The following is a 57,671-nucleotide window of genomic DNA, read 5'->3' as shown; positions in this document are numbered from 1 at the left end:
ATGACGCGCTGACCTGCTCGTAGACTTGCGACGAAGATGTTACGGTAAGTAGCCCGAGGGAATCGCACCCTCAGGCCCTCTCAGAACCGGACGTGAACCTCTCAGCTCATCCGGCTCCCATTATCCAGTCGTAGGCAGTATTCCTATCTGCCAGTGAGCAAATAAGATTCTTTGCCAGTCGCCCCATCCAATTTGTCGCCCGCGTCTTGTGCCTCTCCAGTTTCTTGTATTTCCTTCTTGACCAATGGATGAGTGCCTCGTTCATATGGCGTAAAACGGGATATAATTGCGACTTGCAGAATTGTCCATAATAGTTGATCCACCCTCTAATTGAGGCATTGAACATCCGCGATAGGTCATCAATGGCCACGTCCGGCTTCAAATGCATCCGCCATCCTCTAATCGTCTGCCTCATCGCTTTGCATGCCTTGTTACTCACTGCTGGCGTAAAGTTGATGAAGAGTTTTCCAAACCGATTCTTCGATCGTCTTGGCCGAAAGGTATACCCCAGAAAGTCGAACTTAATTTCGGAATGCTCCTCTTTTCGGTCATCATCCTTGCAATACACAATTCGTGTTTTATCCGGATGCAGTTCGAGTTTGCACGTGTTGAACCTATTTCTGTGTTGCTCAAGCAGTCGTTCAGCTTCTTCTTTCGTACGACAGTGGATCACTGCATCATCCGCGTATCTTGCCCACGGATTATGGGGATGTTGTATTCCCATCCATTTATCGAAAGTATAGTGCATGAACAGATTCGCAAGTACTGGACTGATGACCCCGCCTGCGGCGTGCCCGAGTTTCGTTCTACGATGTCTCCATTCTTCATTTGGAACGGAGCTCTTAGCCATCTTTCGATGTAGAGAATGATCCACGCACAGTCTGTATGTTTTCTTACTGCCTTCATAAGCAACCCATGGTCGATGTTGTCAAAAAGACCTTTAATGTCAAATTCCAACACCCAGTCATTTCTCCAACATCTGGTTCTTGTTACTCGAACCGCATCTATCGCGGATTTCCCCGCTCTGTATCCATAAGAGTCGTTGTGAAATATAGGTTCCACCATCGGCTCAAAGATCAGTTTAGCTGTCATTTGCGCGATACGATCTGAGACGGTTGGAATCCCCAATATCCTCACCCCGCCGCTCTTCTTCGGTATCTCTACCGCCTTAACTGGTGGGGGAAAGTAACTTCCCGAGGACATTCTGTTCCAGATTTTAAAGAGGTTAGCTTTCAGGTTTTCCTCAAACTTTTGAATCGACTCTTCATCGACTCCCGCTGCTCCCTTATTCGCTTTGACTCGCTCATAAGCTTCCCATACGGTGTGCTTTGAAATTTCATACGACTTTGTTTTGTTCATTTGTTCCTCCCACTTTCGCGGTTGACGTATTTTCAAAACTGGATAACACAACCCCTTGGCTCCGCCACCTTTTCAGTGGGTTCATCGCTACTACGGGCTATTCCGCCCCTATACTCCGCATCTGTACTTTCATCCTTGCGGGATTTCCGCTTGGATTTTTCCATTAGCATCGGAGTCGTAGGTTCCCACGTTCCGAACAAAAGCCTATGTTACGTTCACGATGCCTTTATGCCGGTCACCATCTAGACAGTAAACAGGTTTCCTCTAGACTCATCCCAGGCCAACGACTCCCTCCTGGTTTTGATGACATCCCTACTCTTTCGACATTTTAATAGCAATTGACTTATGTTCGTCTCCGTAACACTCACCTGACAGAGTCTGGCTCTGCCTTTTCCTTAACGCTCACCACCACGGCTTTTGACCGCAGCAGCTTAAGGTAGTTTGAAGCCTCCGCCTGTACATCGGCTTCGAAGGGCCCGCCTTCATCTTTTGTTCAGCATTGCTTTGGCTCTCTTACGCGCCATGCATTCGTGGCGCACAATCGTCCGCATAACGAACGAATCGCAATCCTCGTTTGGTCAGTTCTTTGTCCAGATCATCCAATAGTATGTTCGCTAGGAGTGGACTCAATGGACCACCTTGAGGTGTGCCTTCTTGCGTTCTCTCTAGTGCACCATTTGCCATAACTCCAGCGTTTAAGTAAGCTCGTATTAATAGCAGTACACGCTTATCTGCTACTTTTCGCGCTATTCTTGCCATGAGCATGTCGTGGTTTACTCGGTCAAAGAACTTGGCCAAATCCATATCTACGACCCATCTTAAGCCGTTTTGGATGTAGCGCTGTGCTTGCTTCACCGCGTCGTGCGCTCGTTTCCCTTGACGAAAACCGTAGCTGTACCACGAGAAATGTGCGTCGAAGACGGGATTCATCACTTGTAGAAGTGCCTGCTGGAGGAAGCGATCCATTACGGTCGGAATACCGAGTAGCCGCACACCGCCTCCGGGTTTGGGGATTTCCACCCGTTTGACTGGCGACGGTTTGTAAGTTCCCACGAAGAGTTCGGATCTAACCAATTCCCAGTGTGTTTTCAAATAAGCTTGTAGCTCGGCTACCGTTATATTGTCCACACCAGGTGCTCCTCCGTTTTGTACCACTCGCTTGTAGGCAAGCCGAAGGTTGTCCCCTTCGAGCATTCGCTCCAGTAGGTCGTCATGATCTTCGCGAGGGGAAGGGACGACTTGTGCCGACGAAGAACTCGGCACTCCGACATACCCTAACGGCTTCACCGCTTCTCTTTGCCGTGAGCTCTCTTGCGAGATTTTCTGCTGTCTTTGCTCTTCATACGAACGCATCGTTTTCCTCTCTCCTTTCGGTTCAGTCCTTCCGCAAGCTGTTGCAACAACTTACGTACTATGACTTCTGCTGACTCCTGCGGATTCAGCGCAACTTCTCAGTTGCGGTTACGAAGTTACTTCGCATTTTTTTCCACAGGCCTCCCCAGATAAGAACGTCATCTTTCTGCCCGCAACCACTGGGGTTTACAAAGTTAGCCTTTGGCGACTTCGGATTTCGTCATGCTATGGTGACTCATCCGACTAACCCTGCCTCTAACCCAGTTCGTGTACCTTGGCTCGTGCATTTGCCTCCAGCTTCCTTCAGATTCCATCTCACAATGGACACCCTTGCTCTTGGCTAACGGTAGGCGTTCGCCAGCCCCCGTTCGGGACTTTCACCCTAGAGATGACGCCCATGCTGGGCGTACATACAAAAAAGGGTTGAGGACAACATCCTCAACCCTTTTTGTCAACAGCCACATAAGGCTTACGCTTTTTTAGAACGATTTCCCGTTTCTGGTCGTCAATAAGCTGCGACTGTTCGCGGAGAGTTTCCACTTTGTTCACAGGTTCATGATTAAACTCCCGGTTTTTCCCCCAACCAGTTTCGAAGGGAACCAGGACTAATGTTTAACTCTTCCGCAATATGCTCTAAAGATTTCGTTTGCTCTTGCACATACTTTACAGCTTCATGTTTAAAAGTTTGATTATATCGTTGCCTTGAATCGCTCATGGACAGACACCGCTTAGTCATATTTAAGATTATTATTACATCTACAACACTAAGAGACGTCCACTTTTTATTCTAAGTGCAATACCTCTATAAATGGTTGCAAAATCACAAAAGTAGTTTAGAAAAACGCCATTGCAGTTTATTTTTTATCATAATGCCACGATTTTTAATATTTTTTGTGATTTCTATATTATATCAGTCCTTATATATTTCTTTGATAACGGAAGAGGATGAACGCTTACTTTCGCCAATATAAGTAAAATTAATATTCAAATTTTTACAGACTTCCTCTTCACACATAATTAAATTTCTCTTATCGACCCCTACAGCGAATATTGTAGGCACCAAATGTTTTAAAGAAAAGTTGAATGTATCTTCATCAAATGAAAAGACGTAGTCAACATATATCATTGCTTCCAGAATAGACATTCTATCTTTAACACAAAATATTGGGTTAGACTTTTTTAACCTACTATAGGATTCATCAGAATTAACTCCAACAACAAGCACATCACCCAATTCTTTTGCACCTCTTAAATATTCCAAATGTCCTATATGAAATATGTCGAAACAACCACAACATGCAACTACTCTACGACTACTATCCTCTGAACTACAAAGCTCTTTTTTAATTTCGCTAAGCATATGTATCTTTTGCATAGCCCACCTGCTTCATTTTTTCATCATATAAACTGAATACCTCATCAAACGTAGCTTCACCTGTAACTCCGATTTGTTTAATTGTAATAGATGCAACAATATTTCCTATTAAAGATGCCTGCAATTTATCGTAACCTAAACAAAGAGCCATAACTATACCGGCAGTAGCAGAATCGCCTGCCCCACAAGTATCCACATCATCTATAGTGCTTATCGCTGGGATATTAAAACTATTTCCTAAATTATCAAATACAATCATCCCATTTTCACCTGTAGTTAGATAAAAAGCCTTGTTTTTTATACCTAACTTTACCCCATTTTTAAGTAATTCCTTTGTTTTAGATAATGGAAAATTTTTCTTATTAATTAATTGAGCAAATTCAAACTGGTTACATTTAATATGCATATTTTCATATTTATCAATGAAATTTCTCGAATCAACAAAAAATATTTTGTCGTTATATATTTTAGAAATATTTATTAATACCTGTTTTACAGCACTATTAAGTACACTTACCTCTTCTTTATTAAATTGTTCTACTACTACTATGGCATCCATCTGAGGTGCTATTTCTTTAAGCTTATCAATAATTAATTTAGTCATATTTTGATTTATTGTATATTTGTTTATACATACTATTTCGTTCATAGTGTCTCTAGTTAAATTAGACATTCTAATAGGGCGTAAATAAATATTAGTCCAACAATTCTCGAAAGCGAATAAATTATCTACATTCGCGCCTACAACGGTTAGGCTATTCTTTAATTCAAAAGCTGCTCCATCATTACCTATTATGCCAAAACAATAAACATCCGCACCTAGTGATACTAAATTTTTTGTCACATTGCCTGCTCCGCCGGGATATTGTGACTGATTAGTTGCGAAATATGATGGTTTTATTGCATAATCGGCTACCTGATCCAACTCAGCATCTATATAGTAATACTTATCAAGACAATAATCCCCTATGACCAATATTTTTATATTTTTTTTATCGTATGAATTATTCACAGCAACCACACTTCCCCTCACAGAGTTAATTAGTAGTAATATAACAATTAACTCCATTAACAGAGTCGTCGTAACTTATAAAATCATTTTTCAATTCAATTTTTTCATCCAGTATATTACACATTATTGAATAAATAATTTCAGGAGTTATTTTTTCTTTGTTTTCGCCTTCATCATATACGGAATAATTCAACCGCAAAGCTCTATAACTTAATTGAAAAACTCCATCATTAACTGGATACCACAATGGACCATGCCCACACCAAATAGTTAAACTTTTAGTCATCGACATTGCCGCCATATGTCCAAAAGAACTATCAATACCTACGTGTAAATCAACTTTTGATATAACATGATATATGTCGTAAAAGGTATTTAACGATATGTCAATAATATTTTCATATTTATACATGCAAGGCGCTACATTTATTATTGCTATTCCATTTGCTTTGCATAATTCAATAAATCTTAAAGCATATGCTTCAGGCCAGTTTTTAAAAATTTCAGTACTTGTAAAAAATTGAATAGAAATAACATACCTGTATTCTTTTTTTAAACTATCAACTAAATTTGTTAGATATTTCTTATCAGTATTATGATTTGGTGCTAATTTATAGCTACTTAATATATCATTAATGCTCTTATCTAAATTATAGGTATAATGAATTAATTCAGCAAAATGAATATTATTTTGAGTAAAACTATTATTTATAGAAAATAAATAATAGTAGCTGTAATAATATATATATTGCCCCTGCTTGTTATATCTCAAATCTAGAAAATCAAAAATACTATCATTAATTTCAATAAGCTTACATTCCGCTCTGTGAATAAAATTGGAATAAATATCGTATACACTCTGCGTGGAACATAAGACATCCACAGGATATTCGATCGAATCAATAAAATATTGTAAAATTGGTAAGCTGCAAATAATATCACCATAACCACCAATCATGCCAGTCAAAATTGCAACCTTTTTACTATGGATATTTCTTTTATTTTTCCCAAAAATAAGATATTCTTTTTTTGAATTTCCAATATATGCATAATCGCTACATTCATAATCCTTAGGCAATTCTTGACCAATTAAGTATGAAAAGCGTTGATAACCTTCGCTTGCATCAACTAAGAAAGCGAATCTATAATTATAATTATCATCAATCATATCACTGTTTTCGTATTTTTTAGTTATTATCAATTCACTAAGCTTACTTACAGAACTGGAGCTATTAACGAAGTGAATAGTTGTACTTCTTTTATAATATTCATATACTTCTTTACAATTATAAACCTCTAATATTAAGATACGTCCTTTACATAAATTTGTTAGAATTTGAAATGTAATTTCAATATATTTGTCATGTACAACTATTAGTAATGTTTTTCTATTTTTTAAATAATTGCGATACATTTTCAAGTTATTTATTTTTTGATCTAGTAGGTTCATATATATTCTCCCATTAATCATTTGAAATAATCCCACGATTTTTTCATTAGCTTGAGCGTCTGGTTGCGCAGGCAAATGTGGCTGCAACGATGTTGATGAAAACGTGAAAACTCAAGTTGCCGACTCCCTACGATGACTCCACTACAAATAAAGCTGATCCGTTGACTACTGAGAGCATATTGGAATCTTAGAGAAATTGATAGCTGGCTTGGAAGTGAAGATCATGATCATTTGAGCCTAACCGAATGGAGAAAGAACTGCAACAAACCATCCTGGTGTCAGCGTAGCGACTGTTGCGGTGCTCATTGCCGAGATGAGTGTAGACATGAATCAATTTCCATTCGCAGACCATCTATCATCATGCTCAAACGTTGCACCTGGTAACCATGAAAGTGATATTAAAAAAGTATAAAGAGTATAAAGGGCAATACACACACAAATGTTGCATTAGGTGAAGCGGTATGGGCAATCGCTCTGTAAACAAAGGACTTTCAACAAAGCTTTTGAAAATCGCTTCAAGTTGAGGCAAGAAGAAAACGTGCATTGCCATGGCTCGAAAAATATCAGTCAGTCATCAGTTACCATATTCTGAAAACCAAATAAACCTATATCGAAGCTGGCCCTAAGTCACTGTCTCAAGCCAGTTAACTTAACAGTATAGACCGTCAAAATTAATGTTATACATTGCTCCTAAATAAAGTAAGCTCGGACATCCTTTTTTCATTTTAATACGATTAGTTGAGTTACTTTAAAACCACATGAAGCTAAAGCTATATTATGTTAATTAACAGTAGCTTCATCGGCAAAGCATTAAGATTTATTGCCTCGATGAATAAGGAATTACAAGTCCCTGCATCACAGAAACCCTCATCAAAAGATATAACCTCATTAATCGCACATACTTTTTTAAACATAGGTTTTATTATGGTCTTTTAAATTGATTTTTTTCTATTAGTAAATTCAAAAAGTTACCAAGTAGTATTAAAAATATCCTTCTAGGATAATTGCTTGCTCAACATACTATTCAAGCAATATCTTAATATTATGATGTAGATATACAAAAGAAAATATCTAATTCTAAAGAAAACTACTAAATATACAGTTTCTCAGTATTGGATGATCTCGATTGTAAAATGGATCGTCGACAACTAGAAGTTGCTTTACTGCCTCAAATACACATTCTATGATCGAATTCTTATACAGTAACAAGCTTGCTTCTGAGGTCATAATAATAGGGAAAATCAACTCTGAGCCGGGGCTTCGGTGAAGAACCTTTTTAATTAAACTAATTGTTTAGTGAGTAAGTATCCGCAAGAATAATCACTCCTACAATATTTTCGATCGAAGAATACATATGTCAACTAGCACATATTTCGATAAAAATATTTAATATTGTAAAAAGTGGAAATTTGAAATATGATTAAATTGTGTTAATATTCACAATTCATTAAAAACAGTAAGTCAAAACAAATATTTTAAACGACAGTAAAAGTTTAGTAGGTAGTAAATTGTAGAATTAACCAGAACCAAGATGTTTAATTTGATTATGTGTGCTTGTAATATATAAAATACTTATCCTTTTTTGATTTATTTCCGGGGGTCCAGTTCATGGGAAAAACTTTGTTTTTAAACAATCCTATAGTAAAAACATATCCTGATACTACATATCTTCTTTCAATTCTATCAGGTAACAATACTGGGAGTATAAAATGGACTTTTAATAATTTTATTCAGATACAGTGTCCCAAGTTAATCGATCATAATTTTGTTGTGAATTTCTATTTCTGGAAGAATTGTTTTTTTGATTGTCCACTTATTAACTGGCAAAGAATATCTAAAAGTTTCATAAAAAATCGTTTTTCAGATATTTTAGAGTATTTAGAATATTGTATTGAAGACGGACAATACTGTTATTTATCATTAAATCAAAGATACATCGGTACTTTTAAGAGAGATCAAACAAAAGATAATTATCATATGGGACTTGTATCTGGATACGATAATACAAGTAAAGAGATGTACTTAACAGAGTTTTACTCTGGAAAGTTCGACACTAAAAAGATTCCTTACGATGAGATCTCTCACTCATTTGATTATAATATCTCTAATAACTTTAGAGATTACGTGTTGTTAATATCACTTAATGAAAAGGCTACCTGCCCCTTAAAATTAAATAATATTATTACTTCAATGAAAGATTATTTAAACTCATATGTAGATCTTAACTATTCTAGCTACAATAAATATATTTATGGGATTAGCATTTATGATAAGATAATAGAACATCTGAATTTGATAAAAGAATGCAAAATCCATATTGATCATAGGTCAATTCATTTCATGTATGAACATAAAAGATTAATGAATTTAAGGTTGAAATATTTACTAGAAGCTAGAATTATATCCGTTGCTGAATATATCTCAATTAATCAACATAGCGAAGAATCAGTAAAAACTACTTTGATATTTCGAAATATGCTTCTAAAAAGTTATTTTTCAAAAAATTATGATGAAATTAACAAAATTATCAATGGAGTTAATGTGATGAAATATCATGATGAAATCTTGTTTACTAACTTAATAAAAATACTCGAAACTAAAGACATGATGTTAGTGTAGCAGGACGTAATGTTTTCAGGTTAGTATAATTTGGTATAAACTTCATAGAAGAGCGCCTCTGTTTGATGGGTTACTAACTCGTGCACAAACCGATCATACAGAAGCGCTCCTTTTTAACAAAGGCCATATCTTAGCCTTAACTGGTCATACCCCTGTCAAGTAGACAGATGAAAAAAGCTATGCTGCTAGTGCGCACCGATACTCAATCGGCGCGCGCTTTTTCAGTTTATCCCTAAAACCGTTGGTAGTTATAAAAGTAAATATAATCTTCCACGGCTTGATGTATTTCACTTCCTGATTTACACTGTTGGAGATACAACTTCTCTGACTTGAGATGCGGGAAAAAGGATTCGATGCATGCGTTATCTAGGCAGGTCGCTTTGCGAGAGTGGCTGCCTTTAACGCCGAATGCTTCTAATCGTGTGTTGTACGCCTGAGACGTATATTGGAAGCCTTGATCCGAATGGAGCACAGCTTCCGCTATGTCTCTTTTTCTTGTCCACTGTTTGGTGTCTAGCACGAGCTGCACATCATTTCTTGCAGATAATTGCCAAGCGACAATCTCGTTGTTAATAAATCTTGAATAACGGAAAGATAATGAAAGTTCGTTCGATCGGAAATATAGGTAATATCCGTGACCATTTTCTGCTGTGGTGCAGTGGCATGGAATTTACGTTTTAAGCGATTCGGATACACAACGGAGGGAGTGTAGTTGGACACTTTTCTCTTCCTACAAATAACAGACTGGATATCTAGATCCTCCATCAGCAGCCATGCTTTCTTGTGAATGACAAGGTGACCGATCTCTCCTAACTCAGTCACCATACGCTTATAACCCTAGTAGGGATGTGCAAAATGGATAGCCATCATGTGCTCTTCAATCCATGATTAAAGTCGCGCTTAGTGGCACGTTGAGGCTGTGTGGTTCGCCATTTGTAATAGCTAGCTCCAGGTATCCCTGCAATAGCTAGCAAACGTGTAATGCCGTGCAAAAGTCGTAACTCCTCGACTATTTCATAGTTATCTCGCTGACTGAGTGCTTCTCCTTTAATAGATTTGGATACCGCTTTTTTAATTAATTCACCTGCGCTTTCAGATAATCCCGTTCTTCTACCGTACTAAAGGTCTTACGTGGCGTCCTGTAAGAGGTGTGATTGTCTTCACTGATCTTACGTCAAAAACCTCTCCGTTTAGCCATTTCTTCACCCATACCTTTAATTGCGTACAGTTTCTAATGTCTAACTTTTCAGCTACCATTTTATAGCTGGCTGATCCCTTCAAATATTCCTGAACGGCAGCTAACTTAAATACCTCTGTATACTGATTAAATGTTTGACCTTTTTTAGCCATAAAAAATCCCCTCCAAGTTGCACTCATCTCCTTATGGTACCATAAGGTTTTTTCTGAGTGACTACTTAAAGGGGATATTACCAAACAGGAACGTCCCCCTGTTTTATTGGTTTAACTAACGTATTCTCACTCATTCGAAGGATTTCATCTCCTTAAAAATAACGACTAGAAAACAAAGTCCATGGATAAAACCCTTAAGTTTTAAGGGTACGGGAATAGAGGAGCTGTAAAATCCATTCCCCTAAAATTCACTCTACTGCACGCATATTCCACGAATACCTGGAAGTTTACCATCCCATGACTCTACTAAATATTCCATCGTTATCCAAGGTGTGGAGACTGATTACGTTTAGCGGATGGTTCAAAGCCCTATTCAGGCATGAACTCAGTTCTCCATACATTCTTTATGAGTCAATCTACGTATTATTTATAGAGTTATTCAGCTTGTACAATGATGTGACTTGCCTTTTCAGCCGTTAATATTTCACCTTTTTAGGGCAATGCTAATCAAGATTCGAACTACTTTTCCCAGCAGTTTAAATACTGATCTCAGCTTCTTCATATGCTTAACTTTAACGTTATACTGTGGAACTCTCGAAATACAGAATTGACACAATGGGCTGTAGGGTAGCGAGAAACAAATATTTACGTAAGGTAGAATCTCCTCGTTTCGATTTGACGATCTGTCCCTTCTGTCTTTCCTACGTACTTTCAGCTAGCTTAAGACCGGCTTTTCGCAACAACTGACGACCATGATCATAATGTCTAAGATCACCCGCACCAGCAAAATAACGTCAACAAAGATGGAGCAAATCCCCTTAATGGAGCGAAGCTGACTTGCCATCGGAATCTCTCTAAGTATGGCTAGTTTTTTGCTTCTGCATCTCCCCTAGCATTTCTACAAAGCGCTCAAACACTTCGATTAATCGTTCTAAATCTCGCTTTGCCTCAGCGAAAAGCCGTGACTTCCCCACATTCTGCTTGGCCTGAGCAATAAGCTAAGCTCAGTAGCTTTTTGCGTGCCTGTAGAGCCGCCTGCTCTGTGCATATGCTTTCCTCCAGTCGTAATCATATCCGTTGTGGAGCATGTCGTAAGATCCTGCGGTAAGGATTTATTGAAACCCTAATTTAGAATAGAGCCTTACTCAGCTTTCGCAGCACAGTTCTCCGAATAACCCCTTGATATAGCAAGGTAAGCCAGCGATCCAATAACGTAGTTGACAAAAGACTGACGACTCTTTAAATGTTTAATTTTTGCATAAGTCAACTGCATAAATAACCTCATGAGTTGTTGTAAAGCCGTCTGGTAATCCAAGTCTCTGACTTCATCGGCTAAAAGGAAAAACAGACCACCTAACGACTTCGTATCATTTTCCTGTCGACTCTCATATTCCATCACCAAATAACGGCTGAACACGATTGTTGTGTGGCTGATGAGCATGTCAAAGGAACTGCCCTGGAATTCGGTGCCAAGTTTAAAAAAGCTATTCGTAAATTTGAATAATGTCTCGATGCTCCAGCGCATGCCATATACTCGCACAATTTCATCCATGCTCACCGTCAAGTCGATGCTAATAATGGCCAACCATTCTCGGCGTTTGTTGCGGTTTTGAACAAATACGATCTTAATAAGTATCCACAGGCTATTTCGGCGATGACAGAACCTAGAATTTCAAAAGCCTTGCCCTTTGGAAGTGTTGCTTACAACTTTTTCAGAGTCATCAGCTTGCCGTTCAATCCGCAGCACAGCTTCAATTCTTTGACCATGCCAATAACCGGAAGTCCGATATTCAACTGACGAAGGAATGGCACCTGAGTAAACCAACTATCCATTAGCACATAATCCGCTGTAAATCCAGTGGACAGTGCCCGTTGTAATAGGTCCACTAGTGCATCTGATTTACGGCTGAGTGCCTCAAACCGGTGTTTATAGCCATGGCTGCACTTAGACAGATATTCTTTCATTTAACAAATCCGGTTTGCCAGCTTGGCTGAAGAAAGCATGACAAAGTCGATAGGTACAAAGCTAAATCCATCGGACCAACCGAGCGTTAACATGGTAAACCCTTTGGTAAAGCGACCGGTCGTGTGGTGTGGAATACGGGGGTCAACAATTCGGCTTTCTTACTGCGATTACGCCTCAGGACAGAGTCGTCAATGATGAAAACGCGCGTGCAATGTGGAAAACAAAAAGGAAACCCAGGTTTTTGCCTGTTCACACAAGGATTTTTGTTACCTCCTTGTTGCTGTCTAAGGGCTACCAACTCTAAGCAAGTATGCCGAAGATCAGAATGCCTATCTTAAAGAAATCGTCACTATCAGTCGTGTTCCTGCATTCGATTTGAAGCTTAAAACTTAGAAAATTCAATTTCCTTCATACTTACTTCATCACGACACAAAGGACAAACTAATATTGGATAGCTGTATATACGTTAATTGACACCAAGGATTTTAAGTATCTTGCAACTTTATCCAAACCATTCAGCAAAAATTCTACACATTTACTTAAGAGCCTTGGAAAGAGATGCCCCTTTGGCTACATATAACTTTCTAAACTACAGTAAGTAAATTACTCCTCTCTTCAGGAAAACTCTAAATTTCGGCTTGTTTTTACATAAACTACCTCTTTTCTTTCTGATTCGGACTATATATGAAAAAATCTCACATTAATATAGAAAAAACTGCCCTAATTCCGTAATTTACAACATTACCAATTAATAAATTGAAAATTATAATGAAATTAAAAAGCCTTAATAATATATTCAATCCATTTGTGAAAGCGAGTATCATATGAAGACTAAAATAGAGTTTAACATGCCTTACATTTATCAGCCAAGAAAACATTTTTTGAGTTGCCTAGATTATTTGTTATGTTCGTATATTAATGCTCATAAAATTCCATATCAATTGCTATTGACTGATAGCTGGGGATTTTTCTATGAGGATATTTCAACATTTGATGTAAACGAATCAAGAACCACACCGTTATATCAGAATATGGAAGGTTTACTTGGAATGTCAAAAAGATCTTACAATTCTGAGAAGTTATTAAGTATTATTAATAAAGTAGTTGTTGAAGAGGAAAGCTATATTTTTACATCTGGCGAAGGTAAATACTTGCCATGGCATCCAACATTTCGGACAGCCGACAATCCCCATTTTTTTTTAATAACAGATTTTAATGCGATGAAAAATGAGGTTTATATTGTTGATTTAGTACCTCAATACTCAGGATGGGTTGATCTTAAAATAATAGATGAAGCATATAGTTTAAGTAGTAAACTCTGTTTTCAACTTTCAGTTCCCCATTTTGATGGTGATCTTAATACCACATTACAAAAAGGTATTTTAAGATGTGTCGATAGAGTATTAGGTGTAGAAGAGCAGATCAGTAAACCCTATAAAACAGGGATACTAGGCTTGACTCAATTTAAGAGTGATTTTGTGAAGAAGGAGTTTAATGATCTTAATATTATAGATATTTGGTGGAAGTCATTAAAAGTTATAATAGATGTTCGAGATGGGTTTCTAGAATTATTGTATTATTTACAAAACTGTTCCATTGAGAGTGTTACTATTGAAGTAAATGAACTAAGGATTATTGATGAGACACTCAATTCGTGGTTTGCATTTAGAAATGGATTGAAGAGGGCACAATTGACTAATAATTTTAGTAAGGATATTCATATTTCGAGGTTAGAAAAAATAATTGATCAGGAACAAAAATCTGCAATTGCTATTAAAAATATGTTGAGGTGAAGATGTGTAATGAGTTTGAAAATAGATTTATCAACATATTTTAATAATAAAGGAGTAAGTTGGTTAGATCCAGAAATAAAAGCACAATTCGATCATTCTGGGAATAGTTTCCCTGGTGAGTTACTACCTAATCATGAAGAAATTTTAATATCATCTATTCCTTTTTCCTTTCCAAAGACAAATTGCGTAAATTTTGATCATATTAGTTGCGAGGGCCAGTCGATATTAGTAGGAGCAAGCAACGAGGGATTTGAAAGTTTATATTTTTTAGGGTGTGCTTCGTGGGGGGATTATAAGCATTCAATAACAATTAATTATATTGATAATACTTCAGTAAACAAGGAGTTGGGATTCTCTAATTGGAATAAATACCAAGATGTTAAATTTTATGGTGATCCTGTTTTTGGGGAGCAGATAGGCCTAATTATTCCCTTCACTAGAAAAGGAACTGTTCGGATAGATATCAAAGGTGGAATATGGGTACAACAAATATTAATTAATAAATCAAAAGGCGTGTTTTCTGTTGATCTGCCTGATAATCCGTATTTTTTTATTTTCGCAATGACTTTAGTTTAAAGTATTAAGCTTCTTCCACAAAGTAAAAGTATTTTAGTACTATCAGCGACGTTAAAACCGTTGACTTACCCGTGCCGTAGTCTCCATGGATGAATAGCAACTCTGGTTTTTTCGCAAGCGGGTTCGCCCGGAGCAACAACTTACTGAGGTGAGAGTACGGGATATCCGCTACGACGAGCATCGCCGGGTTGGTTACATAGAGCGGGCAAACCGGATCCCACGCTCATTCTTAATCCAGGTGGACTTCATAGAGGAATTCAGAAAGTCCTCATAGGGTTGCAGTTCCTTTTCTTTATTATCAAACGTGGTAATGCCAGCATTGATTACAGCCAAAGGTATTGCAAATTGTACAACGACACATCAAATACGCCAGTCTCATAGATTTGCAGCTGGCGTATGCTGGATTCGAGCCGACTGAACGGTTCATACTTATTATACTCAAGCGGTATATTATACAAATCCGTGCCTTGTGTGCTGTTGAGGAACGCTACCAAGGCGGTCTTGACAGTCTTCATATTTTGCTCGACAGCGAGCTGGTTGTGCTTTAAAATTTGCAGATTTCCGGATTCTACATACGTCTGCATCTTCGAGGAAGCGCGGAAATAAGATAGAAAACCAAGGATAGTGAGAGGTACAACGCCAAGGAGGCAAAATGGGATTTATATATGTTCCGTCATCTTGATCGGAAACCCCGGGTAATCGAGATCTTTTTGATACTTTTCTGTCATGTTCTCTCTCCTCCAAATAATCAACCTATCCCTTTGCAGATCCCCCGGCTAGACCTTGGATCAAGTACCGTTGAATATACATGAAAAGTAATATTGGTGGAATAAATCCAATAATGCTGCCTGCCGCAAGAGAGCCACATTGAACGCTGTATTGACCAATTAAGTATTATAAGCCAATTGGAATGGTAAACTTCGATGTTGAAGTCAAGAAAGAAAACGCAACCAAATTCATTCCAGCAACCAATGAATGCAAATGCTGCTGTTGCTACAATCCCGGGGAGGATAACTGGCGTAATGATGGTAAAAATAACACGGAATCTACCTCCACCATCCACCATAGCCGCTTCATCAATTTCTTTTGGTAAGCCTCCAATAATGCCTTTCATTAACAAAGTATTGAAAACTACTTGCGAGACGATATATAATCGCGAAGGGGGTATTCATCAATCCCATATTCTTAAAAATGAGAAACAAAGGCATTACAAACAGGATAACTGAAAGCATCTGCGTACTGAGCATAATTATCATAAAAAGATTTTTTACGGCAAATTTGAATCTAGTTAACGCGTACCCATTTACGATTGACAAAATCGCAATGAATACAACAGATACAAAACAAATAAACAAACTATTTACAAAGAATCCTGAGAATTTGTTTACACTCCACACCTGAAAAAGTTATTAAAGGTTATAGGCTAGGAAAATAATGAATTGTAGAACTTATCATAACTATTAATCCATCGGATAATCTCATTGAATATCAAGTTCTCCAGATTTCCGCCTATAATGTTGAATTTAATAGTAGTCACCTTTCCTAGAACGTTTAAAAGACTGCCAACAGGCAGTCCACGTGAAGTAGAACTATACTTCAATGTCAATTACATGGATATATACAAATTCTTTAATGTGCGCGTTTAAGAGAACGATTTAGAATCACCACTAACTCTTTTGTTTCCTCGTTTTTAAAGATTGCATGCTGTTTTAAATGGTTATTCTCGTATTCGAGATCCATTATCCTAATATGGATTGATTCATTCTCCATTTGCAAAGAGAACAATTTATTGAATAATCCTTCAACTGTTTTTTTTCATCCTCCATAGTAAACGCAAGTTCGTTTTCTTCAGGCTCTATATCTACTGGTTGAATATTTGGATTCTTTTCAGTAGGACTTGATTGGTTGGTCTTACATTTCCTTTTAATACTTCGTGAGTTAGAAAAACCTCCTAGATCTCCAGTTGAATTGTTCCATGATTCAAACAATTCTAGAACTATCAGTTCATTAACTTTTTTCAAAATTCATCATCAGTTCCACCCACTTCTCTATTTTTTAAACAACATGGAAGAGTCACCTAGACTCTTCGCGCAAATCTTTGTTGTAAAAGTAATAATCAGAGAACTGATTATTTATTGCCAATTCAAGAAACTACTACTTTTCAAATGTAGAAAGTAATCTGTTAATTGATTCATCCTATTTGCTAATTACTTTTTTAATCTCAAAATTTAATAGATCAGTTTCATTTCTTAAAAATAAGTACCCCTTCCCTTTATCAATAGAAGGACCACTAATTGGACTAACACCAGAATTAATAATTCTCGTTAGCATTGATATTGATGAGTTTACATTATATTTCTTCATAATTTCATAAAGAGAAATATACTTACTTTTAAACTCTTCTATTGCTTGTTTTGTAATTACATTTTCTCCTCTCCCATTTTTCTTTGATTCAATGAAACCTTTTTGTACCCAAGATCTAATCTTTACGAGATTATTATCAATAAATTCGCTAGCTCTCGTAATTGAAATATATTCATTTTCGATAGCAGCATACACTTCTATTTTATTGAAACTATAATCACTTAATCTCATATCGTTGTCCAACTTAATAGGAGTTAATTTCGAGTTAAGCACCAAGCTTATGAAATCCTGAAAGTACATTGCTGAACCTCTAAAAATCTCTACCGTTTTATTGAATGGAACAATTTCATCATCTTTTTCAAGAAGTCTTGATTTTTCACTGAACTTATTTAGTAACTCATATACGCTGCTTTCTTTAATTATCCACTTATTGTAACCATCAATATCCGGACCTCTAACTACACTTACTAAATTTGATTTTATCAAAGCGGTCGCTTTATCCTCACCAATTCCGAGAATTCCACAGATTTCATCACGTACAAGCCATTGGTTTTGTATCCTTAATTTTTTGGACAATTTCTGTTTATTATATTTTTCAGGATATAAAAATTTTCTTAATACGACGCTTTGATTATCAATTGTTTTAATTCTCAGCCTCCCATTTGTTGTTCTTCGAGGCTCATTAATTAAGTTACGTTCTAGATATTCGTTATAATGTATCAATAAAAAGCGGTATTCTGGTGATAGAAATTTTTCTAATAATGCCCTGTGGAAATTCCCGAAAACTAAATGTATACCATTATAACTCTTATTTTTAGAAGGCTTAGATATAAGCGCTAATTCATCTAAGAATTTATGGAAACTACTTGGATAATCGGTGAAGATTTGGTACGTTTTCATAACAATTTCATTCCGCAGATTCCTTGTATTCGAGTTATTGTATTTTATCCTGAACTTGTGAAAATAAAATGATATTTGATGACCGATAAAAATAAATAAATATAATATCTGATTGAACTCTAACGATAAGAGAGGATTATTTCCATCAACTTTAAACGGACTTTGAATAAATAACTTTTGATGAATTAATCTACTGAACTCAACCTCTTGATCACTACTCTTAATAATAGGACTGTTTTGATAATTAAAACCACATTTACAAACATTGATTTTATTTAAATACGGAGAAATATCTTTATTACAATTTGGACACACTTCAATAAGTCTAATACTGTGATTAGGACAAGTTGAAAGCAAATTAATGTGCCACATTTTTCTTACCCAGCCTTCTTCTATACAGAGTGGACAAACTTTAGTTTTATAAGTTCCAATACCATATTGAATTATCGTATTACGAACAATTGGATCGCACATTTGTAAGTCAGGTATAAATGTTAATGATAAGAGTTTCTCTACTTCCAGACCTAATAGATCTGACAATAGTGAAAGATCAGCTTCTTGGTAATGAATTTCAGTTGGCTTATTGTAGGATTTAAGTTTAACTAAATTGTAAATCCACATCACTTCACCAAGGTTATTATTTTCACTAACTCTTTGGATGAAGCCTTTAAGACTCTCATCATATTCAGGTATAGCGTTTCTATCTAATATTTTCTTCAATTATTATAACCTCCCTTTTGTATCTTCCCACTGATATCGATGATGATTGTAATAGCGTATGTAACAGTTTATTGCCTCTTGCACTTCGGCAAATGTTGTACAATGTTGGCTCTTAACATGATCTGTCAAATATCCAAAGAAGGACTCCTGAGGGGCGTTGTACCAGCAGTTGCCACGGCTATTGACTGCCCAAGGCCTTTGCTTTTCGATAATTTCTGGTAGGTCGGGCTCGTAAAATGAGTACCTTGATCTGAGTAAATGAACGCATCCTTATGAAGCTTTAGGCGTCTCTGTTTCACTAATAAATCAATTGTTTCTGTAGCTAACGGTAGATGGAGAGATTCAGAGAGGTTATGTGCTAGCAGTGCTCTGTAGAAGCACCTAAAATGGTCGACAAATACAGCGTTTGTGATTTACCGAACGGAAGTTAGGTTATATCAGTAAGCAGCGTAATGTCTGGGAGTTCCCCTCTGCAGCTTAATGGGGAACGTATGGTGCTATTGTGTTGCTTTGGCCATAAACCGATATGGGTTAGGCTTACGATGAGGACATACAAGGTCAAACTTCTTCATGAGTCTTCGGATACGCTTCAGGTTGTAACAGGTATTATATACGTTCTCCAACGTCATCTTAATAGATCTGGAGCCCTTTTTAAGCCTTTACGGTTAAAAGCTTTCTTAATGAGAGCACCTGCTTGTTCGTCCGCCAATACACGTTCCTGACGCTTGTCTACAGAGTTTAGGTAGTTGTAAAATCCAGAGCGAGACAACTCAAGCAATTGACAGAAGTAACGTGTCATTCGTGCTAAGACATGCTCAACAGCCTCTTGAATTATTTTGAAGCACTCACTGGGGTTTAGGTTTTCACCGTTTGCTAACAGCCTCCATGCGTTCCTACCTGACTTTATTACGTATTCTAACTGATCCTCCAGAAGTCTAATCTTCGTTTCTTGTCTAGCAATGATCTCCACAGGAGACAGAATTCGTTAGAATCCATTGTTATAATGGAGCTTTTAACTTCCCAATTCATGCATCCACAAAATGAAAAAATGCTAGGAAAGTCAGGTGACATTACGCAAGAGGGCATGGTTCCGTTCAGTTTGAAAGCCCGACCTCCCTGCTGAAGAAGATCCATTAATTTTGGATTTAAACCCGCCCGAGTGTAATTGACTTCTGTTGCAAATAAATTTGTCTGTTATTCTCCTTTTCAAAAGTTTTCAAAATGTATTTCCTTTGAACTTCAGTTATTTTTCTACAGTTATTTAGTTCCGATTTTGTTAGTATGCCTTTAACTAAATAATTAGCCACTAGAGAATAATCTACTTTAGCACATTGGAGAATTCGATCTGAATTGAGTAATCTAAAAGCTTTTGTTGTTCGAATTGACATTGGTAATTCATGTTTGGTCAGAGTTCCAAATTCAAACTCAAATGAAGTTTGCAACCAATGACATTTAGTTGCAAATTTTCTTTTCTTATCCCATTCATCGTGAAGTTTAGAAAATGCTAAATAGGTCCTCTTCCATAACACCACCTTTTCATCAAGTGATAATTCTTGAATCTCATTAGATAAGCTACTATACATTGTTTGAGTTCCACGCTGAGCTGGTGAAAATCGCACATAGCTGAGGGACGGCTCCTGAACCCCTTCTAATATTTGAATTTCTGCAGATGATAATTTATTACAATCAATCATAGATACTACTGGCAGTATACCTAAATCAAAAAGAAGCATATTTAATGCTGAATGATTATATTCATAAGTCTTATTCGAAACGAATTCACCTATCACACCTACTTCTTTCCACATCATATATTTCTGGCCTAACCCATCCTGCTCATCTCGAATAGATTGCCGTAAAAGGCTAAGTTGCTCTTTTGCTTGTTTCATCCTCAAGTAAGAGCCTTCTATGATGAACTGCTTTAGCATACTAATACTAATCCTAGTCACTTCCTTTAAGGCCTTCTATGTGCCTGTTTCCACTAAATTTAAAAAAACAATTCTCCATGTGTTGTTCACAAGGCCTTTTGACAGTGCTTTTGTTTATGATCACCTTAGAGTAATTCCGCATTTTGTCGGTATTCTAGCTATACATCACTAATAAAATAAGTGCCTCTATGCTTGCTAGAATAAAAGAAATATCCCCAATATTATAGGGATATTTCTCACGCCACCACGTTGCTTGCAGGTCATTTCTTGCCTTTTGGCTTTTTACTCTCATCGGTACTAGCTGCTACAAACCTTCCTTCCGCATCTAAAGCTTTCAACAAATCAAACTCTTCGTTCAGAAAAGGGTTGATTATTTTAGGCCTGTCTGAGAAATCCAGACGGTTGAATGCCTCGAAAAGATCAAACTCCGAAAGTCTTGATTGATTAAGCTGTGCAGCAATTCCTACAGCTTCCTCGAGAAGTTTCAGTAAGATCCTAGGCGTACCTTTGCAGACATAAAATAGCTTCATTGCCATCTTAATATCACTAAGATTCGCTAATCGCTGAAATGGAAGTGATTCGTCTATTTTTTGCAAAAAGGATTGAAATTGCTTATCTGGTTTAAACGGTGTTAATTCGACTTTTCGTTTAAACCTACTTGCGAGTTGTGGGTTAGCTTTAAATATTTTTTCTGAATCGGTCATACCACACAGAATAACTGGAACTTTAACTTCATTTACAAAAGATTTTATCCAGTCTGCGGTTTGCCTTAATACTTTTTGTGTCTCAGTTTCAAGTGCATGTTGCAGCTCATCAAAAATAACCATTTGAACCCTGCACTTAATTGCCATAGAAATAGCCCTACAAGTTTGTACTTTCTCAGTTCCTTTACTATAGAAAGGATCTCCAAGTTCAAATAAAAACTTTGAAGCAACATCTTTGGGTTTAGCATTTGCTGGAATCTCAACGATTAGTACTGGTACAATCGTCTTATTTCCTTCATCGTATCGAGGGTATTTTTCAACATACTTCCCCAAAACAGTTGACTTACCCGTACCATAGTCACCATGCAGAAATAGCAACTCTGGTTTTTTTGAACCTATTGACACTAAATGGCAACGACGAACTTCGTTGATGGCATTATTAAACTTACCATGGTAAACAACAATGTTTTTGACGGCGTCAAGAGATTGTTTAATCTTCTTTACTTGATCGAACTCCTCTGGAAACTCAAGTTCACTCCGGAGCTTTTTCATATACTCGTCATCCCTATTCTCGTCGTCTTCCAAAATGTTCATCATGCTGATTCACCTTCCTTTTTAAAATCTATTAATTGTCTTGCATCATCAACAAAATCAATTGACGGCAAAGTTCCCGCTCCCGGATCCTTTTTGTCGATCGTATTTACATTTCTTGAAGAGATAACGTCACCATGAACACTGTGAACCGCATCAGGATTAACCATCATTGGGAACGGATTCCCTGTTGATGAACCATGGTTGCCATCTTTAGCACGCTTATTCATAGCTTTTCTCTCCATATTTGCAATATCTAGTGCAGCTCGTACTGCATCAGCATATGGTGTATCATCAAACTCATTTTTCAATTCTTGCTGAGCTTGATTGAACAGCTTAATTTGTTCCCAAGGTATCGGTAAACTAGTATCCAATCCAAGGGATTCAAGTACCAAATAATCTGGAAATGCCTCGATATAAGTTTCCTTATATGGATCCCAAATAAAAATCGTCCGCATATCCGACATATCATAACGAATCCTAACATCTTCATTTTGACAGCCTTTACGCAGCATTTCATATTTTAAATCCATCAAGGCATCGCTTTGAAAATTTAGCTTTGCAAGCTTAACTCCGGTTTTAGAAACCTTTCGGTGCTCTAATCCCCCGCCCATTACAATTTGTAAATCTTTTTTATTACTTGGAAGCCGTAATTCCAATTCAGGATTTTCTTCCAAACTTTTTTTCCATAGTTGAGCGGGAACACCATTTCTTGAATAACTCCATCCATTAACCATATTATCAACAATGATTAAATGGAGAATAGAATACAAACCCTGTAATGTAATGCATGCTTCACCGACTGAGTCGTATTGCCCCTTCTCTTGAACGTTCGAGAAAGTAGTTCCCGGCAAACAGTGAATAATCGCTTGATTAAGACTTCTAAAGAAGCGTTCAACGACACCTTTTTGATGCCCCGATGCTACTGTACAATACTGCACATCAATGCCATAAGTTCTGCATGCATCCTGAAGATCGTACGATTCATTTGATGAAGCATTATCAAGTACGACCTCTTGGGGAATACCAAAAGCCGGCCACTCGTTCTTGACCTTAGGATACATTTTCTTTATGTATGTCTTGGGCATGAAGCAATGCAGCAAGCATTGTTTAATTGCAGAAGTATCAACCTTTTCGGTCAGGTAGAATCCCAGAGCTGAACCTGTATAAACGTCAATAGCTACAATTAACCAAATTCGAAAACGTCTTCCAGTTATTGGGTCAACGAGTATTAAGTCCAGCTTTGTCCAATCAAGTTCAATCCTTTCAAGCGCTGCTTCGACAGAAATCTTACCCATACTACCGTAGCGTTCAAGATCTGCATTTTCTTTACCATTCATGACTTTTGAAATGCGGTAAAGGTCAATGTTCTCTTTATAGACACGGGTAAAAGTGTCATAGGAAATTAATTTCAATTTTTCTGTAGCAGCACGTTGCTCGTTAAGCTCAGTAATCTGCTTCTTTAGCTCTCTATGAAGGGCTTTCATTGAGAATTTTGGGCCGGAGTACACAAAATCTTTTAAAATTTGCTCAACTAACCCCTTAATTTCCACGCCTACTCTTCTTACTTTTGGCCCACGCTTGGCTTCATTAGAAACTAAATAGCGAATATCCTTTGCCCATAACCACTTTCTACGCCAATTATAAAAAGTCGAGCGACTTATATTATGGAGTTTTAAATGGTTATCGAGCTCGACCCCAGAAATTTTCCCCTCTAGATAAGGTTTCAATATCTCGAATCGCTTTTCGACAGTAGCTTTGTTTTCTATAGGCAGTGTACCTAGATCTTGCTCCTGAAAAGGATGTTCCGTTGCTTTTGATTTAAGCAATAACCTCCCATCATTCCAAGCTTGAAGCAAGTCTTCAAGTAGCCAACTCTCCCGAATATTATAGTTAACAAGTTCTAAGTCAATATCATTTTTATTGACCTTCTTAACCACATACTCTTTACCGTCGAGTATAAACATCAAGCCATGTTTAAATAACGACATAGAATCCTCCTTAAGTTATTTGGGTTGTATTCCTGGTGAACAAATAATGCTGTTCAGGGAAAGCTGTTGATTGATTAGGTCCGCACTAATTTCTTGTTGAAGAATCAATTTATAAATACATGCTATAAACATCGAATTTGGAATCATTCGAAAATCCGACATTAACGCTTGTATTGAACATGAACCTAATGATCTGAGATGTTCTAAAATGATTCTCATCTCAAGTTGTGGCAGTTCCAGATTTTCGACCCTGAAGAGTTTCATAAGATTTTTTTGAAAGTACCCTGGTCTTATGTCCCGTTCCGTATAGACTCTAAACTGCCAACCCTTTGAATCACACAATTTCTGAGCAGCTGTAAATTTGTATTGATTCTCTTCCTTGGCTACTTCGCTTTCTCGCTTAACTTCCACTATGCATGTTCCATCCTCCGAATCTAAGCGATAATCAGGAGTGTAGCCTCTGTTCTTCCCGCCGCATACGTATTCAATTTTTAGCGGCTGATACTCGATCTTGCTGACTTTGCGTTCAAATTTCACGAGCCGAACGAAGTCTCGTTCCAAAAGGGATTCACTATAGACGGCATCGTTGTTCATCTTTGTGTTCACAACACACCTTCGATTAATACCTTTACTTGGCCTAATTTTCCGAACCGGCATTGTTTGCACCTCCTTTCTTTGCATAATTAATTGGAAGTATTGGTGGGATGTACAAAGTGTAAACATTCAATTTCAAGCGGAAATTTACTTAAATAAACTTAGTTAATTTTAAGGAAATACTAAAATTACTTATCCAAAGGTGATGGAAATTATCTAAAAACAAGACCTTTTTAGTAAGAAATTGATCAATAAATATTCAGTAAGTGCAGTTGACAAAAATGAACTAAAAATAATTAAATGTATAGTAGAGAGAGAAAAAAATCTATAAAACGGAGGGTTGGAAAATTTAACATTTTGTGCTGCTTGCGAAAGGTCAGGACTATCTATTCTGACTGGAGGCACAAGTAAATGAATGACGTATTATTGAGAAACTGCATGTTAAAATTTTTTGAAGAGCATTTCAATTTAGGGAGGTTGAAGGAGGATTTAGAGGAACTACAAAAAAATTATGAGCAATATATGATGGCATATAAAGCAACTGTCTTAAATCAAAAGTCTATTCAAGTGCAAAATGAATCTTTGTTCAATGAACAAGTAGGTAATCGCAGAATATTATCTATGTATATGCTAGGAATTTTAAGTCCTAGCCATGCAGCCGATTTAATCAATTCGAATAAGCACATATTTAATGACACTGTATCTTTTGCGAATTATCAAACTGCAGTTTCTGCTGCAGCATTACTTGAGGGTTGGGTAAAAGCCTATTCGGGTTCACCAATTATTACATCAACTGAACCTTCATGGTTTTTGGAACACACTGAATTAAAATTGCCAAAAATGAAAATTCCATCAACTAATGAGCGATCTTCTTTTTATCACGGTTTTATTAAATACTTTGATGAGAAAAAAATCGGCATTACGGTTGAAAACCATCACAAGCAATTTCTCCAAATATCAATTACGGTTGATTCTCGGTATGCTAATTCACTTAGTTTTTGGCGAGGGTATTTGCTTGATCTAGCAGGAAAATTTTTCATTAAAACAGATTTGTTTGAGTATATTTGTACGTCCTCCTATCCATTTTTTGCGCAACATTATCGAATTTTCCGTATAATGTTTTACAAAAAAAATGCAAAAAAAGTCATGCCTATTCTTTATCAAAGAATATTCTCATGTAGAACTGATGAAATTTTCATCAATAGGAAATACATCCAAGATCCAGTTATTAATTGGGATCATGTAATCTCAGAATTAAAAAAATAATTTTTCATCAAAAAACTCCTCCTATACATGAAATCAATGTATAGGAGGAGTTTTTTATATTTTTTCTTATTCCTCTTGCTATCCCGATAACTCCTCAAATCTATGGGTCTCATGACATAAAGGAACTTTTAAGGTACAACTTTCCTCAACCAGCTGCCACCTTCCGCAACTACAAGCCATATAATCCTAGACGGTTTCTGACAAGTATTGCAAAACTTCATTACTTATAAAACACTCATAATCATCGAGGACTATCAATCACAAATTTCCTCTCGGAAATATTGAATACCCGCAGCAGGGGTTCTTTATCAAGAGTCCCAAGGTCTTCACGAAGAACGAATGCAAAGCTACTATAAATTTTAGTCAAGTCACGTAACTTCCCTGGATCGTTCTCGTTCTTAAGAATCTCAAATCGATGAGAAAATCGGGATAGCCCAGTATTCTTCTTATATTCCTGAAAATCAAGTCGAGCAATCTCAATTTCATCAGATCGGACTGGTATGAACAATATACTCTCTCCTAATATTTATACGAACCTAGTATAAAAATAATATAAATGGTAAATACCTACTATAAATAATACATTTAATAGGAGGACTCTACTATGGTCAAAAAAAGAAGTATAGTTATTTGGAGTGAACACGAGGACACACAACTAGCTACCATCATAATTAATAACTTGCAAAGCGGCAAAACACAACTTCAAGCTTTTCAAACTGCTTCTCAGCAAATCGGAAGAACAACATCTGCCTGTGGCTTCAGATGGAATAACAATTTAAGGAAAAAATACGAAGATTCCATTGAAGAGGCAAAAATCTCTGGAAAAGCATTAAAGGGAGTACTTTCCGTCAAAGAATCTTTAACCAATACATCCGATAATAATAAGGCATCAGATGTTCAAGATCCAATAACCTCTATCATCAATTCGGTAGACGTAGTCCGCGACAAATTAATAGGGATGTCGAAGTACATCTTGGAACTTGAATCTCAACTTTCCAGGAAGGACAAGGAAATATCTGACCTCCGGAAGGAAGTTTCTGAAATTAATTACTACTCAGAAGACCTTCCTCTCTTAAAGCTGTTGTTTAAGAAGGCACATGAGATCGGTTTTCTTGATAAGATTAGTTAACTAAATGCCGCGGCTACATTCAATACTTAAAAGCAGACAATTTCTTGAACTTGTCTGCTTTTTTCTATTTTCCATGAATATAACTTAATTATGCCACCTGTAACAATTCCCATACCAAAGGCGCAATCTTCCTAATCTAGCCATTCACTTGGAATCAATGCACGATCCTCCGACTCTTCATCATCTCTCCATCTCTTGACAAGGTGAACATCATCTTCGTGAGCTTTCCATGTTATTTCATCAGCGTGCTCAATTAAAATTATTTGAGCCGCGGAGCTTCCTCTTGCTCTACTGTTACTAAGATGAGCAGCAAATGCTGTAAATATCTTCTGCACTTTTAAAATATCATCTGGGGTATATTCCGTGACCGATTGCTTCTGAAGTTTATCAGGGAAATAAACTTGACTGGGCTGATCAATAATAATAAATTGAGATACCGGATTCCAATCTAAGCCTAAAAAATGATCATGGAGTGCTAAAAGTGTTGCAATATGATACCCCATCCAGTTTGCCCCACTGCCAATTTCCCATAAAAAGTCGTCTCTACCCTCTGATTGCTTTCTTAGAGTAAGATTAACAACATCTAGTAATACAGGATCATTAGGGTTCTCTACGCCTAAAAACTTAGCATAGGTTGCAATTGAATTAGATACTTGTTGTAATTTCCCTTTCAAATTTTGTGCAAGTAATTTAGGGTTGACTTTCGATCTCAATTTCTCGATCTCTTGTTCCAAAATGTTTATTTCATCTTGCATTTCACTGTGTCCATGAACTAAGGCATAGTCCTCAAGTCCTTTCTCCAATCGCCCTAGATAACGATATACTTCGTTTTCTGTCTGTCTTATCGCTCGGATATTTTCAGACTCAACTTCAAGTAAAAGCTTTTGTTTTCTAATCGTATTTAATGAACTTTCAAGTTCACTTAATTTGCTTTTCCTTTTTATGATTTCTCTATCGAGAATATCATATGACTTATCAATAAAGTTAGAGGACTCACTTATCTTAACTATATGTTCTGCTAGGTGTTGAAGTTCTTCGTATGCTTGATTACTAACAGCACCACAAAAAATACACTCTTGATTGGGTTCAACAAACTTTGAAAGCCAACTAACTGGTTCCATTCGCTCTAATTGGGTTTTTAATGATGCATGATATTTTTTTTCAGAATCAAACAAACTCAGAAATTTATGTAGGTTATGCCTTTCGGTTCCTATATCTCTTGAAATGTCAACTTCTTCTTTTGTTAGATTTTGTAGTTCCTTAACTGCTCGTTCTGTCGCATGAATATCCACTTGCAAAACTGATACAGAATTATCGATTGAAACATTCATTAAATATTCAACGTAGATTTGAGAAGTCCATTCACTCGATGATTCTGGAGCATTCTTCAATAAACCATATTCCCTTGCTTTAGAATAATAGTCTTTAAGTTGTAACATCCAGTTATCAGTATATTGGTTAATTTCTGCTAACTTTCTTTGTTTCTTTTGCAATTCTTGCTCCAATAACTTCAATTCTTGCTTTAATATAAGGGTTTTCTTGTTAATAGCACCTAGCACAAGTGGAAAAATATTTTTTAACCGTTGCTGGTTTTCCGCAGTATCAGCTTTAAAAAATAATGTATAGGGATTGGCAACTATATGTTGCGGCTGAAATTGAAAAGCTGAAAAATCACGAAAACTAGCTCTTTTACCTGAGGAATCATCATCTGTTTGATCGGTTAATGTTAAAAAAGGCATGTTCGAAATTTCGTTAAGTCTATTCTTTAAAAACTTTACATTTGTCATACTAAATGGGTTTGATATTTCATCAATCTCTTTAAAATCTTCATTTATGTAAACTTCACCACTTTGAATCTGAACGCCAGGTTCTTTTCGAGCAAATAATCTCTTTCGATCTTCAAACTGAATAACTACACCAAACCACTCTGTTTTCTCTCGGATGACACCAACAGGGATAGTACATTTACTGCTCCCCAGACAATAATCAACTATAGGTATAATTGATGACTTCCCTTTTTGGCTATCACCTGTAATTACGTTTATTTTATTAAGGTCAAATGAAATTACACGTTTCTCTTTTGTGTCATCTTTGGGCCATAAAATAATATGTGCAATTTTAAAGTACATTTACTAAAACCTCACTTTCAATAAAGCACAAAGCTGATTAAAATCAATTGTTGAAAACCAATAACCCAAACGCTTAGAAGCAACCAACATTCGTTTAATATTCTCATTTTCTTTAAAGTCTGGAATTTTACTTCTTATTGGTATAAGCTCAAATGTATTTTTATCAACTAGTAAAATCTTAGCAGCCATACCGATATGTATCGAACGTAAAGTTAACTTACTCATTGACTCCATTCTACCTTGAACCCCTGCGAACAATACACGATCTTCGTTCAGTGCATTATACAAGCCGCCTTTTCTCTGTTTTGAATATACACTGTTCACAAAATGTTGATTGAACAACAAGGGAAGAACTAACATCAAATATGGAAGGGTCGGACCTCTCTTCTCATCCTGTGTTTTATAAAACTCTGAAACAAAAGAACATATCAGAATTGATCCTAGAGCGGCATTTTGGACTATATCAAATTCATTTAATTTTTCCAATATTATCACCTAACTCTCTTTCCCCAAATATTTCTTTGAAATCAGGGTGCCAACCTACTTTCAATTCACTAGACAAGTGATGATAGCTCCCTCTAGTAAGATAAAATTGTTCTGTTGGTTGACCTGCTAATACTTCTCTGTGATCTAACGTCACACTTAATATCTGTAATCCAACCTCCTCACCTAAACTTTGGACATCATCACTTTTACGTTTTTTTATTTTAAATGACTGCCTATTTGTTGAATGGATAAGTTTCCATCTTTCTGTGATTCTTTCATCAAAATCATCAAAATCTTGTTTTGTCAAATTGCCTTCAACACTAAATCTTGTTTTCTCAGCTAAACAGCATAAATAATCATCAATTGCTTCCATAAGTAATGTATCCTTCTCTTCTATAGACAATAAATAAAGTTGTTTAACAAAAGTATCGCTCATTACACGATTCCGCTCATCTTCAGATACTGGTATCATTCTCTTTGCCGTCTCAATAAAAGGTTTTATTTTATACCGTTCTAGCAATCGATGATAATATATGATAAAAGCTTCCCTTTTTAACCAAGCAGGCTTCTTATTTCTCCAATTATTAAGAGCACAGCTATGTATCCATCCTAAAAGCATATTATAGACTTCATCAAAAGGAACATCCGTTGGCACTAATAACAGTGATCGTACTTCGCTCATTAACGATTCGCCAAAACTGTTAGCACTCCCATCTGTAAGAACAATGTTTTGAATCATCTTATATAAAAGGCTTTCTTCCATATTTATTATTTCAACGACAAATTGCACCATACTCTCTGGAAGTTGAACTGCTATATCAAGAAGAGCAATCGCACTTTCTTTACTATCATCTTCATTCTTTGAATTGGCTAATTTCTTTGCTAGCCCATCAAGAACGATTTTATTCGTAACCAGATGAAATTCAACAATAGATGGGTCAACTTCGTTTGCTGTTATTGCTTTACACCATATGGAAAGTGTTTTCCACAAATCAACACTTCGATCCCCAAAAGGAATACTATCTGAAATTGAATGCTTATCTTGTTCTCTAACAAGAATTTCATCATTCATTGATTTAATTACAATATCATCTTCGGTTTCTATACCAATTAGTGCTCCGTCCTTACTTTTTGCTAACCAATACAACGCTCTTTCAGGTTGAAACAAGAACCCAGCCATGCTCCCTGGAGATGTATGTTTATTAGTACCTCCCATAGTAACCCTCTCTTCTGGTTTATATGCCTAAAGACCTATATTATATTCGTTATTATTAATTACCTTCCTTCCAAACGAATGTTCTAAATACAAAAATATACAAATTTTTCAAACCAATCAAACAGAACCTACTAATTTTGTTCATTTCAAAAACGGGCAAAAATCCATTAAGCTAGCATTTGAGACAATGTTGCTTTAGTTCCTTACCCTTACCATTACTACCAATCCACAACCTGAAATACATAACTAAACCTATCGTTGACGCCGCTTAAGAGGAGATGGGTAGTAGGCAATATGAGTATTACGAACTTAACAGCCACAGCAGTGGCAATCAGTATGGTTTAGATTACAAATTTTAGGTAGATATACCCAAGTTTGTATGGTAAAATTATCCTAATAATTTTCAGGAGGTTTTTCATAATGAGCATCTTTTCTTACCAACATCCTATAGCTATTGGTAGTAGAGTTCGATTCAAAACAATTTATTACGCAATGCCGTATATTCCCGCTTCTAACAATCCGATTTGGAATGAAGAAGATGAAGAACATCAAAGATACTCTAACTTTAGTAAATGTATATATAGTGCAAAGTATAAAGACTCCAATTGTCACTATTACCTCTTTAAAAAAGATTTAGCGCAAAACTTCTCTAATTTTTTTACTAATTATACCAATATAACATCTGTTCTACCAATTGGTTCTACTCACCCGCTCGTGAATCTTTTCGCCAATTATATTAATACCAATTACAAAATTCCTATTATTGATTGTATTCAAAAAGTTGAGAAAAGTGTCTTTAAAATTGCAGATGACATAGTCATTCCTGATACTGGAAACATTTTAGTAATCGACGATATAACAACTAGCGGTGCCGCTGTTACAAGTGCTGTAACCTGTCTAGTTAATCAAAAAAGTATCGATTTGGACAGAATAGTTATTCTGTGCATTGGAAAAACAGAACGAGATTTAATTGAATGGGATACATCAAAAATATTAGCATTTTCATAGGAAAAAGCGTCGAATGCCATATTCGACGCTTTTTTTATATAATGCTTAATATATCAATACCTGAGTTAAAGATGAAATTAGGGTTTACTCTGAGCAAATCTTCTCTACTTGAAACACCCCAAGTAACAGCTACAGAAATCATGCCAGCGCTATTCGCGGCTCTTATATCATTTACGTCATCTCCTATCGAGAGGATGTGCTCAGGACTAATTTTTAATAGTTCTGCACATTTTAACATTGGATCAGGGTGTGGCTTTCTTGGTGTGCAATCATGATATGCAACAAGCGCATCAAATCGAATATTATGAGAAGTTAGCAGTGTAATTGCATATTTTCTTGGAGAATTTGTAACAAAACCTATGGGTATACCACTTTCATCAATTTTAGCAAGAGTTTCTATCATATGGTCATAAACTGTGCACTCACTAGCCCTTAGATAGCATGTATCCCAATCTCTTCTATCACGAAATTGCTTTAATATACAAGTATTTATGATGGTTTCATCAAGATCAAATATAATTCCTTTAATTTTCATATTTTAATTGCTCCCAGACTTGATCAATGTTTTTTAATATCGCACTTTTACTCACATTATATTCCTTTGCTAGTTGAGAACATTGATTTACAATATCAACCAACTTTTTATCTTTTAAAATAACCTTGGTAGCCGAAGTAGAGCTAGGGCTTTCAAACAAACTAATTTGTTCAACATCGTCAAGAGATTTAATCACCGGAATTGCTACTTTCGATTCCTTGTTATTCGACCTTTTTATATTGTTATAATTCTGTTCCATTAACGAAATAAGCGTTTCATAATCATTTGTAGTTTCTAATATGTGTGCGCCATATTTATTAATCGCTTCTATTATGCCGCTGTATTCATACATATCCTTCGGTTCTAATATCTTAGGTGTAAAGAGCAACCTCTTCTGCTCATAAGCGTATCGTATGGTATGCATAGTTCCACCATCAATGCTTGTTTGTACTGGGCAAATACCAATAGATAAACCGCTTTGAATCCTATCTCTTTTAACGAATGCGCTTCTCATAGTAGCCGCACCTATCGGGTTTTCTGAGATTAGCAAACCATTCTGATTAATTATCTGATCAGCTAGAAACTTATTCTCTCTTGGATAAATTTTATCCAAACTCCCCGCCATCACTGCAATGGTGGTCTTGTTTGCTTTTAATGCAGCTTTGTGTCCTATTGTATCTATCCCTAGTGCTAGCCCACTCACAATTGTAAAATCTCTCTCAGCAAAACTCGTTGTTACTTTTTCAGCGACTTTGATTCCCATATCAGTTGGTTTTCTGGTTCCAACAACTGCAACATTTTTAGTGTTTTTTAAGACTTCAAGATTCCCCATACAATATAAAATCAAAGGAGGGTCTTTAATTAATTTTAATTGTTCTGGATAATTTATATTATTATAAGGTATAAGTTTGATACCAAATTTATTATGAAAGTTAATTTGCTCCTTAACAGAGTCAATCTGGTTTAATATGTAGTTACGATCATTTAATTTCGCTAATGTATAATCATCATAAATAAGTTTTGCTATCTCTTGAGTGAATTCCACTGTTGAAATATCATCTAGTTTTAAATCAGGATATTTATTTAAAATCAGAATTAACTTTTTAATACCTAATCCTTTAATTCTAGATAATACAATCCAAGTAATATCATCCATTCTTTCCCCCACCTATGCTATAAAAGTAAATGTCTGTAAATAGTATATCAAACATTTGTTCTGTAGGGAACAATTTGCTTTAGTTAAGATTTTTTTGAAATACGACAGAAGGATTAACTAGTAGACATTTCTAGACTTTATCGAAGGTATCTAAGTCAGAATTTATCCTAGTTAATGACCTTCATGCTTGAAAAAAACAGCGACCAGAATTTACTTCATGACTGCGTAAAAGAATTGTCCACACTGTGATTCGAAACTACAGAGAATCCATACTCCCTGTAGAAAGGGATTGTCACAAGAAATCGAATTTTCCATGGCATAGAGGTATTGCTTATGCTTAAAAGAATTTTCTGCACATTCAGGCGTCGCGTAATGGAAACAAGTTCTTCCAGAAACAAGAATGTCGTATTATTTCGTCATTCTAGATACTGCTTTTAAGGTTTTTTTGACCGTTATCATTTTACTTAATCAACTATTTTATCAAATTTGATAGTGGTATGAGTTTTCCTTTAACAACCCACTAGTTGCAGTAGTCTAAAGTAAAATTTTCCGAATATTTGAAATTTCGCACTTGAATATAACACTTTATGAAATAAAAACCTCTTGCACTAACTGATCAGGAATTGCTTCTTGTTCTAGCCTAAGACCAGTTTTAGCCATTGTTGTCAACAGGTCATTCCACTGGCTATACGATTCATTTTGTAAAAGATCATTTGCTCTATGTCGATAACGCTCTAGATGCTCCCAATCCGTTTCGCCAAATCGCTCAAGTATTCCTTCACTCATAAACAAGGGATGAACCGTAAAGGGACAATTCCGTTGTAGAAAACGATAAATCTGAATCCCACCCAAGTCTATGTCCCCCCAATGATATATAGGGATCGATGCGTTATTTTTCTTTACAACATCCCATAAATCTTTTAGGAATGCTTGAAGTATGCGGGGTGGAAATCCACCTGTGTAAATAACCAATTCCCGCACAGGTTGACGGACTCGAAACCATTGATGATAACTGCTTAAGTTCTCAATCATTACAATTTGCTTAACATCCAATTGGGTCCATTGAAATGTTTTTACAGTCTCGGGGTAAAACGCTGTTCCATCAGGGTACAATTCTAATGACAATTGAGCCCCATTTAGTTTGAATTTACCACTTCCTCCTACTAACACAGGTTTAGGTTGGGCTACAATTCCAATTAGATCCAATTTCCCTTTTTCCAGATCTGACACTTCTCCAATGCCCTGCCTGACAATGGACAGAAGCCTTCGTTCAACATATTGCTCAAAATACTTGCTGTTTCCAAAAACCCTCATACTAAGCATTCGCTTTGGAATATCCCCTGAAATAGATGGCAACTCTTGTAATACACGCGCCGCATCCGAATAGCTTTTCAGATCGTCTAGATCCATGCCCGCTGAGCGTTGTGCTTTCAACGCCCCCACGATCCCTTGGGTCCATTTTGCTACCCAGTCCCAGGGATGATGGTTCAGTTCTCTAAGGATAGCTGACAATTCGTCCAACTTGTCTTTTTTCGCCAGCCTGTCCACCTTTCCATAGGCGGCATTTATCATATCCCATTCTAAATATACTTTTTTAATAATATTAGATGAGCGTTCCAGTTTCACGTCGATGATTCCTTCTGATACAAGTACTTTTACGACTTGATGCATCCATTCTCGTTTGCGAAAATCCATTTCGTCCCCATAATCCACTTGAAATGGTTCATCATTTAATTCAAGCTGCGGCCGTTGCTTAGTTGCTTCCCCTTTAATAAATGCCGCACTTCGCTCATATTTATCTATTAGATGGTTTAGCAATCTATATTTGAACTCCTCTTTAAACTCCTGCTCATTCATCCCTTTTCACCTCAAAACAATGTTTCCTGCTGCCAATCCTCTTGATCTTCCTTGGACTCAATTGATGGGGCTTCTTCATCCTCCCAACGATCGATCATATCGACAAAGCACCGGTAATCCTGATTTGTGACAATAAGTGTAGTAGTCACTTCGGGTGCCATATGCTGTATTTTTTCATCAGGTACCGCTGCTATCAGTTGGAGATTCATTCTTTTAATTAACTTAAGGCTAGTCTGAATCCGTTGCTCATCCATTTTGTTAAATGCTTCGTCAAATACAACCAGTCGAAGGGTTCGTTCGGAACGATATAAATGATAGAATGAAGCCAGGATTGCCACGTAGAACGGCGTTTGGGTTTCGCCTCCAGACTTCTCCTTCAGCACTTGTGAGAAGCGATATTGACTGTCCCCTTGCCGGACCAAGATATCATAATCTAGATACCTACGATAGTCAGTAAACTCATCCATGTCCTCTGCTTCATTTTGTACAAGCTGTTCAAATAATTCTTGTAAGGCTTCTGCCCTTTCATCATCAATAACATCAAACAAGTTTCCGCGCTCCATTAATCTAGGATCCATCACCGCATCGTAATATCTCCGATATTTTTCGCTGGGCACTACCTGAAAGTTATATTTGTCAGATGAAAATGGAAAATGATCCAGCGCATAGTTTAGCTCTCTGAATTCTCTTTTTGCCATCTCAATAGCTTCTCGCAGCTTGAAAACAAAATGTGACTTGAACTCTTCTTCTGAAACCTGGAGTGCTGCCTCCACCTTCTTAAGATAATCGGGAATATCCAGTCCTTCCACTTGTTTCAGAAGATGATCGTAAACATCATTCTCTTCTGTATCAACATCCGTTGTAAACGTATATTCCGTGTTATATTCGGTCCTTTTTTGCGATAAGTTGCGAACTTCCTCTGCAAGCCTTGTTTCATTTCCTTTGCGATTGCCTTCCCAATTGGTAATTTTAGACTCCGTGGCAATAGATGAGCGACTAGCTTCTTCCAATCTTCCCAATGCCTGTTGCAGGCGTTCCGGCCATGTGGCCGTCCACTGCTCCACAATGGTTGCTTTATCTTTTACGATATTAATTTGCAAATATTTTTTTGTCTCAGTTTCCTTATACTCTGTATTTAAAGAGCCTATCTGCTGATTTAGACTATCGCGCTTTTTCTCCCAATCTTCTTGTGTCTTTTTCCATTTTTTTATCTGCTCGCGTAACAGATCAGCTTCACTTAAATCAATTGTTTCTCGTTCTTTTCGCCAATACTGCAGTTCTGTCATGCAATTCTCCAACTGGTGAGGTAGCTCAAGTTGATCAGCCAGTATGTCGAACAACGACCTCTTACCCTTCAACTGTTCTATCCACCCTCGCAACTGTTCCAACTCGACAGAAAGTATACTGTGCTCCTTATTCAACTGTGCAAGCTCTTCACGTTTCATTTCCAACTGGCGGATGACTGCATGAGATCCAATGTATGGAGGAGAATACAGACGCTCGGGCATTTGCCGGGCCACCAGATTGCTATAACCCATACAACTTGCTGTAACTGCGTTACGGTAACTTAGCAAGTCCTGCTCATCGACAGCTTTTATTACATTGCCCAATAGATGCTCCAAATGGGCTTGTATAACAGGATTAGATGCATCCGCGGACTCTGCGAGGGAACCCTTTTGTGCTGTATTCAAATATTTCCGCTCCGCATCGGTATTGACCAAACCAATTCCTTCAATTCGGCGACTTCGTTTCTCCCGTTCATATATTGCCAAAGCTTCACGAAATACCGACGGTTCAACTAAAAGATCAAAACGCTGAGTATTCAAATAGCCTTCAGTGGCATTTCGCCACGTTTCATCCGTTAATTCCAGCTCTTCGCAGAATATCCACACTGGTGATCGTGTGCCAAGTCGTTCTTCTAGCAGAGTTTTAAGTGCCAATACTCCTTCACTATAAGGGCGCTTACGCTGCTCCAGGTTACGAATAGTTCCTTCTGTATCCTTGATCTCCTGTTCTAATTCTTTCAGTCGGTCACCTGAACGTATCCGTGTTTCTGACATCCTATCTTGAATACCCTCAAGTTGTTCTCCTATTTTCTGAAGATGCACCTTTTCCAATTCAATATTATGGTCATAACCGTAAAGATTCGAAGCTATACTACTAATCAGCTCTGCAGCTAGCTGCAATTGTTCCATGTCTTTGTCGTTCCAAAACCAAATCCCATTTCCAGTCCACATTCCAAGATTTGCGATATGTTCAACTTGCTTTTGCATGGAGCGCTGCCATACGGCAAGCTGCCCCTCTAGTTCGTTTAAACGCTTCTCTCCGCTTTCTATACTCTGGTCAAGCTCATTTTTTCTCTTTTCTTCACTGTTCTCATATAGCTTCCGGGTAATATCCTCTCTTTGGAGGGTTGCCTCCTCTTTCTTCTTTCTCGCAACCTCTAAATCACTAAGGGTCAATTTCAGTTTATTACTTAGTTGGTTCAACTCCATTACGTTTTGTTCAAGAGTTTCCTGTTCCTTGAGTACACGGAGTGAACGAAGTACATAATCTTGCTCAATGAGAAGATGTCTGTATTTTTCCACAATTTGAAATCGATCACGGATATGTTCCAGTTTATTTTTTCGTTTCTGTAGTTCCTGTAATTCCAACTTATAGCGCTCATGTACAGCGAAGTTTTCTTTCATTAAACCGAGTTGTAATTCCTGACGATCCAGAATATTTTGGTATACAAAATCACGAATATTCTGGATCGGTTTAAATGACAACGCCCGGGTAAAGGTTTGAAAAAATCGTTCATGTATATGTCCCATTCGGGAAAGCAAAGCTTTCTGATACTGTGATTTGTTCTGCTCAAACACAGATTTAATACCACTTCTACCTTGATAATGCCATCTAAATTCATCTCGGTTTCGTAATCTTCCATCGTTCTTAATCAGTTCAAGACTTTCTAAACTCATTGGAGCAAGAATAAAAAACTCTTCAGCATGCTCCTGATTAGAAAACACATCTGCGACCATGCCAATTACAAATGGCTCCCGTTTTTCTTGATCCTCAAATTCAGCGAGCAAATAAGTATTGAAATCTCCGTCTCTTAAATATGCTCGTTCTTCACTACCAATCTTACCTCTTAAATAATCCAACAATGTACGTTTGGCATCCTCATGAGCAGCTGGATTAAACTTAATCATCTTTTGGTTAGCTACAAACAATACTTGCAAAGCATCAATAATGGTTGATTTCCCAGCAGCATTTTTTCCTGTAATCAAGGTTTGCTTGCCGAAATCCATGGTCTCATCCGCAAAGTAATGCCAATTAATCAATCGAAGCTTCATGAACCACTTCATCAAAGATCCCCTTTTCTTCCCCTGCATTATATTGTTCAATGCGACTTTGAAGTGCATCCAATTCTCCTAAATCAATAACATATAGCCAGGTGTGGTAAAGAACGATTCTGCAATCGTCAGAACGAATATCTGGGTCAAGCGCCTCTGCAAGCTGGTATTTGTTACAAAGTCTGATGGCCTGATCCAACTTGGTTTTACCTAACCAGGGCAATCGAAAGGTTTCGTATTTCGTACGTATTTCATGAATCGTTGTCGCGGGGAAAGCACTGATGCTCAGTCCTTGCCTCTTTTCCTGATAAAGCAACCTCATAATGAGAAGCCAAATACTCATTTCTCGGTCCAGAGTGCGTCTAAATGAGCTAAAAGGTGATTGCAAAAACACGCACTCGTGCCTCTCATCGACAATCATCTCCCAGTCCAGCATTTTTAAATATTCTTCTATTACTCCCTTATGACGGCGAACTGTAGCATATCCATCGCGGTCTTTTTCTCGGACGAGATAATTAACTGCGAGAAGTCCGTTAAGTACTGCCTTGATTTTTTGCCGTTCTTGTTCGCTAATTTCTTCCCACATTAAGTTCGCTGCCTCCCATCAGATATTCGTGCTCTGATCTTGTGGTTATAGAAACGGTAGGGACCTGCATGCAGAATCAATCGATCCTTACTACGTTCAATTTGATAGGGAGAACCACCATCTTGACCATATAAATAAACATAAGTCAGGAGCAATACTTCTTCGACATTCTGAGGCGACAGGTCCGCAATTTCCATATTATTAATATTATTTTGCAAACGGGAAAGTACGAAATCATCTACTTTTTTACGCGTAACAGCCTTACGCATACGCTCGATTCGCTCCTCACGCAATTGTTCCCTCACTTCTTCCGGGATAGGTAGCACATAATGTTCTTCTGGCTGGTGGGAAACCCGCTTTTTTCTAACAGAGAGAAGCGAGCCCTTATCTAAAGCCCTAATAAGCTGCAATTTTGAAAGCAGATTGAGAGCTTCATCCGTAATAGGGACCGATAAATCTCCTAGAACTTCCAACGTAGACGCCAGCTTCTGATCGATCCCTTGATGATGTTGACTCAAATATCTTGCTCGGTCATATGAAGAGCGCAAATACTGATTATGTCGAAGATCAATCCGGTAAAAGGTGTCATCAAGACCTAAGTATATTGCTTCAATATCTCGTAATGACTGTCTCAGATGAGACTCCGCCTCTTCTAAACTGACATATAACCCACCAGAAATTCCATCCTTTACGGCTTGCTCCATCCAAGCTCCATCCAATTGCCAACACTGGACTATATCAAGGATTTGATGACGGTATCTAGCCACATGATCTGAAGTCTTCAACCTATGGTAACTGTTCTCTACAATATCCTTCTGATAATGATCAAAGTGATGGTCCAATACGTCTTGAATCGATTTTTTACTTACTACCTGTTCCATATGATGTTTCATATTATTGTAAAGAGTAAACAGTTCCCGATCGAATTGAAGGGTATTGGATAGTGCTTCCCTAACAGCCATAGCAGGACGCTCTCTTGATTCCTCACCGGACAACATACCATAAGTAGCAAAAGCATAACGTTGGTATTCAATTGCCCTCCCTTCACATAGTTCTTGAATGAGTGACAACATTCGAACGGAATAGTGAGGTAATACAATGTAAACCTCATAACGATCTCGTGTCTCTAATTCAATCCAGCCCAGTGCTTCCAACCTTCGTATTAAGCTACTTGCCTTAGTACGCGATACGTCTTCTATATTCAACTGCCCATAAGAGTTAACCAGAGGTTCTATCTCCCACTCCAGTTGGGCTCCCGTCTCTTCCCACGATTCTATTAGTTCTTGATAAAGATCTCGTATTAATTCAATTCGGATGCCAAAGCGCTCTCGTTTAGCATGTTCATATAATAGTTGAACGGCCTCAGCGTTTAATTGCCTATTGGTTCCAGATAACAATCGAAAAAAGGACTCTGGAACTATCTCGAATAGTTTCAACTAGACCCCCTCCTCCTAAAGACCCATTTCCTTTTATTAACATTATTCGACGAAATAAACAATTATCCCTCTCTATTTACCATGTTATTTAACGATTATTTAAAAGACTAGATCTTATTAACTAATAGAAAAAGAGTTCCAAAGAGAACCCTCATAACATTTACTACTTTTCTACTATAAAATGAGGTATACAAACATTCCCAGCTAAAGTATTCTTAAAATGATTCACTTCCTATTAGTGCCATCCATCATATAACTAGAACTTCATATATTAATTAATTTATTAATAATTGCTCATGATATCTCGGTCGATTGAGGAGGACCTAAATGCATATAGAACAGTTAAAAATTAAAGGCTTGAAGAAATTTAAAGATTTTAATATTACCTTCAATAAAAATATTAATGTGCTGATTGGTGAAAATGAAGCTGGAAAAAGCACCATATTAGAAGCTATTGATATTGTACTTAATCAAAAGGTCTTTAACTCTACAAATAACTCAGAAAAGTATTTTAATAACGCTAATATAAGCCAATATAAAACTAATCCTTCTATTGATACTCTCCCTAAAATTGAAATCGAGTTAATTTTTGATGATGAAGAAGAATTGAATTCTGAGTATTTTAACGGACTCCATTCGTCGTTTACTCCTATACTAAAGAACGGTATTACTTTCACATATAAATTCGATGAGAGTCATCGTGATCTTCTTGAAAATATGTTTGACGGGAGTTATGATGAAAACTTTATCCCAACAGATTACTACATAGCTGAATGGGTTACTTTTGCTGGAAGAAAATACATTAACAAAAAATCACCTATAAAAAACGTATTAATTGATAATTCAATTAGAAAAAATAATCTCTTTGATTCTTACTCAAAAAGAATTTTTAATAACAATATCAAAGTAACAGATAGACAAAATCTTTCATATCAGTTTAGAAAGAAAATTCAAAAATTTGTAAATGAAAATACCGATCAACTTAATATTAAAGAATACAATTTTGGAATTGATGAAGACAAAACTGTATTAGAAAACTTACTTGATCTAAAGAGTGATGGGGTCTCAATTCAAAACAAAGGAAAAGGGAAGGAGAATTTAATTAAAACTGAAATTGCGTTAGAGGTCGAGTCTGATCTAATTTTATTAGAAGAGCCGGAAAACCATTTGAGCTATATCAATACCAGGAAGCTAATTAATGATATTCAATCTATGTGCCGCGATGCTCAAATCATTATTACTACGCATAACCCATTGATCGTCAGCAGATTAAATTTGCAAAATACAATATGGATTAATAAAGAAAAAAGTCATTCTTTATCTAAAGTTGATAAAGATGCCGCGGATTACTTTATGAAAACAGATAACTTGCAGTTACTAAATTTTATATTAGCTCAAAAGGTAATTCTTGTAGAGGGAAATAGCGAGTATATTCTATTACCTCAACTTGTAAAGAATTCGCTATCCTATACTTTAGAAGAAAAAAACATTGAAATTTTATCTGGTGGAGGTATTACTTATAAACACTATATTGAACTGTCAAGAGTAGTTGATAACTCATTATTAGTTATTACTGATAATGATGGAGATCAAGAAACTGTTGACTCCATTCGTACGTTAAACAAGAAATATACTAATATTCAAATTAAATGTTCAGAATCTGTTAATGAGTTTACTTTTGAAGTTTGTCTTTTTAATAAGAATGTGTCTAAACTTAATACTATTTCGGATATTAAACCAGGTACAAAAGCTGAATATCGTAACGTTCCTATAGATAAAAATTTAGCTTATATGCTTAAAAATAAAACTGAAGCTGCATTGAGAATATCCGAAGAGGCTGATTATAAAGAGGTCATTTTATTACCGGTGTACATCCAGGAGGGGATTGAATGGCTCGTTCGACAATAATGCTTGCAGCAGCCGGTTCAGGAAAAACGTATTATATTGCGAAGCATTTAAATCCAACTTCAAAAAATCTAATCATTACATATACCAAACAGAATGTTGAGAATCTTAAGAGAGAGATTAAAATTATACACGGAGAACTACCTAAAAACACACAAGTTTTAACGTTTACTAGTTTTGTATATAGATGGCTCTTGAAACCCTTTGAACCGATTTTAACCATTGGGGATAGAACAGCTCTAATTACTACTGGAGTGGAAATAAAAAAAGAACCTGAACCTCAAAGAATTAATGGAAAGATAAATCATAAATATCGTAAACAAGATGACTATAGACACTATATAACCAATCAGAAGTATTATCCATCGAGAATTTCTAGTCTAGTTTTAGCTCAATCAAAGGAAGTAAAAAAAATAATAATTCAACGTTTATTTAAATTTTGTGATCAACTTTATTTTGATGAACTTCAAGATTTTATGGGTAAGGATTTTGATTTACTATCTATGCTTATTAAAGAGAGAAATGTAAAAGTCTTTGCTGTTGGGGACTTTCATCAACATTCAGTTAGTAAGTCTAACTTTACAACCAGTAAACCATTTACAAGAGGGAAAGACTATATATCAAAAGATCAGTACAAATTACTTTTTAAAGGCACAGATATTGATGAAAACACATTAATAAAAAGCAGACGCGTTCCAAGAGAAATATGTGATTTTATTAGTACTAAACTAGGTATCCATATACAGTCATCAAGCATTGTTAAAGGCCACTTTGAGTTATTAGAAGAAAATTCTAGAATAACTGAAGTTATAGAAGATATCAATGTAACAAAGTTGTTCTTTAGAGATAGCCGCAAATATAACTGTTTGCCAACAATAAACTGGGGCTATTCTAAAGGTGATACCTACCAAAAGACTTGTATTATACTAACTAAGACATTCGAATCATTATTTGAAGAGAATTTCTCTTGTGATCATTTAACACCCGCCCAAATAAATCCACTCTATGTAGCAATAACTAGAGTTACAAATGAACTTTACTTCATTAAAGAAAAAGACTTCAAAAAGCACAAAAAAAAGTATGCAGTTCTCTAATGTTTAAAACCTAAAAACATGGACATACTAATATTAGAGAATAAAAATATTACCTAAAAGCTTCTGGCTTATCTTTGTAATTGTCTTCTAGCAAATATGGTTCTTATCTCCATTAAGAAATTTCACAATCTAATAGTTATTTCGCCCAATTATTAAATACAGATCTCAATAGAACTTGTTAACATTAAAAATTTAATAGATCATACATAGAAACGAGTTGGCCATCTTGCCAGCTCGTTTTTTAATTCCAAAAAAAACAGACTTGAACTCCAAAATCACCAATGCATATTTATACATTTTTTTGTATGCGGATTATTTATGCAACTTTCAGTTCAACTTATTAAGCTTCAAATCCAGTTTTTAAAGCGAAACAACAAAACAACATTGACAAAGCACGCAGTCTTAGCATAAACTGAATTTAGTACCAAGTACTAATATCTAGTGCTAATTTATTTCCAAACTATATCTCAAAGGAGTGTTGCCCATGTCTTCCTCCAGCCCCTTGCAAGCACGAATTTCAGCCATCGGCACGTATGTGCCTGAACACATTTTAACTAACGAAGAACTTTCCCATATGGTGGATACCAATGATGAATGGATCGTGCAACGCACAGGAATTCGAGAACGCCGAATAGCCGGAGCACATGAGTTCACCAGCCATTTATGTATAGCAGCCGTGCAAAACTTGCTCGATCGATACCCAAATTCCCTGGACGATGTAGACCTCGTCATCGTGTCCACACATACACCAGATTTATCGTCAACGCCTGTTGCATGTCAGGTTCAGGCCCATTTCGGCATCCCGGCTGCTGGAGCCTATGATCTCAATGCGACGTGCGCTGGATTCGCTTATGCACTTCACACCGCCAGTGCGCTTGTGGCTGCTGGCGTACATCACAAAATACTCGTGATTGGTGGCGACGCCTTATCCAAAATCACAGATTATACAGACCGGTCCACCTGCATCTTATTTGGCGATGGCGCTGGCGCCGTAGTCGTTGAGCGGGAAGAAGCTAAGGCCGCATTCCTGGCTTATCATATGGGATCAGATGGTACTGGTGCTAAGCATGTGTACCGGACGGGACTGGCTACAGAGCTGAATGGCGATCCGCTGTTAGGGGAAGGGAAGCTTGTCCAGAACGGGCGCGAAGTATACCGATTCGCTGTTTCGACCGTACCGCAGGGCATCGAGATGCTGTTGCAAAAAAGCGGCTTGCCGCTCGCGGCGATCGATTGGTTCATCCCTCATAGCGCAAACCTGCGCATGATAGACTCCATCTGTGAGAAGAGCGGGATCCCGAGCGACAAAGCGCTGTACAGCCTTGAATACTTCGGCAATACTTCCGCCGCTTCGATCCCTCTTGCACTGGATTTGGGGATAAAAGAAGGAAAAGTTAAGGCTGGTGACAACTTGTTACTCTATGGATTTGGCGGGGGTCTAACGCACGCAGGTTTGATCGTACGTTGGGGTTAAGTAGGTTTGCATTCGCTTGTATTCGTACTTGTGTGACTACACATGTTTATTCAACCAAGGCTTAGCCGGTTTGCCATCGACACGCTTTCGGGCAGGCTGCTTCATTAATTTCAACATCAACGCATGCTGATAATCACTTATCGACTTCAGATTATCCGCGACATGACCAGCGAGCTGTTCAGAACCCTCTACATGATCCGCTACAGATTCAATGATTCTGCATAACGCTCGCTGGCTTCTGGCCAGCGAGATCAACATATGCAGCTCCACGCGTTCCCGATTCCACTCCTTCACAGCTTCTCATCCTCACCAAATGGAAGTAGGCTGCCGAATTCCATAGCGTCGTCGGACCCTAAGCCGGAACCAGAAGGATGTTTCCCAAGCAACGCCTTCATCTGGCCATTTAGTGCATTTTCCATCTTCGTTAATCCATCAATCAGTTCAATGACACTCTCATGTATTTGGCCAGTTACTTTCATTTTAAGGTCATGCCCCTCCAGATTTGTCGTGTTGATATGCTGACAAATCCAGTTTTGCGACTTCGACGCTTCAACGACTCTTGCTTCCAGCATCAGACTTATTTCGTATTGCAGCTTGGCTGTCGCATCTAACATTTGCATATAAAGATCCGTTCTATCCAAGGTCATTCCCTCTATTCCTCATCAGTTACATGTATTTCCTTCATAACTAATTCTGTTTGCTTGGCCATAGCTTCTTCCAATTCAGCGAGGCTGTTTAAATAGGCCGTTACATTTTTGGTTAGTTGTAAAGCCCGCTTCTGCAGCATATCCAATCCATCAAACCCAGGATGAGAATCCGGTAGATCTCCTGCAATTGCAGCCATTTGCGAAGACACATGCCGATGTGTTTCCAATATTCGTCCCATTTGGCTATGTGAAGCTGCAATATGAGAAATAATTTGGGTCACCCGCTCCTCCACACTTACTCCTCCTACAACCTTTTTCACTCTACATTATGCTGTTGATTGTGAAACAGTGCCTAAATAAACTGAAAGGGATCGACGCCCCATTTATCAATAAATTTCCTACGATTGCGTCGCAGCAGCAAGAGCTTAGATCGACGTCTATTTTTTCGAAAACTAACACTTCCACGATGATAAACGAAGCAATCACCTGCTATGAGCAGCTGGTAACCCGCTAATCGCGCACGATAGGAGAAATCATCATCTTCATAATATCCCGGTGCAAATCGTTCATCCAACACACCTACCTGCTCAAACAGCTTCCGCTTAAATAGTAAACAGAAGCCAACCAAGCGCTTCGTTTCCCGCCATTTCCTAGGATTTACATGATGATAGATGCGGGCCATGTTCGAAATACCAGTAAAGCGCACACGGATTTTTTGTTTGCCATTGACATAGTTAGAGACGGGACCTACCATCCCTACCTCTTCTCGACTGTATAAGCAGTTCAGTAGCATGGGCAGCCAATTAGGTGTAACGATTGTATCGTTATTCAAGAGCATTAACGAGTCACCTTCCGCTAAACGTAAACCATAATTGCATGCAGCAGGAAAACCGAGATTGGCTGGCAGCGCCACGAACTTAATATTTTCATTGCGGCAGTAAGTCAATGTACCATCCCCAGAGCCATTATCCACTACGATAATTTCATAAGGCACGGATGTATGTTGACGGATCGATGAGACACAAGCTTTCAGCAAAGTTAAACCGTTAAACGTAGGAATTATGATGCTCGTTAATTGCAAGTTCATGCCTCCTTACTAATAGGCCGTTTTCAATTCCTAATGCTACATTTTGAATAAACGGAAGCACTTCATCCACATTAACAGCCTTGTCCCCTTCTAAGAAAAGCAAGAAGTCTGACCGCGATATCCTCGCAGCAAGCGCTCTTGCGGCATCTGGTTCGATGCTTTGAGGATCATGAACAATAATGGCACGAGAATGTCTTCTAACTTTATCTAGTGTACGGTCTAACGAACCGTGAACCATCACGATTATCTCCCTAAGCGGTAAACGTTTCAACGGCTCCAACACATGCTCGATCGTCCCTTCTACATTGGAAGCTAGGATGATCGCACCGACAGGATGGACACTTGTCCTATTTAGCCTAGCCAAAGATCTCTTACGCTTAGGAATGAACCGGCGTTTTGTTTTCTTTAAGAGCACTCGTTTGCTTCCATGCCTTAAGGAAACCTGCCCCCTCATCCGCTTCTTTTTGATAAGTTTAACCAACTGGACTCACCTCATAACTTCACTTTAAGCAATCGTTGGATTCGTAAGCTCCATCGCATATCCTTCAGCGAAGCCAACACCGTAACCCGCATTGTAAGCTTCATTGAAGGCTCGATCATACGCCAATTGGAGTCTCTTAGCTCTTGGACTTTGGATCATACGGCGCGGAACTTTGCGACGACGAGCTAGCATTCGACTCCCCTTGCGTCTAGGAAATCGGATTAGACGACGAACTAATCTGCGTCTCCCCTTTCGCCTTGCGAGTGGCCTCAACCGACGAATGGCACGTCCCTTTTTTCTAACAAGGATCCGTTTTTTAAGTCCTACCTTTCGTGGCGATCCCACTCGCTTCTTTCGAATCTTTCTGCTCACAGTCAGCTTGCGAACCTTTTTTTTCGTGATCAATTTCTACACCTCATTTTTATGAAATAGTTCTCTTTCAGCCTTTATCTAGGCCCAAAAATGACGGAAAGCATCGTAATAAGCCGATTGGTATAGGTATGATCTCGCATCGTCCTGTAGAGCCCGCGCATGGCTATTTGCTTACGTTCCTCTTCGTGAATTAAATAATGATTCATCTTGTGAAGCATTTCTTCTGGGGATGCATACGTCACGATGTCATAGTCTGGCGTATAGAAATTGACTAGATCATCCCGAATGTCCGTTAATTGAAAGGCGCCGCAACCAGAAATTTCAAATGTCCGCGGATTAGGCGAGGCGCCGCTAATTCGACGAGAGTTGTGGTTATACGATTGGTCATCGAAGGCTCTATGCATATTAATGACGATTTTGGACCCATTGTAGAAAGTCGCGGTTTGATCCGGCGGCATCCACGTATTCAATTGAATTTGAGGTGCCAAAAGCCGATAATGTTGAAGCCGTTCCCACCATATTCCTGAGATGATGACGCTTTTCTTCGCTAAATAGGGAGCTATCTGATTAAATACTCCAACGCGGTTCCAGTAGGCCGAACCAATAAAACAAATATCGCGGTGCCCTCCTTTTGGCACAGGTCTTGGACGAAACATCTCTGGTTGAAAAGCTAAAGGCAAATAATGGACTTGCCCGCCTCCCATCTCCTGATAGAACTGAACACAATTCACTTCCAAGGTAAATATATAATCATAGTGCGTCGCGTAAGCAGCCGTAATATCCGTGTAATAAGGATCATCGGTTAGCCAGATCGCGGTTCGGATCCCCATTTGACGAACCTTATCAACGGTATTCAGGGAGAGATTCATCCCTTCAAGAACGATCATCACATCCGGTCGGTGCCTTGCGGCAAGCGTTTCGGCATTGGCCTTGGGATGTCCCATTCGCGTTGCATCTTTGTCAGAGTTCCCGATTATTAATTCACGAACTAATGGGCGAAGGCTGTTAATTACAGCGATATCCAATGGCTCGTAGGGGTATCCTTTGCCCGATGTAATAAACAACACACGTACGTCCCAAACAGGACTAGGTGCACGGTCACGAGCCGCTTTTTGCATAATCGCTTCACATTGTCCCATCCTAAGTCCATTAGCGTGACCTAATTGATTACCCTCAGCAAGTCCGTGCTCCCGAGCATGTGAACTATTCATAAAACTCATCCTCTTCACTCCTTTCTAGGCAAATAGAATATCCAACAGCTTGACTAATCGAGCTGAAAAAGTATGCTCCATTCGTGTCCTCCGCAGCCCATTGACTGCAATCCGTAATCGTTCCTCTTCATGAATTAGGTAGTGATTCATTTTATGAATGAGCTCCGCTGGATGATGAAAGGTTTCGATTTCATGACCTGGCCGATAGTGCTGTTCCAGATCATGGCGATAATCCGTTATTTGCAAAGCTCCACATCCTGCGATCTCATAGGTTCTCGGATTAATGGAATGCCCCGGTATATTTCGGCTGTTTTTGTTGTAGGTTTTATCGTACGTGAGTCGGTGAATATTCAAGACGATTTTGGCACCGTTATAATACTTCACGGACTCTTCGACCGGAACGCCCCTCAGATTAATCCCTTGTTGAAGCAAGGGGAAGTGATCTAAACGATCCCATAATCCCCCAGCAATAACTACTTTTCTCCCTATTAAGAAGGGAGTTAACTCATTGAAGAGGGCAATTCGGTTAGGAAAGCCCGTGCCAATGAAGCAGATATCGCTTCGGTACTCAGGGCTAATATGCTGAGGTTTAAACACAGTTGGGTTAGCCGCCAAAGGCAAGTAGTGAACTTGCCCGCAGCCTATCCCCTGATAGAAGGGTACGCAGGACATTTCATGCGTGAATACATAATCATAGTGAGGGGCTAATACAGCCGTCTGATCAGTAAAATAGGGATCGTCCGCAAACCAGATAGCGGTGCGTATCCCCATCTGTCTAACTAGATCGATATGATGAGCATGATCAGCCGGGAAAACATGAAGCCCGTTCATAACCAGCACCAGATTCGGTTTATGCTCATTCGCTAATCGGAGCATATCCGCAGCCGTCGCTGTATATACAACTCGGACTGATTGTTGCAAACCATGAATAATCCCATTGTCTATGGCATCGAAGATGCCCTGTACGATAAATAACACACTTGCTTCTCGCAGCGGAATAGGTGCTGGAAAGCAGGTGTCGAGGGCATACTGGCATCTGCCCATACGAAAGCCACTTTCCCGACCAGCCTGAAATCCCTGACTGCGACTCTCCGCTATGCGGTTACGATTCACCATGTATCTATCACCTTCTTAGCTCTAACAGCTGTATCGTAATAATCTACCTGTAGAAAGAAATCCAGCGCCGATCGCCAATCTCGCATAGGCTCAAACCCATTGCTTTGCATGGCTTTGTGTGCAAATGCGGTATACATGGGTCTTGCAGCTGGTGCTGGCGGGAATGCGTGCGTAGGCACAGGCTGCAGGGAAATATGCGCCATGCCAGCCGCTTGGAGGATATGCAATGCGAATTCATATCTCGAGCATACACCTTGATTGGAGGCATGATAGAGACCATAACGGTCCGTTTCGATAAGCTCACGAATGAAAATGGCCAGATCCAAGCAATAGGTCGGCGAGCCAAATTGATCATCCACGATGGATAGAGTCAGATTCTCGCGCGCCTTCTCCAATACTTTGGTTACAAAATTTGTTCCTTTCTGACCATATAACCAAGAGGTTCGTACAATAAAATGTTTCATGCAAGTCATGGCAACGAATTTCTCCCCAAGAAGCTTGGATTGTCCGTAGCTATTAAGTGGATTGGGCACATCCGTCTCTTTATAGGGACTTCGTTTCGTGCCATCGAACACATAATCCGTACTGACGTAAACGAGCTTGGCCCCAACGATCTCACAAGCCTGCGCAAGATGAAGAGCACCCAAAGCGTTCACTTGATAGGCAGACTCCTTCTCAGATTCAGCTCTATCTACATGGGTATAGGCAGCAGCATGCACAACAACATCCGGTCGTACGCTCAGCAGCTTCTCCATGACTTCTTGTTCCTGTCTAACATCCAATTCCGCTTTCTCCCAAGAGATAACTTCATGCATGGGGCTCAGCACTCGCTTAAGGTCATATCCTAACTGTCCGCCTGCACCTGTAATAACGATTTTCAAGTGTGATCAGCTTCTTTATCTACACGGTACGAACCGTCTGCAATACGGGCGCACCACTCGGTTTCTCTTACATACCACTCCAGCGTCTTTTGCAGACCCTTCTCAAATGAGTAAGCCGGCGCCCATCCTAACTCGCGACGTATCTTCGAGCTATCGATGGCGTATCGCCGATCATGTCCAAGCCGATCCGCCACATACTGAATGAAAGATTCGGGTTTGCCCAGCAGCCTCAAAATGCTCTGGACAACTTCCAAATTCGTTCGCTCATTCTGACCGCCAACGTTGTAAACTTCTCCCGGCACACCAGCTTCAATCACGCGTTCAATAGCAGAGCAATGATCGTCTACATACAACCAGTCTCGTACATTCAATCCATCACCATAGAGAGGTATCTTCTCATTGCGCAGCGCACGTGTAATTAAAAGTGGGATTAGCTTCTCTGGAAATTGGCGGGGACCATAATTGTTGGAGCAACGTGTAATCACAGCTGGAAATCCATACGTCTCATAGTAAGCTCTTACTAACAAATCAGAGCCTGCTTTACTAGCTGAATAAGGAGAATTCGGCGCAAGGGGTGTTACTTCACTGAAGGCTCCTTCAACCCCTAGTGATCCATACACTTCGTCTGTGGATATATGAATAAACTTCTTAACCTGACCTCGACGTGCGGCCTCAAGCAAGATTTGGGTGCCAACCACATTCGTTCTTACAAAATGGCCAGGGTCATGAATACTTCGATCTACATGGGACTCAGCGGCAAAGTGAACAACCACATCGATACCTTGCATCAGTTTCATCATGAGCGCCTCATCACCAATATCACTTTGTACAAATTGATAACCTACTTGACCATCAAACAGCCTAGCATTGTCCCTATTCCCTGCATACGTAAGTAAATCAACATTGATTATTGGATCATCTGGATGATGTTTCTTCCAATAATGAATGAAGTTGCTTCCAATAAAACCCATGCCCCCTGTCACAAGCAATGACTGCATTAGCTGTACCCCTTTCTTACTAACAGCGTGGCTTGAAAGAGCGATTCATGCGTACCCGCGTCAATCCACCATCCTGTCAAGAACATATGAGCAAGCGTTCCGGCGGCTGCATACACATTATTAACATCTGTGATTTCCATCTCGCCTCTTGCTGAAGGTGATTGTGATTTAATAATCTCAAATACAGAAGAGTCGTATAAATAAATCCCCGTCACAGCAAATGGAGAAGTTGGATACTCCGGTTTCTCTACAATGCGTTCAATTTGATTGTGCTTCATTGTTGCTACGCCATATCTACGAGGATCTTCCACCTCTTTTAAAATGACCATAGCCCCTTCATCCTGCTGGTAAAAGGTTTCAATCATGGGCTGAAGTGGATCTAGGAATAAATTATCTCCCAATATGACCACGAATTTCTCACCCTCCCCCACGAAATCCTCTGCCAATGACAAGGCTTGTGCAATACCTCCTGGTTTCTCTTGAATCTTATAGGTTAGATTCACGCCGAACAGGTCACCACTGCCCAAGTAGTCTACATATAAGCTTGCAGATTGTTTCCCCGTAATAACAATAATATCCTGAATGCCAGACTGACTTAGTTTATCAATGGCATATTGAATCATGGGCAGATTACCAACTGGAAGTAAATGTTTGTTAATAATATGCGTTAAAGGGCGTAAACGACTTCCAGTTCCTCCTGCAAGTACGACACCTTTCACAAGTCATCCCCCTTCACGAACTTTCGCATGATGTCTTATGGTGCTTAGTCACATCCATTTCTACTATCATATGCTTTCGTGATAGACGGAAATTGGACGATTACCCCCCAATTGAAAATTGGTCATCAAACTATCTATCGAATAGCAAAAAACAAAAAAACAGTAGTTTCGCTTAAGTTGCGAAACACCGTTTTTTTGTTTTCTGAAGCAAGAGTTCACAGCGAGGCGATTACTGACTCTTACCGATGACCATCCAATTCACAATACCCTGTTGATCGGGTGAAAATTTGGCTCTGATAATGGACAGCACTGCACTGCCTGTAGACTTTTGACTAACAATGACATAACAAGCTGGATGATTCGTGATCGCTGTTAACACATAATCCGTATTCGCATATTCCTCTTCAAAATGAAGTACCAGCTCAATGGTCTCATCTTGAATCTTCATAACAAATGGTTCAAGACCGAACTGTTGCAGCACATTTCTTTGCCCGGAGGAGGTTCGCACAACACTATCTGCCAATTTCGTCACCGTAATGGAGGCATCTGCTACATGTTGATTCGTGATAACCCCAGCTTGCAGCTTACTTCCATCAACACTGCCCGTTGCTAAGTGAAAATCCGTTACCGCTCCCTGTGCCAGTTTATAGCTGTCTACACTGCCATCTGCCAGCTTAGCGGTATCGATCGCCCCGTCGATAACTTTGCTGCCATCAATACTGTTAACGGATAGCTTCGCTCCTGTAACAGCATCATCAGACAGGTGCTCCGTATTCACCGCACCGACTATGAGCTTAGTGCTGTCCACACTACTTGGAGCTAGCTTTTCACCTGTGACGGCTTGGTCTTGCAGATGCTCACTTCCGATTGTTCCCTCAATTAGCTTGGAACTATCTATGCTGGCATTATGCAGCTTCCCTCCGTCAATAGAGCCAGGAGCAAGATGGCTGCTAGTTACAGAGCCTAAGGAGAGCTTCAACCCATCAATGATAAAGTCCGATAAATGTTCTCGTTGTATCGCACCGTAGATGATTTTACTGCTATCTACACTTCCCGACGCCAGCTTAGATGCATCCACAACATGATCAGCCAGATGGTCACTATTTACAGCACCTGATGCCAGCTTAGTTCCATCCACGCTTTCCGGTGCCAATTTCACACCATATACGGCATGATCAGCAAGATGATAATTGTTCACTGCGCCAGACATCAGTTTACTGCCATCGACAGAGTTCACCGCTAACTTTTCTGAGTCAATAGCCCCTGCAAGGAGATGCTGATTACTTACGGAACCATGCGCCAATTTCGTACCATTCACTACGCCAAGTGAAAGATGTTCGTCTGTGATCGTGCCAGGCATGATTTTCGAGCCTTCTACACTATGATTCGCCAGCTTCGTACCAACGACCGCTCCTTCTGCCAGATGCTCCGTGTTGATCGCGCGAAAAGCAACCTTCGAGCTAATGATGGACCCATCCGCCAAATGCCTGGAAACTACCGCAGCAGGTGCCAGCTTGCTGCCATGTACACTTTCATTCGCCAATTTCGAGGCCGTGATCGCGCCGTCGATGATATGCTCAGCATTCACCGCTTTGCTCGAAATTTTGGTACTAATGATACTGCCATCAGCCAACTTATCTGAAGTTACCACTTCATCCTCTAGCTTCGCGTTCGTTATGGCTTGATCTTTAATGGTCCACGTAGTCACAGATTCTGCCTGGAGGTGTTGTGTGCCCACTGCTCCATTCGCGAGCTTCTCTTCGGTGACTGCACTGTCGGCTAAGATTTCAGTCGTGATGGCGTTTTCTTGTAGTTTACTGCCCATTAGACTTCGATCAGCGAATACCTCCAGCGTAATGGATCCTTGTGCCAAATGTTCAGAAGTAATCGTCCCAGGTTTAATATGAACACCATCGATAATTTCATCTTGCAAATGACGTGATTCTATCGACATCGGAGCGATCTTCGCCGTTGTTACGGCTTCTTCAGCAAGCTTACTCGTCGTAATGCTTTCTTCCTGAATATGTCTAGTTGTGATGGCTTCGTCCGCAATATGGTTGCGATGAATCGCGTGCAAATCGATTTGTTTCTCACCAATCGCACCTTTTGCGATGTGACCAGTAGCAATAATCTCTTCCTGCAGATGAGTAGAATTGATGGTGCGGTAGGCAATTTTGCTGGAGGTGACACTCTCATCTTTCAGTTTAGAATTCCCAACACTACCCTCTGCCAATTTATCTGAAATGATGGATCCTGCAGCAATTTTGGAGCTAGATACCACATTCTCCTCTAGATGATCCGTCCGAATCATATGTGAACCGATATGTTTGGCGATGATGGCACCTTGCGCAATTTTATCCGAAGTAACCGCACCGTCTTGCAATTTGCTGCTAGAAATAACTTGATCGTTCAAGTGGCCAGACTCAATAGCTTGCGGCGTTATATGTTTGCTCGCTATGATCTTCTCGCCCAATTTCGCCACGCTAATCGCGCCATCTTGAATGAGCTTCGCTTCTATGGCACCTTCTCCAATATGCTTAGTCCGAATTGCATGATCAGCTATGTGGTAACTGGTTACCTCACTGCCTTCAATATGAATACCTCTCACCGCGGATTGTGCGATATGCAACGAATCTACGGCATGCGGAGCAAGCTTAGGACCTGTTACAGCTTGATCGGCGAGCTTATCATTTGTAATTAAGTGATTTCTTAGATGTTCGGACTGAACACTCTCGCCCTGAATATGGATAGAACCGATACTGCCAATCCCTAATTTATCTTCCGTAACAGCACCATCTCTAATTTTGGCAGAGGTGATGGAAGCATCCATGAGCTTAGCCGTATCAATAATATAATTGGACAAATGCTTCGTCTGAACAGCACCGCTGAGGATTTTATCTGACGTGATCGCTTGTTGATCAATATAGTCACTTGTAATAATCAGTTCCGATAAATGTTGTGGCAAAATAGAACCGTCTGCCAGTTTGGTGGCATCCACTGACCTATCAGCAATTTTGGAGGTTGTAATGCTGCTATCGAACAGCTTCCCGCCAGATAGTGTATTATCTTGAATTTTATCTCCTGCTATACTGTTTGGAGCAACATGTTCATCATGGATAGCCTGGTTGGCAATTTTAGGACGTGTTACGCTTGCCTGAGCTAATTTGGAAGGTTCTATCGCGCCATCCTTGATGGATCTGACACCGATGCTGAACGGTTTTATCTTCGTATCATCGATCGATCGGCTTGCAATTTTGTCCCATGTTACCGCTTCATCTACAATGTCGTCCGTATAGACAACCGGGTCAACGAATTTCCCCGTTTTTCGCTCCGTTAATAACAAATCAGGTGTGATTTGCTCTGTAACCTTGGAGACATGCAAAACTTTGTTTGGCTCTGCCTTTTCTGTCTTCTCTGACGCCGTTGGATTCGTTTTCGCGATTAGTTTGGGTTGTTCTACCACTTTGTCTTGCTTTATTGGTGCTTCATCAAGCCATTTTAATTCATTCAAGTTAGCGTTCACTTTGTGCACGTTCGCTTTCTGGGTAGTGCTGCTCTTACGCTTATTCATATGACTCCTCTCCATTCACCAAGATTTATCTTTGGTAACATATTCATTCTCACCTTAATAAGTACATTAGCCCCAAAAAATGTGCGCTCACCTAGACAAGAGCCGTTTCCTTCAACATCTGGTTGTACAACGCTGACCTCACCTCAGCAGCTCGTTGCCACGTGAACAGATTATCAACCCGTTTAATGCCGTTTTCCCCCAGCTTTCGTTGCAGGCTTTCATCTTTCAGTAACCGTATGACACGATCAGGGAGCTCATTGTCAATGGCACCCAGTTCGATTAAATAACCGGTTTTACCATCTTCCACAACCTCTTGAATCCCGCCTACTTTAGTGGCAACAACGGGAACACCAGTAGCCATTGCCTCCACATTGACAAGACCAAAAGCTTCCTTCCCAATTGAGGGGACAACAAAAACATCGGCGATTCGAACCCATTTGGGCATTTCTTGATGCTTCACATAAGGAATGAATTGGACATGTTTAGGCATCGTCCTCGCTGCTTTAACTAATTGCCTGACATACTTGGTTTCTTTCTTGGACCCGTAATAAGCACTCCCAACGATAACAAGCTTGGCGCTTGGTTCACTTTTAATGACGCTTTCCATCGCTTTCAGCAGATGATGAACACCTTTTTTAGGAATCAATCTACCAACAAATAAAATAATTTTGAGATCCTCACAATTTAGGTTTTTGCGCATTTCTATACGTGATTGGATGCCTTCATCCGACCATTTGGAAGTGAATTGAGCAATATCAACACCTAAATAGTGGGTAACTATTTTATGGGCAGCACTAGGCACTTTTTTTTGCAGAAACCGCTTTAGAAAGTCGCTATTAACGATAATGACATCAGCCTCACGCAAACACACGGTTAAAGATGAATTAGAAATATAGGGTCTTGTGATAAAGGACGTAGAGTGGAGGACGAGACTCAATATGGAATGAGGGTATCGTTTGCGAAGAAAGGTAAGGAATCGTGGCCGATTATCCACTTGAATAATACCAGGACTTAACGAGGATATCTGTTTAGCTACATGTTTCATATAGGTCGTTTGCGTCTGATAAGGTACTCGTTGATACGTTACACCCTGCCGAATTTCCTTCCAAGGTTGATAGGATGTTTTCCGTCCAAGTACGACTACAGGCATGCTCTTCACCAATTGCTCCGCTGTCTTCTGAACCACTTGCTCAACCGAGCTACTAGTTCCTGAGGGTATAGGAAAAGAGCCTGGTGTAACGATGACAAGATGGTTCGATTGCGGCTTCCGCTTAGTCATCAACTTCTAAACCTCCTGGATAAAATGAGGCTGAGCTCCCCCCATTTTG

Annotated in this window: 48 protein-coding genes and 5 pseudogenes (1 of these 53 only partly in view); 10 read left to right on the top strand and 43 right to left on the bottom strand. The window is 38.6% G+C overall.

What is annotated here, in order from left to right; genetic code table 11:
* The 8 genes and pseudogenes from GC096_RS04200 to GC096_RS04170 form a co-directional block, all read right to left on the bottom strand.
* Positions 1-41 (bottom strand): annotated as a pseudogene (locus GC096_RS04200) (group II intron maturase-specific domain-containing protein) (its annotated part extends 535 nt beyond the left edge of the window); the annotation flags it as partial.
* Between the two features lie 65 nt (positions 42-106).
* Positions 107-850 carry a reverse transcriptase domain-containing protein gene (locus tag GC096_RS39495; RefSeq protein ID WP_376769470.1) on the bottom strand — a complete coding sequence of 248 codons (744 nt, stop codon included), beginning with the start codon at positions 848-850 and terminating at the stop codon, positions 107-109.
* Positions 851-945: 95 nt separating this feature from the next.
* Positions 946-1,203 (bottom strand): annotated as a pseudogene (locus GC096_RS39490) (group II intron reverse transcriptase/maturase); the annotation flags it as partial.
* 693 nt (positions 1,204-1,896) lie between these two features.
* Positions 1,897-2,712, bottom strand: a pseudogene (gene ltrA / locus GC096_RS04190) (group II intron reverse transcriptase/maturase); the annotation flags it as partial.
* 559 nt (positions 2,713-3,271) lie between these two features.
* Positions 3,272-3,427, bottom strand: a complete 156-nt coding sequence (locus GC096_RS39485) for a transposase (protein ID WP_171629047.1) — start codon at positions 3,425-3,427, stop codon at positions 3,272-3,274.
* A gap of 195 nt (positions 3,428-3,622) precedes the next feature.
* Positions 3,623-4,087, bottom strand: a complete 465-nt coding sequence (locus GC096_RS04180) for an adenylyltransferase/cytidyltransferase family protein (RefSeq protein ID WP_171629046.1) — start codon at positions 4,085-4,087, stop codon at positions 3,623-3,625.
* Positions 4,065-5,108: a bifunctional heptose 7-phosphate kinase/heptose 1-phosphate adenyltransferase gene (locus tag GC096_RS04175; RefSeq protein WP_171629045.1), complete on the bottom strand. Its 1,044-nt coding sequence runs from the start codon at positions 5,106-5,108 to the stop codon at positions 4,065-4,067. Before GC096_RS04175 ends, GC096_RS04180 begins: the two co-directional genes overlap by 23 nt.
* A gap of 16 nt (positions 5,109-5,124) precedes the next feature.
* Entirely contained in the window at positions 5,125-6,549 is a 1,425-nt protein-coding gene (locus GC096_RS04170) for a glycosyltransferase family protein (RefSeq protein ID WP_171629044.1), read from the bottom strand.
* A gap of 274 nt (positions 6,550-6,823) precedes the next feature.
* Between GC096_RS04170 and GC096_RS39480 the strand changes: the two are divergent.
* A pseudogene (locus GC096_RS39480) lies at positions 6,824-6,961 on the top strand (transposase); the annotation flags it as partial.
* A 1,196-nt stretch (positions 6,962-8,157) separates the two neighbouring features.
* The gene (locus tag GC096_RS04160) at positions 8,158-9,168 is read left to right on the top strand and encodes a hypothetical protein (protein ID WP_171629042.1); all 1,011 of its coding nucleotides are present in this window, start codon (positions 8,158-8,160) and stop codon (positions 9,166-9,168) included.
* Positions 9,169-9,400: 232 nt separating this feature from the next.
* Here the strand turns inward: GC096_RS04160 and GC096_RS39290 are convergent, their stop codons facing one another.
* The 4 genes and pseudogenes from GC096_RS39290 to GC096_RS39645 form a co-directional block, all read right to left on the bottom strand.
* Positions 9,401-9,688 carry an IS3 family transposase gene (locus tag GC096_RS39290; RefSeq protein WP_312886180.1) on the bottom strand — a complete coding sequence of 96 codons (288 nt, stop codon included), beginning with the start codon at positions 9,686-9,688 and terminating at the stop codon, positions 9,401-9,403.
* A complete protein-coding gene (locus tag GC096_RS04150) occupies positions 9,682-9,993 on the bottom strand; it encodes a hypothetical protein (protein WP_171629040.1) in 312 nt (103 codons plus the stop codon). Before GC096_RS04150 ends, GC096_RS39290 begins: the two co-directional genes overlap by 7 nt.
* Positions 9,994-10,278: 285 nt before the next feature.
* The gene (locus GC096_RS04145) at positions 10,279-10,518 is read right to left on the bottom strand and encodes a transposase (RefSeq protein ID WP_246302557.1); all 240 of its coding nucleotides are present in this window, start codon (positions 10,516-10,518) and stop codon (positions 10,279-10,281) included.
* Between the two features lie 1,145 nt (positions 10,519-11,663).
* Positions 11,664-12,701, bottom strand: a pseudogene (locus GC096_RS39645) (IS4 family transposase); the annotation flags it as partial.
* 607 nt (positions 12,702-13,308) lie between these two features.
* Here GC096_RS39645 and GC096_RS04130 point away from each other — a divergent pair.
* Positions 13,309-14,277: a hypothetical protein gene (locus GC096_RS04130; RefSeq protein ID WP_171629037.1), complete on the top strand. Its 969-nt coding sequence runs from the start codon at positions 13,309-13,311 to the stop codon at positions 14,275-14,277.
* 9 nt (positions 14,278-14,286) lie between these two features.
* Entirely contained in the window at positions 14,287-14,853 is a 567-nt protein-coding gene (locus GC096_RS04125; RefSeq protein WP_171629036.1) for a beta-sandwich domain-containing protein, read from the top strand.
* A gap of 323 nt (positions 14,854-15,176) precedes the next feature.
* On the opposite strand, the gene GC096_RS04120 is transcribed toward GC096_RS04125, so the two are convergent.
* The 9 genes from GC096_RS04120 to GC096_RS04085 form a co-directional block, all read right to left on the bottom strand.
* Positions 15,177-15,368 carry a hypothetical protein gene (locus tag GC096_RS04120; protein ID WP_171629035.1) on the bottom strand — a complete coding sequence of 64 codons (192 nt, stop codon included), beginning with the start codon at positions 15,366-15,368 and terminating at the stop codon, positions 15,177-15,179.
* Positions 15,369-15,601: 233 nt separating this feature from the next.
* Entirely contained in the window at positions 15,602-16,000 is a 399-nt protein-coding gene (locus GC096_RS04115; protein ID WP_312886183.1) for an ABC transporter permease subunit, read from the bottom strand.
* 1,049 nt (positions 16,001-17,049) lie between these two features.
* Entirely contained in the window at positions 17,050-18,837 is a 1,788-nt protein-coding gene (locus GC096_RS04110) for a TniQ family protein (RefSeq protein ID WP_171629033.1), read from the bottom strand.
* Positions 18,838-18,840: 3 nt separating this feature from the next.
* Positions 18,841-19,047: an IS3 family transposase gene (locus GC096_RS39285; protein ID WP_312886182.1), complete on the bottom strand. Its 207-nt coding sequence runs from the start codon at positions 19,045-19,047 to the stop codon at positions 18,841-18,843.
* Between the two features lie 287 nt (positions 19,048-19,334).
* Positions 19,335-19,466, bottom strand: coding sequence for a transposase (locus GC096_RS38580; RefSeq protein WP_246302556.1), 132 nt, complete (start codon positions 19,464-19,466; stop codon positions 19,335-19,337).
* 516 nt (positions 19,467-19,982) lie between these two features.
* Positions 19,983-20,726 carry a hypothetical protein gene (locus GC096_RS04100; protein WP_171629032.1) on the bottom strand — a complete coding sequence of 248 codons (744 nt, stop codon included), beginning with the start codon at positions 20,724-20,726 and terminating at the stop codon, positions 19,983-19,985.
* Between the two features lie 299 nt (positions 20,727-21,025).
* Positions 21,026-22,066, bottom strand: a complete 1,041-nt coding sequence (locus GC096_RS04095) for a TniB family NTP-binding protein (RefSeq protein ID WP_171629031.1) — start codon at positions 22,064-22,066, stop codon at positions 21,026-21,028.
* A complete protein-coding gene (locus GC096_RS04090) occupies positions 22,063-24,051 on the bottom strand; it encodes a TnsB C-terminal domain-containing protein (protein WP_171629030.1) in 1,989 nt (662 codons plus the stop codon). The genes GC096_RS04095 and GC096_RS04090 overlap by 4 nt, the downstream gene beginning before the upstream one ends.
* 15 nt (positions 24,052-24,066) lie before the next feature.
* Positions 24,067-24,657, bottom strand: coding sequence for a TnsA endonuclease N-terminal domain-containing protein (locus GC096_RS04085; protein WP_171629029.1), 591 nt, complete (start codon positions 24,655-24,657; stop codon positions 24,067-24,069).
* A 399-nt stretch (positions 24,658-25,056) separates the two neighbouring features.
* On the opposite strand from GC096_RS04085, the gene GC096_RS04080 reads away from it, so the two are divergent.
* Both GC096_RS04080 and GC096_RS04075 read left to right on the top strand, forming a co-directional pair.
* Positions 25,057-25,911 carry a hypothetical protein gene (locus GC096_RS04080; protein ID WP_171629028.1) on the top strand — a complete coding sequence of 285 codons (855 nt, stop codon included), beginning with the start codon at positions 25,057-25,059 and terminating at the stop codon, positions 25,909-25,911.
* 604 nt (positions 25,912-26,515) lie between these two features.
* Positions 26,516-27,040 carry a hypothetical protein gene (locus GC096_RS04075; protein WP_171629027.1) on the top strand — a complete coding sequence of 175 codons (525 nt, stop codon included), beginning with the start codon at positions 26,516-26,518 and terminating at the stop codon, positions 27,038-27,040.
* Positions 27,041-27,171: 131 nt separating this feature from the next.
* Here the strand turns inward: GC096_RS04075 and GC096_RS04070 are convergent, their stop codons facing one another.
* Genes GC096_RS04070 through GC096_RS04060 form a run of 3 tightly spaced genes read right to left on the bottom strand, consistent with a single transcriptional unit; the run spans position 27,172 to position 30,871 of the window.
* Entirely contained in the window at positions 27,172-29,169 is a 1,998-nt protein-coding gene (locus GC096_RS04070; RefSeq protein ID WP_171629026.1) for a DUF3732 domain-containing protein, read from the bottom strand.
* Positions 29,170-29,172: 3 nt separating this feature from the next.
* Positions 29,173-29,655, bottom strand: a complete 483-nt coding sequence (locus GC096_RS04065; RefSeq protein WP_171629025.1) for a three component ABC system middle component — start codon at positions 29,653-29,655, stop codon at positions 29,173-29,175.
* Entirely contained in the window at positions 29,639-30,871 is a 1,233-nt protein-coding gene (locus GC096_RS04060) for an ABC-three component system protein (protein ID WP_171629024.1), read from the bottom strand. The genes GC096_RS04065 and GC096_RS04060 overlap by 17 nt, the downstream gene beginning before the upstream one ends.
* 420 nt (positions 30,872-31,291) lie before the next feature.
* Here GC096_RS04060 and GC096_RS04055 point away from each other — a divergent pair, with 420 nt between their 5' ends.
* Complete coding sequence (locus GC096_RS04055; RefSeq protein ID WP_171629023.1) at positions 31,292-31,879, top strand: hypothetical protein; 588 nt, start codon at positions 31,292-31,294, stop codon at positions 31,877-31,879.
* A 34-nt stretch (positions 31,880-31,913) separates the two neighbouring features.
* Here GC096_RS04055 and GC096_RS04050 read toward each other — a convergent pair whose 3' ends face one another.
* The 6 genes from GC096_RS04050 to GC096_RS04025 all read right to left on the bottom strand — a co-directional run bounded on the left by GC096_RS04050 (position 31,914) and on the right by GC096_RS04025 (position 40,787).
* Positions 31,914-32,414 carry an HAD family hydrolase gene (locus tag GC096_RS04050; protein WP_171629022.1) on the bottom strand — a complete coding sequence of 167 codons (501 nt, stop codon included), beginning with the start codon at positions 32,412-32,414 and terminating at the stop codon, positions 31,914-31,916.
* Positions 32,404-33,570, bottom strand: a complete 1,167-nt coding sequence (locus GC096_RS04045; RefSeq protein WP_171629021.1) for a DNA-processing protein DprA — start codon at positions 33,568-33,570, stop codon at positions 32,404-32,406. Before GC096_RS04045 ends, GC096_RS04050 begins: the two co-directional genes overlap by 11 nt.
* 585 nt (positions 33,571-34,155) lie before the next feature.
* A complete protein-coding gene (locus GC096_RS04040) occupies positions 34,156-35,427 on the bottom strand; it encodes a Wadjet anti-phage system protein JetD domain-containing protein (protein WP_171629020.1) in 1,272 nt (423 codons plus the stop codon).
* Positions 35,428-35,438: 11 nt separating this feature from the next.
* A complete protein-coding gene (locus tag GC096_RS04035) occupies positions 35,439-38,777 on the bottom strand; it encodes an ATP-binding protein (protein ID WP_171629019.1) in 3,339 nt (1,112 codons plus the stop codon).
* Complete coding sequence (locus tag GC096_RS04030) at positions 38,746-39,351, bottom strand: DUF4194 domain-containing protein (RefSeq protein ID WP_171629018.1); 606 nt, start codon at positions 39,349-39,351, stop codon at positions 38,746-38,748. The genes GC096_RS04035 and GC096_RS04030 overlap by 32 nt, the downstream gene beginning before the upstream one ends.
* Positions 39,351-40,787, bottom strand: coding sequence for a Wadjet anti-phage system protein JetA family protein (locus tag GC096_RS04025; protein ID WP_171629017.1), 1,437 nt, complete (start codon positions 40,785-40,787; stop codon positions 39,351-39,353). Before GC096_RS04025 ends, GC096_RS04030 begins: the two co-directional genes overlap by 1 nt.
* Positions 40,788-41,114: 327 nt before the next feature.
* Between GC096_RS04025 and GC096_RS04020 the strand changes: the two genes are divergently transcribed.
* The 3 genes from GC096_RS04020 to GC096_RS04010 all read left to right on the top strand — a co-directional run bounded on the left by GC096_RS04020 (position 41,115) and on the right by GC096_RS04010 (position 45,260).
* Positions 41,115-42,695 (top strand): ATP-dependent nuclease, encoded by a 1,581-nt coding sequence (locus GC096_RS04020; protein WP_171629016.1) that lies wholly within the window; start codon positions 41,115-41,117, stop codon positions 42,693-42,695.
* Positions 42,677-43,786 (top strand): DEAD/DEAH box helicase family protein, encoded by a 1,110-nt coding sequence (locus tag GC096_RS04015; RefSeq protein ID WP_171629015.1) that lies wholly within the window; start codon positions 42,677-42,679, stop codon positions 43,784-43,786. Before GC096_RS04020 ends, GC096_RS04015 begins: the two co-directional genes overlap by 19 nt.
* Before the next feature lie 484 nt (positions 43,787-44,270).
* Positions 44,271-45,260 carry a ketoacyl-ACP synthase III gene (locus GC096_RS04010; protein ID WP_171629014.1) on the top strand — a complete coding sequence of 330 codons (990 nt, stop codon included), beginning with the start codon at positions 44,271-44,273 and terminating at the stop codon, positions 45,258-45,260.
* Positions 45,261-45,296: 36 nt separating this feature from the next.
* On the opposite strand, the gene GC096_RS04005 is transcribed toward GC096_RS04010, so the two are convergent.
* The 13 genes from GC096_RS04005 to GC096_RS03945 form a co-directional block, all read right to left on the bottom strand.
* On the bottom strand, positions 45,297-45,554 hold the full coding sequence (locus GC096_RS04005; protein ID WP_171629013.1) for a hypothetical protein: 258 nt from the start codon (positions 45,552-45,554) through the stop codon (positions 45,297-45,299).
* Positions 45,551-45,907, bottom strand: a complete 357-nt coding sequence (locus GC096_RS04000; protein WP_171629012.1) for an alpha-helical endospore appendage domain-containing protein — start codon at positions 45,905-45,907, stop codon at positions 45,551-45,553. The genes GC096_RS04005 and GC096_RS04000 overlap by 4 nt, the downstream gene beginning before the upstream one ends.
* Before the next feature lie 5 nt (positions 45,908-45,912).
* The gene (locus GC096_RS03995) at positions 45,913-46,200 is read right to left on the bottom strand and encodes a nucleoside-diphosphate sugar epimerase (protein ID WP_171629011.1); all 288 of its coding nucleotides are present in this window, start codon (positions 46,198-46,200) and stop codon (positions 45,913-45,915) included.
* A 59-nt stretch (positions 46,201-46,259) separates the two neighbouring features.
* Positions 46,260-46,994, bottom strand: coding sequence for a glycosyltransferase family 2 protein (locus tag GC096_RS03990; protein WP_312886179.1), 735 nt, complete (start codon positions 46,992-46,994; stop codon positions 46,260-46,262).
* Positions 46,954-47,475 carry a glycosyltransferase family A protein gene (locus GC096_RS03985; RefSeq protein ID WP_171629009.1) on the bottom strand — a complete coding sequence of 174 codons (522 nt, stop codon included), beginning with the start codon at positions 47,473-47,475 and terminating at the stop codon, positions 46,954-46,956. The genes GC096_RS03990 and GC096_RS03985 overlap by 41 nt, the downstream gene beginning before the upstream one ends.
* 24 nt (positions 47,476-47,499) lie before the next feature.
* Positions 47,500-47,667 carry a hypothetical protein gene (locus GC096_RS03980; RefSeq protein WP_171629008.1) on the bottom strand — a complete coding sequence of 56 codons (168 nt, stop codon included), beginning with the start codon at positions 47,665-47,667 and terminating at the stop codon, positions 47,500-47,502.
* Between the two features lie 254 nt (positions 47,668-47,921).
* Positions 47,922-49,067, bottom strand: coding sequence for a CgeB family protein (locus tag GC096_RS03975; RefSeq protein WP_171629007.1), 1,146 nt, complete (start codon positions 49,065-49,067; stop codon positions 47,922-47,924).
* A 15-nt stretch (positions 49,068-49,082) separates the two neighbouring features.
* Positions 49,083-50,174: a CgeB family protein gene (locus GC096_RS03970; RefSeq protein WP_171629006.1), complete on the bottom strand. Its 1,092-nt coding sequence runs from the start codon at positions 50,172-50,174 to the stop codon at positions 49,083-49,085.
* Entirely contained in the window at positions 50,168-51,055 is an 888-nt protein-coding gene (gene rfbD, locus GC096_RS03965; protein WP_171629005.1) for a dTDP-4-dehydrorhamnose reductase, read from the bottom strand. The genes GC096_RS03970 and rfbD overlap by 7 nt, the downstream gene beginning before the upstream one ends.
* On the bottom strand, positions 51,052-52,053 hold the full coding sequence (gene rfbB, locus GC096_RS03960; protein WP_171629004.1) for a dTDP-glucose 4,6-dehydratase: 1,002 nt from the start codon (positions 52,051-52,053) through the stop codon (positions 51,052-51,054). Before rfbB ends, rfbD begins: the two co-directional genes overlap by 4 nt.
* Entirely contained in the window at positions 52,053-52,772 is a 720-nt protein-coding gene (locus GC096_RS03955) for a sugar phosphate nucleotidyltransferase (RefSeq protein ID WP_171629003.1), read from the bottom strand. Before GC096_RS03955 ends, rfbB begins: the two co-directional genes overlap by 1 nt.
* A gap of 229 nt (positions 52,773-53,001) precedes the next feature.
* Positions 53,002-56,343 (bottom strand): WIAG-tail domain, encoded by a 3,342-nt coding sequence (locus tag GC096_RS03950; RefSeq protein WP_171629002.1) that lies wholly within the window; start codon positions 56,341-56,343, stop codon positions 53,002-53,004.
* Positions 56,344-56,434: 91 nt separating this feature from the next.
* Positions 56,435-57,622, bottom strand: coding sequence for a glycosyltransferase family 4 protein (locus tag GC096_RS03945; protein WP_171629001.1), 1,188 nt, complete (start codon positions 57,620-57,622; stop codon positions 56,435-56,437).
* Positions 57,623-57,671: the final 49 nt, after the last annotated feature.

It is taken from the genome of Paenibacillus plantarum (genome assembly GCF_013141695.1).
Lineage (GTDB): Bacteria > Bacillota > Bacilli > Paenibacillales > NBRC-103111 > Paenibacillus_E > Paenibacillus_E plantarum.
This window is presented reverse-complemented; position numbering and strand designations above follow the sequence as displayed.

What these genes read in the sequence shown, in the direction of transcription:
- GC096_RS04170 (WP_171629044.1), bottom strand. Translation starts at nt 6,549, where the DNA reads ATGAACCTACTAGATCAAAAAATAAATAACTTGAAAATGTATCGCAAT.
- GC096_RS04150 (WP_171629040.1), bottom strand. Translation starts at nt 9,993, where the DNA reads ATGGTGACTGAGTTAGGAGAGATCGGTCACCTTGTCATTCACAAGAAA.
- GC096_RS04010 (WP_171629014.1), top strand. Translation starts at nt 44,271, where the DNA reads ATGTCTTCCTCCAGCCCCTTGCAAGCACGAATTTCAGCCATCGGCACG.
- GC096_RS04130 (WP_171629037.1), top strand. Translation starts at nt 13,309, where the DNA reads ATGAAGACTAAAATAGAGTTTAACATGCCTTACATTTATCAGCCAAGA.
- GC096_RS04180 (WP_171629046.1), bottom strand. Translation starts at nt 4,087, where the DNA reads ATGCAAAAGATACATATGCTTAGCGAAATTAAAAAAGAGCTTTGTAGT.
- GC096_RS03950 (WP_171629002.1), bottom strand. Translation starts at nt 56,343, where the DNA reads ATGAATAAGCGTAAGAGCAGCACTACCCAGAAAGCGAACGTGCACAAA.
- GC096_RS04075 (WP_171629027.1), top strand. Translation starts at nt 26,516, where the DNA reads ATGGTCAAAAAAAGAAGTATAGTTATTTGGAGTGAACACGAGGACACA.
- GC096_RS04095 (WP_171629031.1), bottom strand. Translation starts at nt 22,066, where the DNA reads ATGATGAACATTTTGGAAGACGACGAGAATAGGGATGACGAGTATATG.
- GC096_RS04040 (WP_171629020.1), bottom strand. Translation starts at nt 35,427, where the DNA reads ATGAATGAGCAGGAGTTTAAAGAGGAGTTCAAATATAGATTGCTAAAC.
- GC096_RS04060 (WP_171629024.1), bottom strand. Translation starts at nt 30,871, where the DNA reads ATGGGAGGTACTAATAAACATACATCTCCAGGGAGCATGGCTGGGTTC.
- rfbB (WP_171629004.1), bottom strand. Translation starts at nt 52,053, where the DNA reads ATGCAGTCATTGCTTGTGACAGGGGGCATGGGTTTTATTGGAAGCAAC.
- GC096_RS04100 (WP_171629032.1), bottom strand. Translation starts at nt 20,726, where the DNA reads ATGAAACAAGCAAAAGAGCAACTTAGCCTTTTACGGCAATCTATTCGA.
- GC096_RS03980 (WP_171629008.1), bottom strand. Translation starts at nt 47,667, where the DNA reads ATGCTAGCTCGTCGTCGCAAAGTTCCGCGCCGTATGATCCAAAGTCCA.
- GC096_RS03990 (WP_312886179.1), bottom strand. Translation starts at nt 46,994, where the DNA reads ATGAACTTGCAATTAACGAGCATCATAATTCCTACGTTTAACGGTTTA.
- GC096_RS39485 (WP_171629047.1), bottom strand. Translation starts at nt 3,427, where the DNA reads ATGAGCGATTCAAGGCAACGATATAATCAAACTTTTAAACATGAAGCT.
- GC096_RS04090 (WP_171629030.1), bottom strand. Translation starts at nt 24,051, where the DNA reads ATGTCGTTATTTAAACATGGCTTGATGTTTATACTCGACGGTAAAGAG.
- GC096_RS04015 (WP_171629015.1), top strand. Translation starts at nt 42,677, where the DNA reads ATGGCTCGTTCGACAATAATGCTTGCAGCAGCCGGTTCAGGAAAAACG.
- GC096_RS04035 (WP_171629019.1), bottom strand. Translation starts at nt 38,777, where the DNA reads ATGAAGTGGTTCATGAAGCTTCGATTGATTAATTGGCATTACTTTGCG.
- GC096_RS04000 (WP_171629012.1), bottom strand. Translation starts at nt 45,907, where the DNA reads ATGACCTTGGATAGAACGGATCTTTATATGCAAATGTTAGATGCGACA.
- GC096_RS04050 (WP_171629022.1), bottom strand. Translation starts at nt 32,414, where the DNA reads ATGAAAATTAAAGGAATTATATTTGATCTTGATGAAACCATCATAAAT.
- GC096_RS38580 (WP_246302556.1), bottom strand. Translation starts at nt 19,466, where the DNA reads ATGACGTTGGAGAACGTATATAATACCTGTTACAACCTGAAGCGTATC.
- GC096_RS04055 (WP_171629023.1), top strand. Translation starts at nt 31,292, where the DNA reads ATGAGCATCTTTTCTTACCAACATCCTATAGCTATTGGTAGTAGAGTT.
- GC096_RS04120 (WP_171629035.1), bottom strand. Translation starts at nt 15,368, where the DNA reads ATGAAGACTGTCAAGACCGCCTTGGTAGCGTTCCTCAACAGCACACAA.
- GC096_RS04145 (WP_246302557.1), bottom strand. Translation starts at nt 10,518, where the DNA reads ATGGCTAAAAAAGGTCAAACATTTAATCAGTATACAGAGGTATTTAAG.
- GC096_RS04020 (WP_171629016.1), top strand. Translation starts at nt 41,115, where the DNA reads ATGCATATAGAACAGTTAAAAATTAAAGGCTTGAAGAAATTTAAAGAT.
- GC096_RS03970 (WP_171629006.1), bottom strand. Translation starts at nt 50,174, where the DNA reads ATGGTGAATCGTAACCGCATAGCGGAGAGTCGCAGTCAGGGATTTCAG.
- GC096_RS04080 (WP_171629028.1), top strand. Translation starts at nt 25,057, where the DNA reads ATGAATGACGTATTATTGAGAAACTGCATGTTAAAATTTTTTGAAGAG.
- GC096_RS04160 (WP_171629042.1), top strand. Translation starts at nt 8,158, where the DNA reads ATGGGAAAAACTTTGTTTTTAAACAATCCTATAGTAAAAACATATCCT.
- GC096_RS04070 (WP_171629026.1), bottom strand. Translation starts at nt 29,169, where the DNA reads ATGTACTTTAAAATTGCACATATTATTTTATGGCCCAAAGATGACACA.
- GC096_RS39495 (WP_376769470.1), bottom strand. Translation starts at nt 850, where the DNA reads ATGGCTAAGAGCTCCGTTCCAAATGAAGAATGGAGACATCGTAGAACG.
- GC096_RS04045 (WP_171629021.1), bottom strand. Translation starts at nt 33,570, where the DNA reads ATGGATGATATTACTTGGATTGTATTATCTAGAATTAAAGGATTAGGT.
- GC096_RS03945 (WP_171629001.1), bottom strand. Translation starts at nt 57,622, where the DNA reads ATGACTAAGCGGAAGCCGCAATCGAACCATCTTGTCATCGTTACACCA.
- GC096_RS03975 (WP_171629007.1), bottom strand. Translation starts at nt 49,067, where the DNA reads ATGAGTTTTATGAATAGTTCACATGCTCGGGAGCACGGACTTGCTGAG.
- GC096_RS04125 (WP_171629036.1), top strand. Translation starts at nt 14,287, where the DNA reads ATGAGTTTGAAAATAGATTTATCAACATATTTTAATAATAAAGGAGTA.
- GC096_RS04030 (WP_171629018.1), bottom strand. Translation starts at nt 39,351, where the DNA reads ATGTGGGAAGAAATTAGCGAACAAGAACGGCAAAAAATCAAGGCAGTA.